The 57671-nt window shown below is 45.4% G+C and carries 47 protein-coding genes, 1 tRNA gene and 1 pseudogene (1 of these 49 running past the window's edge); 35 read left to right on the top strand and 14 right to left on the bottom strand.

Features of this window, described 5'->3' with window-relative positions:
- Window positions 1-1124: the 5' portion of an Asp-tRNA(Asn)/Glu-tRNA(Gln) amidotransferase subunit GatB gene (gatB, locus tag QUA24_RS13285; RefSeq protein ID WP_333212251.1), read on the bottom strand. It extends 379 nt beyond the left edge of the window; the window shows 1124 of its 1503 coding nt (coding positions 1-1124); the start codon lies at window positions 1122-1124; its stop codon lies off the left edge, out of view.
- 542 nt (window positions 1125-1666) lie between these two features.
- Between gatB and QUA24_RS13280 the strand changes: the two genes are divergently transcribed.
- The 4 genes from QUA24_RS13280 to QUA24_RS13265 all read left to right on the top strand — a co-directional run bounded on the left by QUA24_RS13280 (window position 1667) and on the right by QUA24_RS13265 (window position 10836).
- Complete coding sequence (locus tag QUA24_RS13280; RefSeq protein WP_333230256.1) at window positions 1667-4942, top strand: PAS domain S-box protein; 3276 nt, start codon at window positions 1667-1669, stop codon at window positions 4940-4942.
- A gap of 361 nt (window positions 4943-5303) precedes the next feature.
- Window positions 5304-8513 (top strand): EAL domain-containing protein, encoded by a 3210-nt coding sequence (locus QUA24_RS13275; protein ID WP_333230254.1) that lies wholly within the window; start codon window positions 5304-5306, stop codon window positions 8511-8513.
- Window positions 8514-9060: 547 nt separating this feature from the next.
- Window positions 9061-10650 carry a glycoside hydrolase family 57 protein gene (locus QUA24_RS13270; protein ID WP_333230252.1) on the top strand — a complete coding sequence of 530 codons (1590 nt, stop codon included), beginning with the start codon at window positions 9061-9063 and terminating at the stop codon, window positions 10648-10650.
- Between the two features lie 54 nt (window positions 10651-10704).
- Entirely contained in the window at window positions 10705-10836 is a 132-nt protein-coding gene (locus QUA24_RS13265) for a hypothetical protein (RefSeq protein ID WP_333230250.1), read from the top strand.
- Window positions 10837-10908: 72 nt separating this feature from the next.
- Here QUA24_RS13265 and QUA24_RS13260 read toward each other — a convergent pair.
- Both QUA24_RS13260 and QUA24_RS13255 read right to left on the bottom strand, forming a co-directional pair.
- A pseudogene (locus tag QUA24_RS13260) lies at window positions 10909-11169 on the bottom strand (type II toxin-antitoxin system PemK/MazF family toxin); the annotation flags it as partial.
- Between the two features lie 56 nt (window positions 11170-11225).
- Window positions 11226-11420: a hypothetical protein gene (locus QUA24_RS13255; RefSeq protein ID WP_333230248.1), complete on the bottom strand. Its 195-nt coding sequence runs from the start codon at window positions 11418-11420 to the stop codon at window positions 11226-11228.
- Window positions 11421-11788: 368 nt separating this feature from the next.
- Between QUA24_RS13255 and QUA24_RS13250 the strand changes: the two genes are divergently transcribed.
- The 4 genes from QUA24_RS13250 (at window position 11789) to QUA24_RS13235 (ending at window position 15490) form a co-directional block, all read left to right on the top strand.
- The gene (locus QUA24_RS13250; protein WP_333230246.1) at window positions 11789-12103 is read left to right on the top strand and encodes a hypothetical protein; all 315 of its coding nucleotides are present in this window, start codon (window positions 11789-11791) and stop codon (window positions 12101-12103) included.
- A 570-nt stretch (window positions 12104-12673) separates the two neighbouring features.
- Complete coding sequence (locus QUA24_RS13245) at window positions 12674-13468, top strand: ABC transporter permease (protein ID WP_445242612.1); 795 nt, start codon at window positions 12674-12676, stop codon at window positions 13466-13468.
- A gap of 225 nt (window positions 13469-13693) precedes the next feature.
- A complete protein-coding gene (locus QUA24_RS13240) occupies window positions 13694-14557 on the top strand; it encodes an aldo/keto reductase (protein ID WP_333230244.1) in 864 nt (287 codons plus the stop codon).
- Between the two features lie 255 nt (window positions 14558-14812).
- Window positions 14813-15490, top strand: a complete 678-nt coding sequence (locus tag QUA24_RS13235) for a GIY-YIG nuclease family protein (RefSeq protein WP_333230242.1) — start codon at window positions 14813-14815, stop codon at window positions 15488-15490.
- A 145-nt stretch (window positions 15491-15635) separates the two neighbouring features.
- Here QUA24_RS13235 and QUA24_RS13230 read toward each other — a convergent pair whose 3' ends face one another.
- Window positions 15636-16484 carry a DUF3598 family protein gene (locus tag QUA24_RS13230; RefSeq protein WP_333230240.1) on the bottom strand — a complete coding sequence of 283 codons (849 nt, stop codon included), beginning with the start codon at window positions 16482-16484 and terminating at the stop codon, window positions 15636-15638.
- Window positions 16485-16502: 18 nt separating this feature from the next.
- Here QUA24_RS13230 and QUA24_RS13225 point away from each other — a divergent pair, with 18 nt between their 5' ends.
- Window positions 16503-17312, top strand: a complete 810-nt coding sequence (locus QUA24_RS13225; RefSeq protein ID WP_333230239.1) for an SAM-dependent chlorinase/fluorinase — start codon at window positions 16503-16505, stop codon at window positions 17310-17312.
- Window positions 17313-17519: 207 nt separating this feature from the next.
- On the opposite strand, the gene leuS is transcribed toward QUA24_RS13225, so the two are convergent.
- From leuS to aat, 3 genes are all read right to left on the bottom strand, one after another.
- On the bottom strand, window positions 17520-20078 hold the full coding sequence (gene leuS, locus QUA24_RS13220) for a leucine--tRNA ligase (protein WP_333230236.1): 2559 nt from the start codon (window positions 20076-20078) through the stop codon (window positions 17520-17522).
- Window positions 20079-20328: 250 nt separating this feature from the next.
- The gene (locus QUA24_RS13215) at window positions 20329-21030 is read right to left on the bottom strand and encodes a Uma2 family endonuclease (RefSeq protein WP_333161249.1); all 702 of its coding nucleotides are present in this window, start codon (window positions 21028-21030) and stop codon (window positions 20329-20331) included.
- A gap of 99 nt (window positions 21031-21129) precedes the next feature.
- Window positions 21130-21726: a leucyl/phenylalanyl-tRNA--protein transferase gene (gene aat, locus QUA24_RS13210; RefSeq protein ID WP_445242611.1), complete on the bottom strand. Its 597-nt coding sequence runs from the start codon at window positions 21724-21726 to the stop codon at window positions 21130-21132.
- 46 nt (window positions 21727-21772) lie between these two features.
- On the opposite strand from aat, the gene QUA24_RS13205 reads away from it, so the two are divergent.
- Window positions 21773-22102 carry a hypothetical protein gene (locus tag QUA24_RS13205; RefSeq protein WP_333049991.1) on the top strand — a complete coding sequence of 110 codons (330 nt, stop codon included), beginning with the start codon at window positions 21773-21775 and terminating at the stop codon, window positions 22100-22102.
- A gap of 115 nt (window positions 22103-22217) precedes the next feature.
- Here the strand turns inward: QUA24_RS13205 and rpsN are convergent, their stop codons facing one another.
- From rpsN to rseP, 3 genes are all read right to left on the bottom strand, one after another.
- Entirely contained in the window at window positions 22218-22520 is a 303-nt protein-coding gene (rpsN, locus tag QUA24_RS13200) for a 30S ribosomal protein S14 (protein ID WP_006633844.1), read from the bottom strand.
- A gap of 260 nt (window positions 22521-22780) precedes the next feature.
- The gene (gene nth, locus QUA24_RS13195) at window positions 22781-23443 is read right to left on the bottom strand and encodes an endonuclease III (RefSeq protein WP_333230234.1); all 663 of its coding nucleotides are present in this window, start codon (window positions 23441-23443) and stop codon (window positions 22781-22783) included.
- Between the two features lie 199 nt (window positions 23444-23642).
- On the bottom strand, window positions 23643-24737 hold the full coding sequence (gene rseP / locus QUA24_RS13190) for an RIP metalloprotease RseP (RefSeq protein WP_333230232.1): 1095 nt from the start codon (window positions 24735-24737) through the stop codon (window positions 23643-23645).
- Window positions 24738-24797: 60 nt separating this feature from the next.
- Between rseP and QUA24_RS13185 the strand changes: the two genes are divergently transcribed.
- The 6 genes from QUA24_RS13185 to QUA24_RS13160 all read left to right on the top strand — a co-directional run bounded on the left by QUA24_RS13185 (window position 24798) and on the right by QUA24_RS13160 (window position 31979).
- Entirely contained in the window at window positions 24798-24938 is a 141-nt protein-coding gene (locus tag QUA24_RS13185) for a hypothetical protein (RefSeq protein WP_333230230.1), read from the top strand.
- Between the two features lie 40 nt (window positions 24939-24978).
- Window positions 24979-25656, top strand: a complete 678-nt coding sequence (locus QUA24_RS13180) for an ATP-dependent Zn protease (RefSeq protein WP_333230228.1) — start codon at window positions 24979-24981, stop codon at window positions 25654-25656.
- A gap of 108 nt (window positions 25657-25764) precedes the next feature.
- Window positions 25765-26316 carry a hypothetical protein gene (locus QUA24_RS13175; RefSeq protein WP_333230226.1) on the top strand — a complete coding sequence of 184 codons (552 nt, stop codon included), beginning with the start codon at window positions 25765-25767 and terminating at the stop codon, window positions 26314-26316.
- 62 nt (window positions 26317-26378) lie between these two features.
- Window positions 26379-26936, top strand: a complete 558-nt coding sequence (locus QUA24_RS13170) for a Uma2 family endonuclease (protein WP_333230224.1) — start codon at window positions 26379-26381, stop codon at window positions 26934-26936.
- Window positions 26937-27149: 213 nt separating this feature from the next.
- Window positions 27150-28580: an MFS transporter gene (locus tag QUA24_RS13165; protein WP_333230223.1), complete on the top strand. Its 1431-nt coding sequence runs from the start codon at window positions 27150-27152 to the stop codon at window positions 28578-28580.
- Between the two features lie 1041 nt (window positions 28581-29621).
- Entirely contained in the window at window positions 29622-31979 is a 2358-nt protein-coding gene (locus QUA24_RS13160) for a polysaccharide biosynthesis tyrosine autokinase (protein ID WP_333230221.1), read from the top strand.
- 230 nt (window positions 31980-32209) lie between these two features.
- On the opposite strand, the gene QUA24_RS13155 is transcribed toward QUA24_RS13160, so the two are convergent.
- On the bottom strand, window positions 32210-34669 hold the full coding sequence (locus QUA24_RS13155; protein WP_333230219.1) for a CBS domain-containing protein: 2460 nt from the start codon (window positions 34667-34669) through the stop codon (window positions 32210-32212).
- 267 nt (window positions 34670-34936) lie between these two features.
- Between QUA24_RS13155 and QUA24_RS13150 the strand changes: the two genes are divergently transcribed.
- From QUA24_RS13150 to urtE, 19 genes are all read left to right on the top strand, one after another.
- Window positions 34937-35611 (top strand): HEAT repeat domain-containing protein, encoded by a 675-nt coding sequence (locus QUA24_RS13150; protein ID WP_333230217.1) that lies wholly within the window; start codon window positions 34937-34939, stop codon window positions 35609-35611.
- Between the two features lie 177 nt (window positions 35612-35788).
- Entirely contained in the window at window positions 35789-36043 is a 255-nt protein-coding gene (locus tag QUA24_RS13145; protein ID WP_333080186.1) for a hypothetical protein, read from the top strand.
- Between the two features lie 233 nt (window positions 36044-36276).
- On the top strand, window positions 36277-37392 hold the full coding sequence (locus tag QUA24_RS13140) for an inorganic phosphate transporter (protein WP_333230215.1): 1116 nt from the start codon (window positions 36277-36279) through the stop codon (window positions 37390-37392).
- Window positions 37393-37531: 139 nt separating this feature from the next.
- Entirely contained in the window at window positions 37532-37873 is a 342-nt protein-coding gene (locus tag QUA24_RS13135; protein WP_333230213.1) for a metalloregulator ArsR/SmtB family transcription factor, read from the top strand.
- Between the two features lie 104 nt (window positions 37874-37977).
- A complete protein-coding gene (locus QUA24_RS13130) occupies window positions 37978-38682 on the top strand; it encodes an MIP/aquaporin family protein (RefSeq protein WP_333230211.1) in 705 nt (234 codons plus the stop codon).
- Between the two features lie 7 nt (window positions 38683-38689).
- Window positions 38690-39346, top strand: a complete 657-nt coding sequence (gene arsH, locus QUA24_RS13125) for an arsenical resistance protein ArsH (protein WP_333230209.1) — start codon at window positions 38690-38692, stop codon at window positions 39344-39346.
- A 32-nt stretch (window positions 39347-39378) separates the two neighbouring features.
- Window positions 39379-39774, top strand: a complete 396-nt coding sequence (gene arsC, locus QUA24_RS13120; RefSeq protein WP_333230207.1) for an arsenate reductase, glutathione/glutaredoxin type — start codon at window positions 39379-39381, stop codon at window positions 39772-39774.
- 302 nt (window positions 39775-40076) lie between these two features.
- Window positions 40077-41063, top strand: coding sequence for an arsenosugar biosynthesis radical SAM (seleno)protein ArsS (gene arsS / locus QUA24_RS13115; RefSeq protein ID WP_333230205.1), 987 nt, complete (start codon window positions 40077-40079; stop codon window positions 41061-41063).
- Between the two features lie 98 nt (window positions 41064-41161).
- Complete coding sequence (locus tag QUA24_RS13110) at window positions 41162-41887, top strand: TVP38/TMEM64 family protein (RefSeq protein ID WP_333230203.1); 726 nt, start codon at window positions 41162-41164, stop codon at window positions 41885-41887.
- Between the two features lie 302 nt (window positions 41888-42189).
- Window positions 42190-44748: an ATP-binding protein gene (locus QUA24_RS13105; protein WP_333230201.1), complete on the top strand. Its 2559-nt coding sequence runs from the start codon at window positions 42190-42192 to the stop codon at window positions 44746-44748.
- A gap of 255 nt (window positions 44749-45003) precedes the next feature.
- A complete protein-coding gene (locus QUA24_RS13100; RefSeq protein ID WP_333230199.1) occupies window positions 45004-45903 on the top strand; it encodes a class I SAM-dependent methyltransferase in 900 nt (299 codons plus the stop codon).
- 129 nt (window positions 45904-46032) lie between these two features.
- A complete protein-coding gene (locus QUA24_RS13095) occupies window positions 46033-46761 on the top strand; it encodes an HAD family phosphatase (RefSeq protein WP_333230197.1) in 729 nt (242 codons plus the stop codon).
- Window positions 46762-46881: 120 nt separating this feature from the next.
- A tRNA-Ala gene (locus QUA24_RS13090) sits at window positions 46882-46954 on the top strand.
- Between the two features lie 537 nt (window positions 46955-47491).
- Window positions 47492-48811, top strand: a complete 1320-nt coding sequence (gene urtA / locus QUA24_RS13085; protein ID WP_333230195.1) for an urea ABC transporter substrate-binding protein — start codon at window positions 47492-47494, stop codon at window positions 48809-48811.
- A 332-nt stretch (window positions 48812-49143) separates the two neighbouring features.
- On the top strand, window positions 49144-50298 hold the full coding sequence (locus QUA24_RS13080) for an ABC transporter permease subunit (protein WP_333230193.1): 1155 nt from the start codon (window positions 49144-49146) through the stop codon (window positions 50296-50298).
- A gap of 27 nt (window positions 50299-50325) precedes the next feature.
- Window positions 50326-51468 carry an urea ABC transporter permease subunit UrtC gene (gene urtC / locus QUA24_RS13075; RefSeq protein WP_333230191.1) on the top strand — a complete coding sequence of 381 codons (1143 nt, stop codon included), beginning with the start codon at window positions 50326-50328 and terminating at the stop codon, window positions 51466-51468.
- A 188-nt stretch (window positions 51469-51656) separates the two neighbouring features.
- Window positions 51657-52385 carry a TIGR00266 family protein gene (locus QUA24_RS13070; RefSeq protein WP_333230189.1) on the top strand — a complete coding sequence of 243 codons (729 nt, stop codon included), beginning with the start codon at window positions 51657-51659 and terminating at the stop codon, window positions 52383-52385.
- 127 nt (window positions 52386-52512) lie between these two features.
- Window positions 52513-53259 carry an urea ABC transporter ATP-binding protein UrtD gene (gene urtD, locus QUA24_RS13065; protein ID WP_333230187.1) on the top strand — a complete coding sequence of 249 codons (747 nt, stop codon included), beginning with the start codon at window positions 52513-52515 and terminating at the stop codon, window positions 53257-53259.
- 85 nt (window positions 53260-53344) lie between these two features.
- Window positions 53345-54043: an urea ABC transporter ATP-binding subunit UrtE gene (gene urtE / locus QUA24_RS13060; RefSeq protein WP_333230271.1), complete on the top strand. Its 699-nt coding sequence runs from the start codon at window positions 53345-53347 to the stop codon at window positions 54041-54043.
- 185 nt (window positions 54044-54228) lie between these two features.
- On the opposite strand, the gene QUA24_RS13055 is transcribed toward urtE, so the two are convergent.
- The 3 genes from QUA24_RS13055 to QUA24_RS13045 form a co-directional block, all read right to left on the bottom strand.
- Window positions 54229-54969 carry a pentapeptide repeat-containing protein gene (locus tag QUA24_RS13055; RefSeq protein WP_333211301.1) on the bottom strand — a complete coding sequence of 247 codons (741 nt, stop codon included), beginning with the start codon at window positions 54967-54969 and terminating at the stop codon, window positions 54229-54231.
- Between the two features lie 66 nt (window positions 54970-55035).
- Window positions 55036-55512, bottom strand: a complete 477-nt coding sequence (locus tag QUA24_RS13050; protein ID WP_333161208.1) for a chemotaxis protein CheW — start codon at window positions 55510-55512, stop codon at window positions 55036-55038.
- 212 nt (window positions 55513-55724) lie between these two features.
- Window positions 55725-57671: hybrid sensor histidine kinase/response regulator (locus QUA24_RS13045; RefSeq protein WP_333230185.1), on the bottom strand; the 1947-nt coding region annotated here is incomplete at its 5' end.

The raw sequence follows: 57671 nt of genomic DNA, 5'->3' as shown, positions 1-57671 counted from the left end.
TAAGCAGTAATATCGCCCATCACCCAATTGGCAGCTTGTTTAGCCACAGCGCCGGCGGCGATCGATTTTTCAAAATACTCCGCCACCGCTTTGTCGTCAGTCAGCACCCGCGCGTCGTAGGGAGAAAGACCGAGCTCAGTTTCGTAGCGATTGCGCTTTTGGGCCGGCAATTCTGGCAGTTGAGCTTGCCAATCCTGCAATTGCTCGGCCGAAACTTTGATCGGAGGCAAATCCGGTTCCGGGAAATACCGATAATCGCTCGCACCTTCCTTAACCCGCATACTGAAAGTACACTGCTTGTTTTCATCCCAAAGCCGGGTCTCTTGAATGATGGTTTCGCCATTTTCCACAGCTTGAATTTGCCGCTCGATCTCATAATCGATCGCCCGTTCGATCGCATTAAAAGAGTTCATATTTTTAATTTCCACCTTCGTGCCGAACTCTTTTCTGCCCACGGGGCGCACCGAAATATTCACGTCGCACCGGAGCGAACCTTCCTGCATATTCCCGTCGCCAACACCGATGTAGCGCACGATCCGGCGCAATTCTTGACCGTATTCGGCAGCTTCCGCACCCGATCGCAAATCCGGTTCCGAAACAATTTCGATTAGAGGCACACCGGCGCGGTTGTAATCCACCATTGAATAAGTAGAACCGCTGAGCCGATCGCTGCCGCCGTGAACCAATTTTCCGGCATCTTCCTCCATGTGCAAGCGAGTGATCCCGATTTTTTTTCTAGTAGAATTTCCCGTCTCATCCACGAGTTCAATTTCTAGCCAACCGTTAGTAGCGATCGGCAAATCGAACTGAGAAATTTGATAATTTTTCGGTAAATCGGGATAGAAATATTGCTTGCGGTCAAACTTACTGTAAGGTGCGATTTCGCAGTTGAGAGCCAGCCCTGCTTTCACCGCATACTCCAGCACTTTTTGATTTAATACGGGCAAAACTCCCGGCATTCCCATACAAATTGGGTCAATGTTAGTATTTGGGGCATTGCCAAATTCTGTAGAAGAACTGGAGAAAATTTTAGTATTGGTACTTAATTGACAATGAGTTTCGAGGCCGATAATGGCTTCGTACTGAGTTCGGTTTTTTATCGAAGAGGGTGCAGAAGCAGTCATAAGCAATTTAAAAGACTGAATAACTTTAGATTTTATTTTAGCTTTTTATTGACCAAAGTGATTGGAGAGTATTTGGAGGTAGGCGCGGTTTCATTGGTGTCAACAAGCGCGTCAAACCCTGAGTTCGGCAGGTTTAAACCCCTGACGTACTTGGGGAAAGCGTGTTTAGTTGAGACAAATGGATATCTGCATAGGCAACGCCCTGCTACAGATTCGCGATCGACCCACGCCCCCAGCCACGCCGCTCTCCTTTTGATCGCCCCCAAACAACAACTCTGTGCAAAAATATACTTAGCGCCTGCTCCTGCCCGCACCCTTCCCTTATCCAGGAGAGTTTTAGATCCATCCACCACAATTGCTGATCAATCTGCACCCCAAATCCTTTGACTGGCAGTATTTAATAACGCCCGCCGCTTCCAACGATCAGCTCCACGCACAGACTAAAAATTAAAAATGTATAATTTAACAGGAAATTACATATTTTTATTTTTTAAGCTTTAATTTTGAACTCTCAAAGTAACACTTGCCTAAGTGTCAAAACTATGCCTGAAATTCCAGTTGAAAGTGCCAAACTGTTTCAGAACAGCATCACTGAGCTAGAGCAGGCGGAATTAGCCCTCGAACTCGCTTGGAACGAACTCGAAAAACAAACAGCAGAAACCATTGCTCACCTTGCCAACGCCGGCTCAGCAAACACACAGGAAATTAGCGATCGCTTGACCGAGGCTAAGCAACTCCGCCAGCAACTTCAAACTCAAATAAAAAAAGCCAACTCGCGGCGGGAATTTCATCTAGAAAACTTACCAATGGCAGTTGTAGAGTGGGACAAAGAATTTCGGGTAGTGCGGTGGTCGCCAATGGCAGAACAAATATTTGGCTGGAGTGCAGCAGAAGTAATCGGCAAATACTGGCACGAATGGTCAATAGTTTATCAAGAAGACTTCGAGGAAGTGTGCGCCGCTACAAATGAACTGTTACACAGCAGAGAAACCCGCAACGTTTGCCGCAACCGCAACTATACCAAAGATGGCTCGATAATTTACTGCGAATGGTACAATTCTGCACTCATCGATGAATCGGGAACAGTAGTTTCAATTCTCTCATTTGCCAGAGACATAACCGAGTTCCAGCGCGCTCAAGAAGAACTGCATCGGCGCGAACAAGCTTTCAGCGCCATCGCCGAAAATGCGACCGATATTATCGCCCGGTTCGATCGTAAACTACGCCTCCTTTATATCAACCCAGCAGTAGAATCAACTCTTGGAAAAAATGCCGAAAATTTGATTGGCAAAACCAACCAAGAATCAGGAATACCACCGCACTTATGCAGCCGGTGGGATGAGGCTTTTATAAAAGTTTTTAGTAGTGGCAAACAAGAAACTATAGAATTTGAGTTTCCCACTTCCGAGGGCATAAAATATTACCACTGTCGAGTCATTCCCGAGTTTGCTGAAGGCAATTCAGTAGAAACAGTTTTATCCATCTCCCGTGACATTACAGAACTAAAACAAGTCGAAGATCAGTTGCGAAAAAGCGAATCCAAATTTAAAGCCATAGTTGATTCTAATATGATCGGCTTAATTTTTTGGGATCTTAACGGCCACATTATAGATGCCAACGCCGCTTTTTTAAACACGGTAAATTATACGCGGGACGAGCTGCTTGCCGGAAAAATTAACTGGCAAGAAATGACACCGCCAGAATACGTGCGTTTAGATACAGAAAAAGTTGCCGAACTGAAGGCTAGAAATACTGTTGTCCCCTTTGAAAAAGAATTTATACGCTCCGATGGTAGCCGCGTTCCGGTGCTGCTGGGCAGCACATTTTTAGAAGGAACGAAGCAGTTAGGCGTCAGTTTTGTGCTGGACTTAAGCGAGCGGAAGCAGGCAGAATCAGAACTGCAAAAGCATCAACAACTTTTAGAGAGTATCCTGACAACTATCCCTAACTTCCTTTACATTTACGATGCAGTAGAAAACAAAAATATTTATGCAAATGAATCGGTCACAGCGATGCTGGGATACACTCCCGAAGAATTGCAAGATTTGGGTACAGACGCTTTAGCTAGCTTAATTCATCCCGATGATATGTTAAAGCTAATTACAGGTATGGAGCGGCTCAAATACAGCAGCAATCCCTATGAAACGGATGACAGAGACTACAGAATTAAACACAAAAATGGGGAATGGCGCTGGGTGCACGATCGCTCTACAATCTTCAAAAGAACGCCCGACGGACAAATGAGTCAAATTATCGGTTCCGTACTCGACATCAGCGATCGCAAACAAGCCGAAGAATCATTAAAACAGCAAAAAGAACTGCTGCAAACTATCTTCGACAACGTGCCGATCATGCTCGCTTTCTTAGATAAAAATGGTCAAATAAACTGGGTAAACAGCCACTGGGAACAAGTGCTAGGCTGGAGTTTGGCAGAAATCAAAAACCGTGATATCTTGGCAGAATTTTATCCGCAGCCAGAATACCGTCAATATGTTTTGGATGAAATCCAAGCAGCAAATCAGAAGTGGAGCGACTTCAAAACACAAGTTAGAGACGGGCGAATTATCGACACTTCTTGGGCAAATGTTCGTCTCTCAGACGGCAGTTGTATCGGAATTGGTCAAGATATCACCGAACGCAAACGAGTAGAATTTAAACTCAAAGAACTCAACGAAACTTTAGAAGCTCAAGTCGCTCAGCGTACCGCAGAATTAGAGACATTTTTTGATGCTTTGCCCGATCACATTTTTGTGGTAAATCGCGAGAATATGCGACTGTCTTTTGTCAATCAATCGGTTGCCCAAACTGCTGGATTAAATAGCAGGAAAGAGATGCAGGGCAAAACTATTTTTGAATGTTTTTCCCCAGGCAGATCCGCACAATTTTGTAGGGAAAATTCGCAGGTATTTGAAACAGGCGAAACTATGCACTTGCAGGATAAATTTGTGATGGCTGGCGAGACGACTTACTACGATACTTTTAAAATTCCCCTCAGAAATATAGACGGCAAGGTTTATGCTTTAATTGGTACTTCTCGCGATATCACTGAGTTGGTAGAGACAAAACAAGCTTTGTCAGAACGCACAGAGCAATTAGAAGCTGCCAATCAAGAATTAGAATCTTTTTCTTACTCAGTTTCCCACGACTTGCGTGCACCTTTGCGACATATTTCAGGTTTTGTAGAAGCGTTGAAACAGCGGCTAGAGTTAACTGAGGCTTTGAGCGATCGCAAAATAGTTCACTATATGGAAGTAATTGAAGACAGCAGCCAAAAAATGAGCCTGTTGATTGACGGTTTGCTCGCCCTGTCGCGGGTGAGTCGCACCGAGTTGAGGCAAATTCCGATCGATCTGAGCCGTTTGGTACAAAATGCGATTAAATTGACTAAACCCCCAGCCGTCGCCGATCCGGCCCAAACTCCCCACAGCGTTGAATTTGCCGTCGGAGATTTGCCGACAGTAATGGGAGATCCAACCTTGTTGCAACAAGTGTTCAGCAACTTGATTAGCAACGCCGTCAAGTTCAGCCGCGGACGCACTCCGGCTACAATAGTTATTGAGGGTCTACCGGATGGGACGATTTTTGTCAAGGATAACGGGGTGGGTTTTCCGATGGAATACGCCGATCGCCTGTTTGGAGCCTTTCAGAGGCTGCACTCCCAGAGAGAATTTGAAGGTACGGGCATCGGTTTGGCGATCGTCCAGCGGATTATTCACCGCCACGGCGGCACGGTTTGGGCCGAAAGCCTACCTAGTCAAGGAGCCACGTTTTACTTTAAACTAGCGCAAACAATCTCAAACGGTAATATAGATTCATAAGTTAAGTGTATAAGAGTTTTAAATTCAAAATTTAAAACTCTTATACACTTAAATAAGTCACAATCGGTGAGAGCATCCGAATTGTGGTGTGACAGAAGTGTTCACTGTCAGGAATGAAAGCGAAAGAGCTAGGCTTAGCGGTGCAAGATGCTCGTACTCCTAAAAAACGCTCTTTGAAAAATTGGGATGATCCCCAATGGGTTCGGTCAGCCCTCGACTACCGATGCTAAATAAAGGTCTTGCGAGTAGAGTATATAATTGATTTTGCTAAAAATATCGAGATAAAATTAATAACCAAACTCAGTCTAAAAAATTACTAGCAAAAACACGAATAACCAATTGAAAACCTCCCGAATACCTTATGTTAGATATAAATCAGACCAACTATCTACTAAAAATGGTAGCGGAATCAACATTAAAATTGTTGATTATCGAAGACATGGCAGAAGATATGGAATTAATAGTGCTCGCCTTAGAATCGGGGGGGGTAAATTTTAAGTGCGACATGGCAGAAACAGCAACAGAGTGCAGAAAACTGCTGGAGAATTGCAAGTACGATGCTGTACTCTCAGATTACCGCCTCCCAGGCTTCAACGGTTTAGAAGTGTTGAAATTAATGCAGGAATTAGGGCAAGACATACCCTTGATTTTAGTAACGGGAAGTTTGGGAGAAGAAGCGGCAGTTGAGTGCCTCAAAGCCGGAATGACAGATTACGTATTAAAAGGGCGGCTGTTTAGGTTGCCAACAGTCTTAGAACGATCGCTCCAAGAATACAAAATGCGGCGCCAGCAACAAGAAGCGATCGCCCAAATTCAGCGGCAAGCTCAGCGAGAAGCGATCGTCAACCGCATCCTCCAAGCCATGCGCTTCACCCTTGTACTCGACGAAGTGCTGCAAACCACAGCAGATCAACTGCACGAAGCTCTCGAAATCACCGCCTGCGCCATCTTGCAGCCAGATGCTGAAGGCGGAATCAGAGTTCGCTACATCAGCAAAGCATCCAACAGAGAACGGTTCGTCGGGCTAAATTGCAAAGTGGCTGAGCACTACCGATCCGATCTCGCGGCTGGGGAAACCCTGATCATCGACGAGTTATCGACACTGTGCCCGTCGCTGCAAGAATCCGCACAGTTGGTAGGGTTTCGCTCCGTCGCGATCGCCCCACTGCTCTACCAGGAGTCATTTTTGGGAGGAATTAGCCTCTATCAGTGCGATCGGGCGCGCTCTTGGACCGTCGAAGAACTCTCCCTACTCAAAGCCATAGCCGATCAGTGCGCGATCGCGATCCACCAAGCCGAACTCTACCAACAAGCCCAAACCGAACTTGCAGAACGCAAGCGCGCCGAAGCAGCAGTCTGCGGCATCCAGCAGCAGCTAGCCACAATGGCAGCCAACATTCCCGGCTCAGTCTACCGCACCGTGCTGCATTCCGATGGCACAATCTCCATGCCCTACATCAGTCCGGGCGTGCGCGAAGTTACTGGGTTCGGGGCTGAAGAAGTGATTTTGCACCCGGAACTCTTGACCGAAATCATCCATCCAGAGGACAAAAGCTCGTCTGACAGCCTCGTAGCATCATCGAGAGCGAGTCTTTTGCCGTGCGATCGCCAGTACCGCATCGTTCTGAGATCTGGGGAGGTCAAGTGGGTTCAAGACAGCGCTAAATTTTCCAAAAACGAAAACGGCGACGTAATTATAGACGGAGTAGCCCTCGACATCAGCGATCGCAAACAAGCAGAATCAGCACTGCGCCAAAGCGAACAGCGATTTCGCTCGCTGATTGAAAATGCCACAGACATCACGATCATTCTCGACGCCGAAGGAATCTTCCGCTACATCAGCCCTTCCGTCAAGCGAATTTTAGGATACGCACCCCACCAGGCGATCGGCCGCAGCGCCTTAGAAATAGTTCACCCCGACGACAGCGCCACGATCACCGAAACCCTCCACAAAGCCATTGAAAACCCCAAAAGAAGCCAGTGCCCAGTTGAGTACCGAGTCCGCCACCGCAACGGTTCCTGGTGTTATGTAGAAGCTGTAGCCACCAACTTGCTGTACGATCCCGCAGTCAAGGGAATCGTGATTAACTGTCACGACATCACTCAGCGCAAACTCGCCGAAGAACAACTGCTGCACGATGCTTTTCACGACGCCCTCACCGGATTGCCCAACCGATCGCTATTTACCGATCGGCTCGAACACGCTCTGAGGATGGCAAAACGGCGCAAAGACTACTTGTTTGCCGTGCTGTTTCTCGATTTAGATAGATTTAAAGTAGTCAACGATTCCCTCGGCCACGCCATCGGCGATCAACTGCTAGTATCGATCGCGCGGCGTCTGGAAGCTTGTCTGAGGGTCGGAGATACAGTGGCTCGCCTTGGAGGAGACGAGTTTGTGCTGTTGTTAGAAGACATCGAGGGCATCAATGAAGCTACCACCATTGTCAACCGTCTGCAAAAGAAAATCACCTCCCCTATCCTTCTAGACGGACACGAAGTATTTATCACCGCCAGCATCGGCATAGCTTTGAGTTCTGGCGAATACGTGGAACCGACAACCCTGCTGCGCGACGCCGACACAGCAATGTACCGCGCCAAAGAACTCGGCCGATCCCGACACGAAGTTTTCAACAGTTCCATGCACGCCCACGCTTTGCGGCTATTGCAGCTAGAAAACGACCTGCGGCGGGCGATCGAATCAATTAGAGAACCGATCAGAGAAGAAGACTTTCCCTCCTCCCCCGAATCAGCCTTACCTCCCTTATCCCCAGCGCCCCAGTTTATTATTCACTACCAGCCGATCGTGTCGATCGCCAATAACACTATTACCAGTTTTGAGGCTCTAGTGCGCTGGCAGCATCCAGAACGCGGCTTAGTTCCCCCCGGCGAATTCATCACCATCGCCGAAGAAACCGGCTTGATCGTACCCCTCGGCCGCTGGGTACTTCGCACAGCTTGCCACCAAATCCGCCAGTGGCAGCAGCTATTTCCCAGCCACCCCCCGTTGAGCGTTAGCGTCAACATTTCTGTCAAACAGTTTTCTCAGCCAGATTTAATCGAATACATCGATCGAGTTCTCGCAGAAACTCACCTCGACGGCAGCAGTTTAAAACTAGAAATTACCGAAAGCGTACTCATAGAAAATTCCGACTCAGTAACAGCAATGCTGGTGCAGCTCAGAACCCGAAACATAGACTTGTGCATTGACGATTTCGGCACCGGCTATTCCTCGCTCTCCTACCTGCACCGCTTCCCCACCAATACCTTAAAAATAGACCGCTCTTTTGTTAGCAGGATGGGAGGTGAGTTCGATTTCAGTAAAGGAGGCATTGATCCGACAGAAATTGTGCGGTCGATCGTTACTTTATCCCACAATTTAGGCATGGATGTAGTAGCCGAAGGAGTCGAAGAAGCCTCGCAACTATCTATACTAAAAGGGTTAAAATGTGAGTACGCCCAGGGATTCTTTTTCTCAAAGCCAGTAGACTCTCAAACAGCAGCAACCCTAATCCGACAGCAAGCAGAAAATCAGAATTTGCTGACATTTAGTTTGTTAGAGAAAGGCCATTAAAAAAACACGGCATTTTGTGAGTCCCGTTTCAGCATAAAATCTTAAAATATTTTAAAGCTGTGCCTAACTGGCGTCAGTTAATAACTACGGCATCCAAATCAATGTCAATGACCCCGGTCTCTAGATACGCTTCTTGCTTCGGGCCTAAGACTTAAACCATAGTTGACCAGAGGCGTACCTGCGTACTACGTTAACGGTAAGAGTTAAAGGCCTACCAGGGAATGCTCTCGCTAGTTCCTTGCCAAGCGAAATTTAGGATTAAACAGACTTATTGGGTTAAATCAGTTTCCTAGATATAGTATCGGCTCTTAACTCAGGCGCAAGCTAACATTACCCCTCTCATAGAGGCTCATAAAGGAGCGAACATTATGCGATCGCAGGTTGCGAGGTTGGATGTGGTAATTGTCCCACTGAAAGTACATTACAAAAGTACACTCCCATCTAGCAATCCCCGTGTAATGGAAAGATTCACGGCGGTTGAAACCGCCTAGCCGTTTCCCACGAGCGGTCTAAAGACACGCTCGTTTCCCACTTACCAAATTTTTTTATGACTATTGGCTACCTCGCACTCGTTCTCCACGCCCACTTGCCCTTTGTCCGCCACCCCGAAAGCGACTACGTTTTAGAAGAAGAATGGCTGTTTGAGGCGATCGCGGAAACCTACATTCCCCTGCTGCAAGTCTTTGAAGGGCTCAAGCGCGACGGCATCGACTTTAAAATTACCATGAGCATGACGCCGCCCTTGGTTGCCATGCTGCGTGACCCCTTGCTGCAAGACCGCTTCGACGACCACTTAGCTAAACTCGAAGAATTAGCGGATCTCGAAATCGAACACAATAGCAGCAACGGCCACCTCCGCTATTTGGCAGAACATTACGCCGCCCATTTCTCTCAAGTCCGCAACTTTTGGGAAAAGTACGATCGAGATTTAGTCAAAGCCTTCAAAGAACACCAAGATACCAACAACCTCGAAATCATCACCTGCGGCGCCACCCACGGCTACCTACCGCTGATGAAAATGTACCCCGAAGCAGTTTGGGCACAAATTCAAGTAGCTTGCGACAACTACGAAGCAAACTTCGGCCGCCGACCAAAAGGTATTTGGCTGCCCGAATGCGCCTACTATGAAGGCTTAGAACGGATGTTAGCCGACGCCGGCCTCCGCTACTTTCTTACAGACGGTCACGGCATCCTCTACGCCCGCCCGCGTCCCCGCTACGGCAGCTACGCCCCAATTTTCACCGAATGCGGAGTAGCAGCCTTCGGCCGGGATCACGAATCCTCGCAGCAGGTTTGGTCTTCCGAAGTCGGCTATCCAGGGGCCGCCGAATACCGCGAATTTTACAAAGATTTGGGCTGGGAAGCTGACTACGATTACATTAAGCCCTACATCATGCCCAACGGCCAGCGGAAAAATACCGGGATTAAATATCACAAAATCACCGGTCGCGGATTGGGTTTAGGCGATAAACAGTTGTACGATCCTTACTGGGCAAGGGAAAAAGCAGCCGAACACGCCAGCAACTTTGCTTTTAACCGGGAACGCCAAGTCGAGCATCTGAACGGGATTATGCAGCGTCCACCGATTATTGTTTCGCCTTACGACGCCGAACTTTTCGGTCACTGGTGGTACGAAGGGCCTTGGTTCTTAGATTACCTCTTCCGCAAGAGTTGGTACGACCAAAATACCTACGAGATGACGCACTTAGCCGATTATTTGCGGGGAAATCGGACTCAGCAAGTGTGCCGCCCGTCTCAGTCGAGTTGGGGTTTCCGGGGTTTCCACGAGTATTGGTTGAATGAGACGAATGCTTGGATTTACCCGCATTTGCACAAGGCTGCCGAACGGATGATTGAGTTGGGAAGTATGGAACCGGAAGATGAGTTGCAATATCGTGCTTTGAACCAGGCGGCGCGGGAAGTGCTGCTAGCTCAATCTTCTGACTGGGCATTTATCATGCGTACAGGGACGATGGTGCCCTATGCAGTGCGGCGGACTCGATCGCACTTAATGCGCTTTCACAAGCTGTACGATGAAGTGAAAGAAGGCAAAGTTGATTCGGGTTGGTTGGAGAAGGTTGAGGAGATTGATAATATTTTCCCTGAAATTAACTATCGCGTTTATCGATCGCTTTAAATCTCGTTTCCCCTCCCATCCTGTCCCCCCAGCCCTGCTTAAGGGAGGGACAGGATGTTAATTAAAATTATAGGTGATGGGGCGATCGCCAGGAGTGGCATGAGAAGGGCGATCTGTGGTTGGGAGTGTGAGTGCGAGCACATTTTTGGTCTGGAAATGTTGATCGCACTTTATGTCTTTTTCTGAACGCGCAGGCGATCGCACAACACAATCTAGTCAAACAGCATTGTGAGCTGAGGAACGCTTGACAATAGAGAATTACTGGTGAAGAATTTCAACTATCTTGGCGATCGCCTCGTTCAACTTCTCAGGTTTAAGCTTACCAGCTTTATAAAGTATAATTTCTCGATCAGCGGTAAACAAGCGATTAGGTCTAATGTTGCTGGTTTGGTTAAGTCCGCCCTCGCTAAAATCACTACTTTCAAGGGTAATAGCATAGCGATCGGCGAGCGTCTGGCTAGTAATCTGACAAAGAATTAGATCGTCTCCTGCCAAAGTTCCTATGACTAAAGTCGGTCGGCGTTTGGCTTGTGTTCAATCTGAAAATGGGAAATGAATAACTATCACATCACCTTTTACAAATTCTGCCATGCTTCATCCTCCTCTAATCTTAACCAGTTTTTTTGCAAATAAGATTCACTTAGCAGGCTTGCTTCTAACTTATCTTTATCATACTTGACTTTGAGAAATTGCAGAAAATCCCCAACTTCTTTTAATATAAATTCGGGGATATTATCCACTTTTTTAATGAGCAATTCTTTAGCGTTCATGTCATTTACCTATAAAGACATAGTAACTGTTAATCTATGGTAGCATCCTTGAGATTAGCAGCGCTCAGTTGCGATCGCTCCCCATCTTCATGACCGACGGACAACCGCAAGCAGCCCGCAAATTCCGGCTAACGCTCAATCCATCCTCGCTTACCTACCTGATCGCATCCGCATCGCCCTCATTACCCGCGCGGCGGCTATTTAGTATCCCATAGAAGCTTTCGTAGAAATGGATCTCGCCAGTTTTCTTGACTCGCTTAGCGTTGGGGTTCGCAGACTGTAAGCCAGGGCGCGGTAAGTAGTTGTCGATCGAGACAGATTTTAACATTTAGTTGGTAAGGGCATTTTTTTGGCGAAAAGTAGAGCTAGTGCGATCGACTAACCTACGAATTCAACGCCCAGGCGATCGCATTTTGGGATGGAAAGGTCGATCGCACTTAATCTCTTTTTCTCAACGCGCAGGCGATCGTTTTTTGGTATGGAAAGGTCAGCGCGATCACGAACAAATAGAATTATACAAGCAAAAGGAACAAGAGCAGAAAGAGCGCAATCGAGAACAAATCGAAATCGGCAGGAAGAAGGAAGACAAAGAGAAAAAGCGCTCTCGCCAACTGGAGAATATCATCTTTTTGTCGCAACCGCGATCGGCGGCGGACAAATCTTTTCAGCCAGCTATCACCTAATCAAAGCTAAACCCATTAAATGGCAACCCGATTTTTTTTCTTCCGCTTCATCCCTTAACCGCAACGATTATCTGGAGTTTGCTTTTCAGTTTAATGTTTGGCCGATTGATACTGGGTATCCTGCCGCTGGCGAGAAAAATATTCCCCAGAATTCTGTGGCTGGTAAGAAAAATATTACCTAGGTAAAGCGGTGCGTGATAGTCAATAGTAAAGGGCTGCGGTACAATGATTAGTCACCGTCACGCACCCTATGGTTAGATATTTGTCAAATCTTTATAAGATTAAGAATTGTAACATATTAGTCTTTCCAATCAATCAAGGGATTGTTGGTGTAAAAACATCAATTATTCTTAATAATTGCCAAAATATATGGGCTTAGGATTAACTTAAATTAATAATTGTAATTTTTGTTTAAATATTGTTAGATAAGTTAATACTGCGTGTTAGTAAAACAACTTAACTAAGGGGGCTCAATAATTTAAAATTATAGTTAAAAGAGCAGCCTGTACAGCAGTTAACTTAACACAAGCTTTACAATAAGATGCAATCTAAGTATTTACACCGCAAAAAATGGCTATAAACATGGGACGATATTTGCACGTACTGAAATTGTTCTGGGGTGCGGCGATCGCAGCGGAACTAGAATACCGCATCAACTTTGTCCTCGCGACCATCAGCAGTCTCGGAAATCTTGCGGGCAGCTTGTTTGGGCTATTTTTGTTCTATCGTACAGGCTACACTTTTTCGGGATGGAAATGGGAAGAGGCTTTAGTTGTACTCGGCATTTTCACGATTTTGCAGGGGTTTTCGTCAACGTTTCTAGCACCTAATCTCAGCCGTATTGTCGATCGAGTTCAGCAAGGTACTCTCGATTTCGTACTCCTCAAACCCATCAGTTCCCAATTCTGGCTATCTGCAAACACAGTTTCGCCTTGGGGAATCCCAGATTTAATCTTGGGCACAGTATTGCTGCTGTATGCTGCTAACAAATTGGGAGTAGCAATCGGCAACTATTTTTTAACAGCAATACCGCTGTTATTCGGAACTATTACTCTTTACAGTATATGGTTTATGTTAGGGGCAACCAGCATTTGGTTTGTCAAAATTTACAATGTTACCGAAGTTCTCGAAGGATTGTTAGAAGCGGGTAGATTTCCCATGGCCGCTTATCCTGCAGCTTATCGATTTTTCTTCACTTTCGTAGTTCCCGTTGCCTTCTTGACGACTGTGCCTGCAGAAGCCATGCTGGGGAGAGGTGAGATCGTTTGGATCGCAGGGGCGGGAATATTGGCGATCGGGCTGTTATTTTTTTCCCGCTACTTCTGGCAATTTGCACTCCGCTTTTACACCAGCGCTTCCAGCTAGTTAAGCAGGTAGGTAAGCTGCTGCCGATCTAGATTCTCTATTATGTTTGAGAGGGAGAGGATTTGGCACGTGCGGAATAGGGAAGTGAAATATACATTTTCAATACAAAACAGCTTATCTAAAAAATATTTGTTTCTATTTACTTAGATAGTTAAATAAATGTAAGATTTCAACTTATCCTTGAAATGTAAACTGGAAATAAACCACGCAAACGCAGGCAAACCAATGAAAAGAAAAAAACTGGGTAACAGTAATTTTACTATCAGCGCGATCGGTCTTGGAGGTATGCCAATGTCCTTAAGCGGCAGACCGCCAGAATCGCAATCAATTGCAGTCATCCACCGCGCCCTCGATTTGGGTGTCACCCTAATTGACACCGCAGATTCCTACTGCCAAGATCAATCCGACAAACACCACAACGAGCACCTGATTGCCAAAGCTTTGGAACAGTATAGCGGAGATGTTAGGGCCGTTACTGTGGCAACTAAAGGCGGCTTAATGCGGCCTCAAGGTGCTTGGACGCGGAACGGCAACCCCCACCATTTACGCAAGACAATTCGCGAAAGTTTTGAAGCATTAGGCGGCAAGGAACCGATCGACCTTTGGCAATATCACTCGCCCGATCCCGCTTATACCATCGAAGCAGCCCTAGCACCTGCAAAAGAAGCAGTAGAAGCAGGAATGATCCGATTTGTTGGAGTTTCCAACTTTTCTGTAGAGCAGATCAAACGCGCCCGCGATACAGTAGAAATTGTCTCTGTTCAGAATCAATATAATCCGTGGCACAGACAGCCGGAATCAGACGGCGTACTGGAATATTGCGAAACCGAAAAACTGACATTTTTTCCCTGGAGTCCTTTGGGAGGAAGCCGCCGCGCCACAAGCTTGCAAGATATGCCCGCGATCGCCAAATTAGCTGCAGAAAAAAACGTTTCAGTTTATTGTATAGTATTAGCTTGGTTGATGGCTCAATCGCCCTGCGTCGTTCCGATTCCCGGTGCGACCAAAGTATCGAGTATTGAGGACTCTGTGCAGGCGCTCGAAGTTAAATTGACTGACGAGGAATTGCAACAAATTGCCGTAAGTTAAGTATATAGCAATCCTCGCATCATTTGTGTAATTCTTGTAGGGGTAAACCCCCCGTAGTTGTCTCCATAATGCTGGGGCAGGCACGGGCACACTACCCTTACATCTCATTTAGGATTGCTATATAAGGGCAAAAAAAACAATAGAACAGGCATCTTGCCTGTTCTACGAGAACTTTATTGTGGGGTGGGCATCTTGCCCGCCCTTGAAAGTGGGATTTAATGAGTAAAGTTGACATTTTTTGAGGGATTGAATTTAATGGAAGCTAATCAAGTGAATGCCGATCGAGACGTAGCAATTGAACATCAAAACGTACCTGTCGCCCATGAAGGACTGCACAATTTTTTATACAGTTCCGAGTCAGAACACAGCGCAGCAGCGACTATTTCTGAATTAGAAAATGACGGCACGCAAGTAATGTCGATCGATACGTGGCGCGATTTGGCAACTAATGCGAAAGTCGCCGGCGTTTACGCTGTAATGGATATTTCCCGCAACACTCAGTTTATCGGCTATTCGCGAAATATCCTGCTTTCAATCAACGGTCACATCGCCCAAAATGGCGCAGAAAATTGTGCTTTTCTGCGCGTGCAAACTTTCAAATTCCCGAAGCGGGAAGAAATGGAAAGTTTGCGGGATACTTGGATAGCAGAAATTGGCAGCATTCCGCCTGGAAACGGTGCTGAAAGCGAAATGTGGGCGGCTACGGTAGGTCAAGCTGCGCGCGCTGCTATGTCTGCTGAGGAACAAAAAGCTTATGAAGAAAAAAAGCTAAAATTACGCAAAGCAATGGCAGATTCCACTCTTACCAAAGAGTTAGAAACAGCCGCCAAAAGTGATGGCGAACAGGCTAAGGATTTGGAAGCGGCTGTTAACAATGATGACTGGAGTGCGGTGATTCAATCACAAACCCAGGAAACAAAATCCGGTTCCTAAATTGGAAAAATGTTTGTAGTGCTGGTATCTTGTACTATTTTTAGAACGGGCAAGATGCCCGTTCCACAATATATCAATTTTATGGTGGGGCGGGCATCTTGCCTGGGCAAAAGACTCAATCTTAATCCTCAACAAATGCTCGGAATTAATGACTAAGTTTGCGTTCAGTAACTAAAGTCAAACTTACCCATTCACCCCGCTCATTGTAACTGCGAATCATCCGAAACCGCAAGTCAGGTTCTACTAACCAACCAGCCTCGAAAAATATAGGTTTTCTGGATTCAATCTTAACAGGTAAAGTGCAAGAACCGCCGTCAGGAAGGAGCACAACTTGCACGGGCGAAGCACCTTCGTTAAAGTGCAGAACTGAACCGTCAATGCTGGCGCTAGAAGTGATAACAGTAGCATTACTGCCAAAAGTAATTTTCTGCACTAGGCGATCGCTACTTTCCAAATGCAATTGTAAATTGGTAGAATAAAAGTCAGGAGAACGCGAATCTGGATACATTGTCACGGCCTCGCCCTGCCACTCTCCCAGTAAATCTTCAACAGTTAAAGGCGGACGTTCGGGGACATTTTTATCCGGCTGTTTTTCCCGAATTAAGGTAAGTTTGGATAAATTGCCGTCGGTATTGTAGATCATAGGGAAGCGCAACCGGCGATAATTGTAGATAAAACCAAACTCGGCACCGCACTCAGAATAAGGCGCTAGTTGAATAGTTCCCTGACAAAAAGCTCCATTCTCAAAAAACAGGATATCTCGTCCCAAACTTTGAAATTCTCGAACAAGTTCGTTGACTTCCGGTTCGCCGACACCGCTAGGATTTGGGTAAAACCGACGGAGTTTCAATCGCACTGTTTTGTTGTCATTGAAACCTTCGAGAGAAATAATGCTAGGAGTATCTTGAAGTACCTCTCCTCGCGGCGATAACTGGGTAAAGGAACCGTGCCATTCTCCCAAGTTTTGCAGAAAGTTTTCCCATTGTGATACCATATTTTAACCTTTGGATATATGTCTAAAAATAGAATTATAACTCTGCTTACGGATTTTGGATTAACCGATGTTTATGTGGGAGTGATGAAAGGTGCGATCGCCCAAATTAACCCGCAGTTAAAAGTCATTGACATTACGCACAAAATACCATCTCAAAATATTGCGGCGGGGAGGTTTTGTTTGATGACTGCTTTTGCTTATTTTCCGCCGGAAACCGTACACGTTGCTGTCGTCGATCCGGGGGTGGGAAGCAAGAGACGCCCTGTTGCGATTAAATGTGCTAATTGCTTTCTTGTCGGGCCGGATAACGGGTTGTTTAGCGGGGTGTTGAGTCGGGAAAGTGCGATCGCATCTGTCGAACTCACCAACCCTAAATACTGGCGCACACCTCAGCCCAGCAGCACTTTTCACGGTCGCGATATTTTTGCAGCAGCGGGCGCTCACTTGGCGAACGGGGTGGCATTGGAAGAGTTGGGGGAGGATCTCGACCCTGCAAGTTTAGTACAGTTAGAGATACCAAATTGTGCGGTTACAGCCACAGGTTTAGAAGGCAGCATCCAATATGTCGATCGCTTTGGCAATCTAATTACTAATATCCCTAATAATTGCATTATAGGTAATAATTGGTCAGTAACAATTAGCAATAGTTCTGATGCAATTCGCATCCCCAGCGGTAAAACCTACAGCGACAGCGAACAGGGCGATTTGATTGCCATAACTGGTTCTGACGGTTGGGTAGAAATTGCCGTTAATGGCGGCAGCGCTCAATCAGTATTAAAATTGGAATGCGGAGCGATCGTGCAATTGCTTTTTGAAACTAACAATTAAATAGGACTTAGGCATCGGTGCTCAGAAACCGGGTATTTTACGAAAATACTTTGTTAGAATCAGTAGATTCCCTAAAAAACCCGGTTTCTTTGGCGGAGTGCGTAAGTCATAATCGGGAAATTGTTAGATTACTCATTTTTGGACTGGCTACTTCTTAACTGAAAGTATTAAAAACCCGGTTTATTGAAGAAACCGGGTTTCTCAACTTTATCCAGCTACCACGAAATTAACCAACTTTCCAGGCACCACAATTACCTTTTTAATCTCCTTACCTTCCAGATGACGCTTGGCCAATTCCGACTCGCGAGCAAACTTTTCCAAAGCAGCTTTATCAGCACCAGAAGGGACTTGAATTGTGCCGCGAGTTTTGCCCATAACTTGAATTACCAGCGTAATTTCATCGGTAATTAACGCAGATGGATCGACACTCGGCCAAGTTTGCGTATGCACCGATTCACTGTTACCAGTATTGTGCCACAATTCATCAGCAATATGCGGCGCAAAAGGCGCTAACAAGCGAATCAAAGTGTTAATTCCTTCTGCATAAATTGGCGAATCTTTACATTTAGCATCATTCAAAGCATTACTGAGTTTCATCATTTCAGAAACAGCAGTATTGAACTGATAATCACCCTCCAAATCTTCGCTCACTTCCTTAATTGCAGTGTGAATCGCCCGCCGCAAATCCTTCTCAGGTTTACTTAAAACCTCTTTCTCCCCCCCTTCGCAAGGGGCGGCTGGGGGGGGTGAACCAAACTCTGTAACCACGCGCCAAACGCGATTTAAAAAGCGAAATTGCCCTTCCACATCAGCGTCGTCCCACTCCAAATCCTTCTCTGGTGGCGCTTTGAATAAAATAAACATCCGCGCCGTATCTACCCCATATTTGCCCATAACTTCCAAGGGGTCAACGCCATTGTATTTTGATTTGGACATCTTCTCGTAGAAGACTTGCAAAGCTTCGCCAGTTTGAGGATCTTTGGGATTTGCGGGGTCTATATCTGCTGGGGGAACGTATTTGCCAGTAACGGGGTTTTTGTATGCCATTGCTTGTACCATGCCTTGAGTTAACAGGCGTTTAAATGGTTCGTCACAATTGATCAAACCCCGATCGCGCAAAACCTTGGTAAAGAACCGCGAATACAGTAAGTGCAAGATGGCGTGTTCGATGCCGCCCACATATTGATCCACTGGCATCCAATCATTTGTCTTAGCCGTATCGAAGACTTGCTCTTGATTTTGAGCATCGGGATAGCGCAAGAAATACCACGAAGAATCGATAAAAGTATCCATCGTATCTGTTTCCCGCTTCGCCGCAGTGCCGCAACTCGGACAAGGAACGTTTACCCATTCTTCCATCTTTGCCAAGGGCGAACCTTTGCCCGTAAATTGTACATTCTCCGGCAACAATACGGGCAAATCCGATGCGGGGACGGGGACTGTTCCGCAAGTGGGACAGTGAATTACGGGAATCGGAGCGCCCCAATAACGCTGTCTAGAAATTAACCAATCTCTCAAGCGATATTGCACTCGCGCTTTGCCATAACCTTGATTTTCGGCATGGTCAATAATCGCTGCTTTGCCTTTAATTGAATCCATGCCGTTGAAGCTTTCGGAATTAATCATAATTCCTGGTTCTGTGTAAGCTTCGGTCAGCGGAATCTCATCATCATCTACAATTACTACTTTAATTGGCAGTTGATATTGATTGGCAAATTTGAAATCTCGCGTGTCGTGGGCGGGTACTCCCATGACTGCGCCGGTGCCGTATTCGTACAATACATAATCGGCAATCCAAAGGGGAATTTCTTCGCCGTTGAAAGGATTGATTGCTTTGCCACCTGTGGGGATGCCGCGCTTTGGTTTGTCTTCGGCTGTGCGATCGATCTCGCTTTGGGCGGCGACTTCTTTGATGAAGGTTTCTACGGCGGCTTTTCTGTCTGCGGTTGTCACCCGCTGAGTTAGTGGATGTTCCGGCGCTAAAACAAGGTAACTGACGCCGTAAACTGTATCGGGACGTGTGGTGAAAACGGCGATTTTTTCATCCATGCCGACAATCGGAAATTCTAAGTAAGCGCCGACTGATTTGCCGATCCAGTTGGCTTGCATTAATTTGACTCTTTCTGGCCAATCTGGCAATTTGTCTAAGTCGTTTAATAACTGTTCGGCATAATCGGTAATTTTGAGGAACCACTGCCGCAATAATTTGCGCTCGACTTTGGCGCCGGAACGCCAGGAACGACCTTCGTTATCTACTTGTTCGTTTGCTAAGACTGTTTGATCTATGGGGTCCCAATTAACTGCGGCTTCTTTTTGATAAGCTAATCCTGATTCTAAAAATTGCAAGAAAATCCATTGAGTCCACCGATAATAATCGGGAGAACAAGTTGTAACTTCTTTTGTCCAGTCGAAAGAAATACCCAGGCGGCGAAATAAGCCTTTCATTTGGGCAATGTTTTGATAAGTCCATTGTGCAGGGGGAATTCCTCGCTCGATGGCAGCATTTTCTGCGGGCAAACCAAAAGCGTCCCATCCCATCGGATTCAATACCCGATAACCTTGCATTCGCTTGAGTCTGGCAATTACATCAATGATTGTGTAGTTGCGGACGTGGCCCATGTGCAAGTTTCCCGACGGGTAGGGGAACATGGATAAGGCATAAAATTTAGGCTTTTGGGTATCTTCTGGCATCTGGTCTAAGTTTTGCTCAGCCCATGTCTGCTGCCATTTTTCTTCTATGGATTGGGGGTTATATCTGGAATCCACAACAATTGCTCCGTGCATGGTTTAGTAATGTTTGCTTCAGTATTTTTACACATTCAAGGGGCTTCGATTCTGATTTTTCTGAGCTCCAAGGATTTTGGCTCAAATCTCTGTATTATATATTGTAGTATATGTAATTTTAGCTGGGGGGCGATCGACCAAATATCCCCGTTCGCCCTGAAAAAAGTAAATAACTGCAATCCCCAGAAACCCGATTTCTTTGACAAACCGGGTTTATTCTCCTAGTTCGAGCTTAGATGCTATCTGGATCGATGTTCAATTCGCGCAGTTTGGCGGCTAAACGTTCGGCTTTTTGAGCTTCTTGTTCGGCCCGCTGCGAGGCCTCTTCTGCGCGCTGAAATTCTTGTTCTGCGCGCCGTCGCTCTAATAGCCGCTCTGCATTTATTTCGGAATAGGAAAGAAACTTTTCTCCATCAGGGCGATAGATTTCTAACCCTTCTTCTGGTAACTCAAACCGCACTCCCAGTCTGGGACTTATCCATCCCTCCATCGGTTCAATTGGTTCTAAGATTCCTTCAATTCTTTGCCAACCTTCTAACTGATTTCTTTCTGGATCGTAAAGGTAATACTCCTCGACTCCGTAGCGATTGTAAAATGAAAATTTCTTGTTCATTTTTATTTGGCTGTCGCTGAAAGAGCGAATCTCAAACACGACTTTGGGAGGGATATTATATTCACGAAATTGGAGGTAAGAACGCCGATCGCCCTTTGGCCTCCCAAATACCACCATTACATCGGGCGCTTGAGAAATATCTGTTCTACCCTCAACCGGATACCACAGTAAATCGGCGGCTATAAACACGTTTGGGTCATCTTTCAACAGCGACTCGCAACCTTCTTTGATTGTGACAATTAATTTGTATTGAATTGTGCTATCTGCCAGAGGTTGACCGTCGCTGCATGGATAAATAATTTCTTCGGTTGTGACTTGCATTGTGGTTGTCTCCGAGAAGTATCTCAGCTTAATTATAATATTGTTTGAAGCAACTCTCCGCGCGAAAATGGCAGTGCAGTTTCCCTAATTACAGAATATTCAAAATAGCGTGCAGCGGCGCTTCAAAGCTGCTTGCAAAAGAGTGTTGTACAGTTTTTCCTTAACAGTATAAGCTCCGAATCTTTCTAAGTGCGGATTGTTCATTTGAGCGTCGAAAAGTAGATAAGATCGATCGCGCAATCTCTCCACCAACTTCACCATCGCCACCTTAGAACCCTCGGGAATTCGGTAAAACATCGACTCCCCAATAAACGCACCGCCGATCGACAATCCGAGAATACCGCCCGCCAATTCGTCCCCGCACCAAGTCTCGAAGCTGTAAGCCCAACCGGCCTCATACAAACCCCAGTAAATCTTCTTGAGTTCCTTAGAAATCCAAGTCGTTTCGCGATCGGCACAACCCTCAACCACCGCCCCAAAATCGCGGTTCACAGCCACCGAAAATCGATTTTGATTGATTTGGCGACGCAGGGATTTCGGATAGGTAAATCTTTCATCCAGGGGAATCAGCGCCCGCTGCCGGCTCGAATACCACCCCAAACTTTCCTCCCCGTCATTTGCCATCAAGAAGTAGCCTTGGGCATATCCTTGTATAATTGTCGGTATATCATATTGCATATATTTATCAGTTGTCATTTCTCAGTTAACTTTTCAAAGTCAACATTAGCAATTAGGAATAATCATGTCTGAAATCATTGAACCTATTACCTTACCGCCCGCCAAAAACCCCGAACAAGAAGGCCAATGGCTCCAACAAACGCTGCTGGCATGGCTAGACTCCGAGTTTATCCCAGAAGCAGCCAACCAGCAAATAGCTAAAAGGGCTGCCCAAATCTATGTCCGCCAGCGCATGGAAGGGGAAAACGACTTGGGCAGCCTCGTAATTGCGATCGTCACCGAAATGCAGGCTTATGATTTTTCTAAAAGCTTCTACGGCGAATTTGCGATCGCCAATGCCGTCAGCGACTTGTTACTCGAAAGTCTCGGCATCGATAAATGCTGTGGCCAGTGAAGCAAGAAGGAGGAAAATTTAACTCATAAGTCTGAAACAAAAATCAACCCCAAACCTAATCCTGCCGATTAATTGTGAGTTTTTTTTCTTCTTCCTTCTTCCTTCTTCCTTCGTGCTACCAGCTAGACTTCACAACACCGGGCAAAAGACCTTCGTGAGCCATTTCTCGCATCATGTTGCGAGACAGTCCGAAGTCACGATAGTAACCTCTGGGCCGTCCAGTTGCCCAGCAGCGGTTCCGCAAGCGAGTCCGCGAACTGCTGCGGGGTAGCTGTTGTAGTTGGCGGTGAATCGCCATTTTGTCCATCTGATTGTTAGCTTGGTCAAACTGGTCTTTCAGGTCTTCCCGCTTGTCGGCGTACTTGTCTACGAGTCTCTGGCGCTTTTTCTCGCGCTCGACCATGCTCTTCTTAGCCATAATCTGTTGATATCCTTAGATTAATCACAATCTACTATTTTACTATATTTTGGTGATTTTGGATCGCTTTTATTTGAATTATTTCTTTTGTTAACAAGATTTTTAGCAACAGGCAAGATGCCTGTTCCACAATAACTCAACATTTTTGTGGTACAGGCATCTTGCCTGTACTTAACCTTGGTGCAACACCTAACTATTAGCAAAAGGGTATAAATCTGCAATAACTCAAGATTTTTGTGGTACAGGCATCTTGCCTGTACTTAACCTTGGTGCAACACCAAAATATTAGCAGAAGGACACAAATCAGCAAGTTCGCAAATATTGCAAGCCGGATTTCTCGCATTACAAACTGCCCTGCCGTGATAAACCAACCGAATCGACCAATTTTCCCAATCCGGCTGCGGCAACAATATCATCAAATCCCGCTCGATCCTTATAGGATCGGTATGTTCGGTCAATCCCAACCGCTGACTCAAACGTTTGACGTGAGTGTCTACCGTCACGCCCATATTAATACCAAAAGCGTGACCGAGAACGACATTAGCCGTTTTGCGGGCAACTCCGGGCAATTCTAGCAGCAGTTCCATCCGCTGCGGCACTTGATTGTTAAATTTATTGACGATCGCCTGACAAGCACCTTTAATATTTTTAGACTTATTCCGGTAGAAACCAGTCGATCGCACCAGACTTTCCAATTCTTCTATATCAGCATTTGCCAAAGCAACCGCATCGGGAAAACGCTCAAACAAAGCCGGCGTTACCAAATTTACTCGATCGTCCGTACACTGAGCCGAGAGAATCGTCGCCACCAGCAACTGCACGGGAGTTTCGTAGTTGAGAGTGCAAGGAGCTTCTGGATAGAGGCGTTTGAGGCGAATCAGAATTTCGAGCGATCGTTGTTTTAAACTTAACTTTTTAGTCATTAGTCAGTAGTCATTAGTCAGTAGTCATTAGTCATTTGTTATTTGTTTTTAACTGGTTCCCATGCACGACCGGGGAACCCATAACCCGAGGCTCTGCCTCGCGTGCGTAGGAAAAAAAGTAGAGGGAAAAATAGGAAAAGGGAAAAGTAGAGATAATTCTTCCTTCTTCCTTCTTGCTTCTTCCCTCTGCCTTCATTTACTATTGCATGAAATTTCGCAAATCAAACCCAGCTAAATTAGCAGTATCGCGAATAATCAAGAAAACTCCTAAACCCAGCAACAACACCAAACCAGTCTGCATGACATTTTCCTGAATGCGGTTCGGCAGAGGCTTGCCCCGCAGTCCTTCTATTAACAGAAAAGCTAGCTGACCGCCGTCCAAAGCAGGTAAAGGCAAGATATTAATCACAGCCAAATTGACGCTAATTAACACCGCATACTGAAACAAACTCGCAGCATCCGATTTGGCAATCCCTGCACCAATCGCCACAATCGCCACAGGCCCGGACAACTTGTCGGCAGTCTGGCTGAAATTGCTAAGTAACTGCCCGAAACCTTGAACCGTCAGCACCACAACCCGCTCAAATTCTTTGGCGGCCTTGCTAAACGCCTCTACAAATCCGGCCCTCTGCCGCACGACAGTGCCGTTAGAAGTTAGCTGCACGCCAATGCGACCTTTGCCGTCGGGCGACTCTTCAGGAGTTACTGTCACCACAAATTTTTGTTCTTGGCGCTGAATTTCCAACGCTAGGGGTTGGTTGGGATGATCTTGGATTGCTGTGACCAATAATTTGATTGCTTCGCGGGAAGCGCCCAATTCCTTGCCGTCAACAGACAGAACAACGTCGCCCGATCGAATTCCGGCTTGTTTCGCGGCGGAACTGACTTCTGCCGCGACTTCCGGGACTTTAACTCCCGGTAGGTAGTTCATTTCTGCAGCGCCGACAGTGGTCAATTGCAACACCAGCAGGAAATAAGCAAAAATTAAGTTGGCAATTACCCCTGCGCTAATGACGATCGCCCGATCGAGCACGGGGCGATTTTTGAGCAAATTCGGGTCATTTGGGGGAATTGTACTGTCTGGATCGTCGTCCGGGAAACCCACGAAACCTCCCAGGGGAAAGGCGCGGAGGGCGTATTCAGTTTCCGGGCCTTGGTACTTCCAGAGGACGGGTCCGAAACCGATAGAGAAGCGGTTGACGTGGATGTGTTGAAGTCTCGCCGCCAGGAAGTGGCCGAGTTCGTGAACGACAATCAAGATACCTAAAACTGCGATCGCTGCCAAAACTGACATGAAGGATTCCACTAACACTTTTACTGGACTTTGATTTATTTTAATATCTTTTTAATATCGGTGGCTTCGGAAGGACAATTTTCAGTCAAACTGGAAGGTGGTGTTTTTGTCGGAAGTCCCGGTTGCTGCGATCGACCCGACGCTGCCAAACCGATCGCGCGATCGTACCTGAGTTTACCTCTAAAACCAATTCCCCATTAAAAATTATCCATTACCAATTCCCAGTTACCAATTCCCAGTTATGAAAGACACTTCTTTGAATATTATCGCTATTTCTATCTTTGCCATCACCGTTTCAATACTGTTGGGCCCCCTATTCAACTTGCCAGAAGCCGTACCTGCGATCGCCACTTTTTGCCTGTTAGGGCTAGCCACCCTAGACAGTTTCCAGTGGCAAGGTCAAGGCGGTACAATTTTATTAGATTGGCTGGGGGGAACTTCCAAACAAAAGCGCGATCGTATCCTTCACCACGAAGCCGGACACTTCCTAGTCGCGCACCTGTTGGGAATTCCCGTAACCAGCTACGCCCTCAACGCTTGGGAAGCATTTAAACAAGGTCAAACAGCCCAAGGCGGCGTCCGATTTGAAGACGAACAATTAGCATCTCAACTGCAAAACGGCACTCTTTCCTCCCAGCTTTTAGACCAATACTGCACCGTATGGATGGCCGGAATAGTCGCAGAAAAATTTGTTTACGGCAGCGCACAAGGAGGAGCAGAAGACCGCACAAAAATTAGCGCAATTTTAACACAACTGCGCCGTCCCATTTCCGAAATTCAACTCAAACAAAACTGGGGTTTGCTGCGAGCAAAAAACCTGATCGAAAGCCACCAATCAGCTTACGAAGCCCTAGTAGCAGCAATGGAAAAAAGAGCCACTGTTGCCGAATGCTGCGACATAATTCAGCAAAATTTATAGGAAAAAGATTACGGAATCTTGCCTAATAAGCCCGGTTTCTATCTAGATTATAAATATTTTTTTTCGTAAAAACCGAGTTTAACAGCGTATTATAGGGATTAAAAATTCATGTCAGAACCAAAAAAATTCCCAACAACACTGCAAACAGCGAACCCAAATACAGAAAAATTGTTGTGGCTGTTCGGTTTTCGGATCGACCCCGGCACCGAAATACCAAATCTATATACTCTAATTGTCTATGGAGAACAAGAGCCGCCCTTAATAGCCGGCGGTCAACTTGTATTTTTTACCCGTCCAGAACTAGCGATTAACGCTCTCCAATTGTGCAATATCGATGTCACCGAACTGGGAAAGCCACCCACACAAATAGACGCTATTTGCGACATTGCAGAAACGCTATACTTGCTCGATGCCGAAGATTTTGACGAGTCAGCTACTATCCTCAACTGTTTGAACGCGCTTTTCGATTTAGTGAAAGCTACTTTAATACCGATGCCAACGGAATACAAGCGCATACTTTATGATTTTGCCGACCATTTGAATATTGAGGAAGAGTTTGCAGGTTTTTTAGATGCAGAAGATATTCAGCGATCGGAAATTGTCAATGCCATTTTGTGGTGTGTGGGAGCAATTACAGCTAAATCTAGATTGCTGACCTAGCAATTTAAGAAAAACTAGAATGTTAATCGATAATAGATAATATCGCCAAAGGAAATTATGCCATGACTGTAACAGATGTACGCTTGTGGACTGTAGAGGAATACCGCCGCATGACGGAAACTGGCATTCTCAATCCCGATGAACGAGTCGAATTAATTGACGGGCAAATTATTTCAATGAGTGCAAAAAATCCTCCCCACGCAGCAACTAATCTCTGTGCAGCCGACTATCTAAGAAGTCGGCTGGCAGGACTTGCTTTAATTCGCATTCAAGACCCGATCGCTCTAAGTTATAATTCAGAACCAGAACCGGATATTGCTGTAGTGCAAATCGACTCTCGGCTTTACCAAGATTTTCATCCCGCACCCGACAATATTTTCTTATTAGTAGAAATAGCTGACACGACTTTAGAAACAGACCGCAGGCGGAAAGCACCGGCTTATGCTAAGGCGGGAATTACTGATTATTGGATACTGGATGTTAACACGCGGCAAGTTTATGTTTTTCGCGAACCGGGCGAGGCAAACTACGGACAAGAAACAGTATTTAATGAAGATGATGTTTTGTCAATGCTGGCATTTCCCGAAATAGAAGTTCAGATTTCGCAATTTTTTCCTTAAGTAGGGGCAGGTTTTACCAAGCATAATTGCCTAAGACAAATAATCTGGTAAAGCCGCCCCCACTAACCTATCAATTACCAATTAGCCAATTATCAATTACCAAATTTTCAGGCTCGTCCCGATCGCTACAAAAAACTTAGTATTAGGGCGTAGCGCGAGTTATACTCCTACTGGAAAGACTGTGACTGCCACAAAATCCCGAAATCAAAGTTTATGAACAACACTTCCCCTCCTCCCCCAGCCTCCAACAACCCCGAAACAAAAAAACTCAGTTTTTCAACAAAATTAGCTTACGGTGCCGGCGACCTCGGCCCGGCAATTACCGCTAATGTTTTGGCATTTTACCTCCTAGTTTTCTTTACCAATGTCGCTGGTTTACCTGCCGGTTTAGCCAGTAATATTTTGGTAGTTGGCAAGGTTTGGGATGCCATAAATGACCCGATTGTGGGGTTTTTGAGCGATCGCACTTCTCACCCTTGGGGCCGCCGATATCCTTGGATAATATATGGTGGCATTCCCTTCGGCATATTCTTCTTATTGCAGTGGATTGTACCTAGCACGGATCACACAGTGTTATTTTGGTACTATGTTGCAATCAGCATTTTGTTCAACACCGCCTACACGGCTGTCAATCTTCCGTACACTGCCCTAACTCCAGAACTTACTCAAGACTACAACGAACGCACTAGCCTTACTAGTTTTCGATTTGCTTTCTCCATTGGCGGCAGCATCTTTTCATTAATCGTAGCTGGAATTATCATCCTTGTATTTCCAAACAACCCGAATCAAGCATATTTAGTATTAGGTGCAATCTGTGCAGTTATCTCTGTCTTGCCTTTGTACTGGTTCGTTTTGGGAACTCGCAAGCACGTCGCAGCCCAACTATTAGAAAACGCAGAACTAGATAATTCTACATCTTTGCCACTAAAAGAACAGTTGCAGATTGCATTTAGCAATCGCCCTTTTTTGTACGTCATTGGAATTTATCTTTTTTCTTGGCTGGGAGTGCAGTTGACTGCTACTATTATTCCCTACTTTGTTGTTAACTGGATGCAACAGCCACCGTACGTTTTTAGCTTCGTTGCGATCGCAGTTCAAGTCAGTTCATTCATCATGCTATTTGTTTGGACTAAAGTCAGCAAGAGATACGGCAAAAAAGCCGTATATTTTATGGGCATGAGTTTGTGGATTATTGCCCAAGCTGGACTATTTTTCCTCCAACCAGGACAAGTATTGCAGATGTACCTATTAGCAGTCATGGCAGGTGTCGGAGTTTCCACGGCTTATCTAATACCTTGGTCGATGATACCGGATGTGATCGATCTCGACGAACTGCAAACAGGAGAAAAACGCGGAGGCGTTTTCTATTCATTCATGGTACTGCTGCAAAAAATCGGATTGGCAGGGGGTTTGTGGTTGGTAGGCCAAGCATTAGAAAGAGCTGGATTTTTATCTACAGTTCCGGGACAGCCTGCACCCGTACAGCCAGATTCTGCACTGTTTGCGATTCGAGTTGCGATCGGCCCACTGCCCACACTTGCTTTAATTGCTGGCATGATTCTTACCTATTTTTATCCTATAACCCGCGAAGTTCATGCAGAAATATTGTTGAAACTGCGAGAAAGAAAAGCACAAAATCAGTAAGCGCTAATAAGGAGTTGTTGGTAATTAGTCAAATCAAAAAACAACAACTACCGATAGCTAATCTGATCAAGATCAATAGCAATCCTCCCACCCTGTGCGAACTCTTTTTTTTCTTTAACAATGTGTCATCTTCTTATGGCATTGGTTAATTTCCCAAAAAGCCCGTTGCGCGTTTACCGAAAGGATTGCTATAGCTTGCTCGGAGGGCGAATAAAAGCGATAGTTTTAGTAATAGCCCCGGAACCCAGAAACCTAGCTTTTTTAGGAAAATACATAAATCGCGCCGCGCCCTCCGCCCCGGTAGAAAAACGCCGAAGGCTGGAGTTGTTCGAGATGTCGATCGAGCTTGAGAACACAACTTATTAAATTTTATGTCTGTCGCGCACTATAGAGATGAGTTGGTGATATAATGACCACGGTCAACTAAGTATATACACTTAATCAGTCATACAACTCCTCAAAAAGTTTATAATTAAAAGAAGAAACAGATTTTTCTCGGAAATTGATTCGATTAGTTGCCGTTCCAAAAAATCTGCTGACTGTGGCTAATTATATCGACATGGGAAATGCAAAATCTTTTAGCCGGTCAGTTAGCGCATAAGTTAATAAGCGCTTCTGCCGTTGACTCTGAACCGAAAAATGACATAGAGGACAAATCAATACCAGCGCAAGCAGTGGCTGAGGTGTTACGGTCAATTGTAAAAGTTTGGTAAAGTTATGGAACGCCCTGTCGGGAACCTGAGCGACACCTGAAAAAGTTTGCTTCGTCGCCCGGAAACCCGAAATACAAGCACAACGCAGCAGAGCCAAATGCAGTCTGATATAACTCTCCAGCAGTTGTAAAAGAAGTTTTACTGCCTGCCTAGCATAGGGATTTAATTATTTTTGTATACTATGTGAAAGTAGTGAGAACTATTAGAAGGAAGTGGGCTCAACCAACCAATAATTTCGTGTGATATCCTTAAGCCAATGCTCAAAGTATCAACCCGAAGGCTCGCAGAAGAAAGCTGATTTTACCCACAAAATATCCAAGAGGTCAACATGGAAAGAGAACAGGACGCTCATATCGTAACCATTAGCAACCAGAGCCGACAGGTGCAGCAATTTTCCGTTGACGAGGGAGAAGATTTAAGCGCGCAGCCTCAGAAAGGATTGAATGTAAAGCCGTTGTTGAGGACTTTTCAGCGACAAGCCCTAATCATTATTGGGATTATAGGTCTAGTAGGCGCTGGAGCTGTTTATCAGATCAAGGGAGGCAAGAAAACATATCAAGGCGATTTTCGGATGCTAGTGGAACCCGTGACAACGGAGGCCAGAATTGCTGATCCCTCTGCCCTAGCCAATCGCGGCGAAGGGGGGGCGGTGCCTAATCGAGACTTTTTTAGTTTGGACTACGCAACTCAACTTGAAATTCTCAAGAGTCCTCAGATGCTGTCGGCTATTGTTAAACAAGTCCAAAAACGATATCCAAAAGTTACCGAAAAAATTCTTGAAAAAGAATTAATAGTTTTGCGGATAGGAGAAGATGAGAGGACGCTGACTAAAATTTTGGAAGTTCGCTTCATGGCGAATGATACTAATTTAGTTGAGTTCGTTTTACAAGAAACTAAAAAGAAATATTTAAAGTACAGTCTTGATGAACGCAAGACTCGGATTGGTGAAGGTGTTAAATTTATTGAAGACCAGCTTCCGGGACTCAATAAGCGCGTAAACGACCTGAAATCGGAGTTACAGTTGATACAGCAGCAGCAAAAGATTACCAATCCTCAAGAACAAGGCGCGCAATTAATCCAGCAAGTTCGTACCGTAGAAACTTTAGAGTTAGAAACTCAAAGGCTACTGCAAGAACAGAAAACGCTGTACGCTAACTTGCAAAAACAATTAGATTTTACACCAAATGAAGCTATTGCCGCTTCAGCTTTAAGCGAAGAGCCTCAATATAAAGAGTTGCTGACCAAGGTTAAGGAAGTAGAAGGTCAGATTGCTGTAGAAACAGCTCGTTTTAAATCTGCTAACCCTATAGTGGAAGCTTTAGAGCGCAAGCGGGCAAATTTAGTAGCTTTGCTCAACCAGCAAACTGATCGAATTTTGGGGCAAAATTTAGTCGGCACTCAAGCTAATTCTAAAGTTCAAAATTTTCAAAATTCTATTCGCATAGGCTTAATTAAACAATTGGTTGATACTGCTAACCAAGTTGAAGTCTTAGAAGCTCGCCTTCAGGCAATCACTCAAACTAAAAACAATTTAAACAGGCAAGCAACAGAATTCCCCACCATAGCCCGCCGCTACAACGAACTGCAACAGCAATTAGAAGTAGCCGCCCGCACCCGCGATCAACTTTTAAGCCAGCGGGAAACTCTGCGCGTCCAAGCAGCTCAAAGCCAAGTACCTTGGGAAATAATTTCTGAACCACGGATACCGCGAGATGAGAAGGGCAACGTGATGCCAGTTCCATCGAAAGCTAAAAATAAATTAATGATGGCAGTTATTGGAGCGCTAGTTTTGGGTCTGGGATCTGCTATCCTCATTGAAAAGTTCCGCAATATTTTCTACTGTGCTGATGACGTTAAAGATGCGGTTGATGCGCCTTTATTGGGAGCAATTCCTCTGGACAAAAATGCTAGAAAATTGCCGCCTTCTATTGCTAATGCCTATGCTTATATTGAAGGAAAAGAGGGTAATAAGAAAATTGCTGCGGAATTTATAGAAGCTTTTGACTCTCTTTATACTAATATCCGCTTTCTTTCTTCAAATCGAACGATTAGCTCTGTGGCAATTGGTTCGGCTACAGTTGGCGAAGGTAAATCTACCGTTGCTTTAAACTTAGCTCACGTGGCAGCGCTTGCGGGTCAGCGAGTGCTGTTAGTAGACGCTAATTTGCATTCCCCCAGCCTGCACTTGCTGTTGGAACTGCCTAATGTCAAGGGATTGAGCAACTTGCTCGACCATAAAAACGAACCCAATGAAATTATCCAACGATCGCATCTAGCAGATAATCTTTTTGTATTAACTGCAGGTCTCCCGAATCCTGGTACTGCCAGACGGCTGGCATCATCTCAGATGCAGTATTTAATGGAAGAACTTCAGGCAAAATTTGACTTAGTTATCTACGATACGCCGCCGCTCGTTGACAGTAAAGATACGAATTTTTTAGCGGCGCGCACCGATGGCATACTGATGGTTGTAGCAATTCAGCAGGTTCCCTTTTCTGTAGTCAAAAAAGTTTTCAGTCAATTAGAAAATTTTGGCATACCATGCTTGGGCACAGTTGCGAATCATGCCCCTAAACGCAAGAAGTATCCAGCATCGAGATCATCAGTTGTTGAAGATAAAAATGAATATTTGAATTTGACGCCAGCACCGTCTCGTATTCAAAAACTAGCTCCTAAAAAAGAGTGACACCCAACAAAGATGACCCCAAAAAAAAGGATACAAGCCTCCGATAGTAGTCATGGAACTCCCAAAATCTTAGACTCTTGTTCAATCTCCCAGATTTGTCTGTGGAGTAAATCGAAAATCTAAAATCGTTGGACTGAGCGCGACTTGACGCTCGCGCTCGCCGAACCTCTTAGGCCGAAGTCTAAAATCTAAAATCTAAAATCTAAAATCTAAAATTGACTCAGGGCGGACTAATTTCCATCTGGGTTGGTAGGAAATGTGACGATAAAATTAGTCCAGCCATTGCTGCTTTCAACCTCAATTTTTCCCTGCAACTGTTCCACAAGTTTTTGAACCAAAGCTAAACCCAAACCTGTACCTCCTTGTTTCCAAGGATCGGCGTTGGGAACTCGATAAAATTTCTCAAAAATTCGAGGCAATTCCTCTATGGAGATGGACGATTGATTGCGGAGTGTAAATTGGATTTCTGAAGCCATAGCACTTGCTTGTCGCGAATTTTTCCTTTGTCCTCTTTGTTCGCCGTTTCCGTTTTTGCACTCGACTTTCAGAGAAATTTCGCCGTCATTGGCAGTATATTTGCAGGCATTGTTGAGGAGTTCGGCTAAAATTCGTCCCAAACTAGCGCGGTTGGAACTGATCGTGGGGAGGTGACGATCGCACTCTACTCGCAAATCCTGGTGGCGGTCGTGGGCCCGGGTGTAAAACGGGTCGATAATAGTAGGCAGCCAGACTTCTAAGTTTACTGGTTCAAGGTCGATCGGACAAGTTGCGGCTTCGAGCCGCTGCAAATCTAGCAAAGCATTAATCAAATCTGTTTCTCTAGTACATTCTGTTTCTAAAATTTCTAGGTAAATCTGGCGTCGATCGAGTGTGGGAGAAATTCTCAGCATATGAATAGCCATTTTTATATTAGCTAAAGGCGTCCGCAGTTCGTGAGAAACGGTGCTGAGAAATTCATCTTTGAGGACGTTTAAATGCTGGAGTTCGTGAACTTTTAGCTGTAATTCGGCGGTGCGTTCTTGGACTTGGCGTTCGAGGTCGGTGTTGAGATTTTGGACTTGCTGATAGAGTTGGGCTTGCTGAATGGCGATCGCAATTTGAGTTGCCAGTTGCAGCAGCAAATCCACTTCCGAAGGCTGCCACTGACGGGATTGGGAACACTGATGGACACACATCATCCCCCACAAATTGCCGTCTTGCAAAATTGGTACAATCAAATAAGCTTTGATTTGCGCTTGCTGAAACCGCGCATATTTTTCGGCGCTCAAACAGGCTTGGTCGAGGTCTGGAACCGCATAAATTTCCTGTTCTATCACCGAAGCAGATTCTTGCCAAATATTATCCGGCATGATTTCTCCCAAGATTGAAGGCCAATTTTCGGCAACGGATTCTGCCACTACAATGCCGTAATTGCTGGACTCTAAATGCAGGATTGCTACTCGGTCAGCTTGCAAAACTTGGCGGACTTCATCGACGCTGGCGTTGAGAATTTCTTCGAGGTTTAAGGATTGATGAATCCGCAAGGAAATGTGAGTTAACAGCCGATCGCGCTGCAATTGTTCGTGGAGTTTTGCAGTCCGTTCCCGCACCTGCTGTTCCAGTTTGGCGTTGCGGCTTTGCAACAGTTCCACTTTTTCGGCTTGCAATTGATAAACCGACTGCTGCAACTGTTTGACAACTCGGTACATTTCCGTGGGGTCGAGGACTCTGAGCAAGCTGGTCTGAGTAATAATTCCCAACAGTTCTCCGCGCCCCCCGCACACGACCAACCGCTGCACTTGTTGCTGCTCCATTTCTTTGTGCGCCGTCCATAGGGAATCGGAAGGTTGAAGAAATTGCAGGGGAGTTCTCATGACTTTTTGAGCTGGGGTTTGCTCGAAATTTAGTTCGAAAAACTGTGCCTGCACAAGGTCATATTCGGTAATAATTCCCAGGGGTTGGTGAAAGGAATAATGAAAAATGGAGGTATAGTCATCTTTGGGCTTCTCCATTGTTAATTCTTTGTTTTTTGTAATCACTACACAACTGACTTGATGCTCTGACATCAGTTCGGTTATGCTCAGCAGTGAGGCGGTGTGGGGCGCTGTAATTGGCGTAGTCATTAATTCTGCTACCCGCCGCAATTTAAGAATGTTTGAAGGCTGCAATACTTGGCGAATTCTTTCCCGTGTCAGTACTCCTACCAAGTGGCGAAATTGATTGACGATCGGCAAATAGCGAATCTTGTGCTGGCGAAATAAGGATAAAGCGGTAAACACGTCTTGGTCATCGGATTCTGTGAGGGATACCGACACCGGGGACATCACTTCGGAAATTGGTATTTTGTGCAGGGCTACTTTGTGCTGGCTGTCTATTTTGCCAGAAGCTATCAGCCTCACTAGGTCGGCGGGTGTTAATATGCCGATTAACAGCCCGCGGCTGGGGTTTTCGGATAAGTTGCCTGTGGTAATAGTCTGCTGGTTCTGCACGACGAACACGCACCGGGCCCGCATCTTTTCCGGCGTCGATGTTTCGGTTATCGCCCCCCGGTCTGAGGGTACAGGTGTTTTGACTAGGGGACAACTGTTTTGCAACTGACTCATCAGGGCGATCGCCACTGCTAAGGAAGTTTCTGGCCCGGCAGTGAGGGGGTAGCGATCGATCGCTTGTTCTAAGGCTGAGGAGTAAAAGGGCGGGTGGTAGAACGGCATAGTTGATCAGGTTGTCAGAGGGCGGCTAACTATCGGGCAAAGCCTTAGGGAACGGCAGAAACACCTCGCCTGTGCTTGGGATTTAAATAATAAACTTTCTCATTGATTATTTCCACGCAATCTGAGCTTTAGATTAATCGTCTCACTAATCCGCAATCTTACTCATCTCAAATACGCAGGGCGGTTTTTACTGCCTGCTTTTCCCCTGAGACTCCCCTATAATCAAAATAACCCGAATGTAAAGTTTTACTACAAGATTTATCCATAATGACAACTTTAAGCTTAGAGCAAATCGCAGCCAAGTTAGAAAGCGAAAATTCCGCCGATCGAATGGTGGCTTTGGCCAACTTGCGGAATGTGCCTGCTGCAGAGGCGGTGCCTTTGATTAAAAAGGTGTTGAACGACGAAAGTTTGCAGGTGCGATCGATGGCTGTGTTTGCTCTCGGGGTAAAACCGACAGCAGAGTGCTATCCCATTCTAGTCAAATTGCTAGAAACAGACCCGGATTACGGCATTCGTGCTGACGCTGCGGGTGCTTTGGGCTATCTGGAAGATATCAGAGCTTTTGATTCTTTGGTGCGGGCTTTTTACGAAGATACTGAATGGCTGGTGCGCTTCAGTGCTGCTGTTTCTCTGGGAAATCTCAAAGATCCCCGGGCCCGCGATGTGCTGCTAAAAGCTCTCGACAGTGAGCAAGTGGTGATCCAGCAGGCGGCAATTTCGGCTTTGGGGGAAATTAAGGAAATTGGGGCGATCGATCGCATCCTCAATTTTGCTCAGTCGGAAGATTGGCTGATCCGCCAGAGGCTGGCTGAAGCTTTGGGCAATTTGCCGAGTGTTAAGAGCGTTTCGGCTTTGAAATACTTAGAAAAAGATAGGAATTCTCAAGTATCTCAAGCAGCAACAATTTCTCTCGATCGTTTGTCAAAAGCAGAAGCGTGACATAAAACTTTTAGTATGTTGAGAAACCCGGTTTATGGAATAAACCGGGTTAATCCTTATTATAGCAATCTTAATAAAATTTATAGAGTATTCAGTAAAACCAGAATGTATTATCTAAGCTCCGCGGCTAAATCGCAAGTTAAAATAGTTGTTGATCTCGTTTAACCAAAGCCAGCCATGAATCAAGCGCCCAATCCCTTTAACTCAAATCCCTCCAATCCGCTAGACCCCTTGGAACAAGAAGTTGACGATCAAGGTGAAGCATTGCCGAGACAGTACCACCCGGCCACTAAAAAAACTCTGCAAAAAGTCTTTATCATTCTGGTAGTTGTCGGGGCAATTATTGGGGGAATTTTATCGATAGGGGTGATTTCGCTGATGCAAAAAGCCGGACTCACTGATGTGCCGGCACGGGTACAGACTCCGAAGTAAATCGGTTGTTTGAGCGTACCGGAAGCGATCGCCGAGCCTTAATTATAGTATCGTTCAATATCGTGTCCATCTGGCGCGAAATTAAGATGCGATCGCTCGCCTAGTCCCTAAACAAATCTTAATATTTTCATTATTTTATTTGATGCCACTGTGTCTCTACAATCAAATTCGGTGCTGTAGCGGCCCCGGCCAAAAACAGTTTTAAATAAACCACACTTCTTCTGAGGAATAGAATGTTACTTATTGCGCTATTTCTCGCCACGTTTTTTTTAGCATACTGCAATGGTGCTAATGATAATTTTAAAGGCGTGGCGACACTTTTTGGCAGTCAGACGACGAACTATAAAACAGCAATTGGTTGGGCCACGATTACAACTTTTGCAGGTTCAGTATTTTCTATTTTTATAGCAGAAACGCTGGTAAAAAGCTTTTCGGGAAAAGGGCTAGTTCCAGACGATATCGCCAATGGCACAGATTTTCATTTGGCAGTCGCGATCGCTGCGGGTTTAACCGTTATTCTTGCTACCTTAACTGGATTCCCTATTTCCACAACTCACGGTCTTACAGGTGCTCTTGTCGGTGCAGGTCTAGTAGCAATTGGTACTCAAGTTAATTTTACAGCATTGCAGAAAAATTTTCTAATGCCTTTGTTGCTGAGTCCCATGATTGCGATTCTATTAGGAGCTTTAATTTATGCGCTGTCTCGCTACCTGCGAGTTTATTTAGGAATCCAGAAAGAATGGTGTATTTGCGCTGGTCAAATTCAACAGATTATTCCCATCCCCCAGCCCGATGCAACTAACATACTTAAGTGCATCACAACCGCTGATGTCGCGGTCGATTCTTTAGATAAATGCACGCAAAGGTACGTAGGAAATTTCTTACAAATCCCCAGCCAAAAGTTAGTGGATATTTGCCATTTTATGAGTGCGGGAATCGTCAGTTTTGCCAGAGGATTGAACGATACGCCGAAAATTGTTTCGCTCATGTTAGTCGGTCAATCAATATCAGTTCAGTGGGGAAGTTTTACAGTAGCTTTGGGAATGGCTATCGGCGGTTTATTGAATGCCAAAAAAGTTGCCGAAACCATGAGCAAAAAGCTAACAGCAATGAATACCGGTCAAGGGCTGGTGGCAAACTTAGTGACGGGATTTTTAGTTATTGTTGCCAGTCGTTATGGGCTTCCAGTTTCTACTACCCATGTTTCGGTAGGTTCAATTTTTGGTGTTGGATTGATTTCAAAAAAAGCTAATGTGCGTGTTTTCTATCAGATTCTACTATCATGGATTTTGACCTTGCCAATTGCTGCGGCAATCAGTGGCTGCGCTTACTGGGTGTTGCATCGCTAAGAGAATTAATCGTTAGTCCTAGAATAGAAAGAGTTCGCAGTTGATTTGGGATTGCCATCAAAGGATAACCTTACCAAATCTAACGGTAAAAACAAGAAATCGCGCCGGGAGCGGTTGAATTAAAAATTAAGGGTAATTTATGGTTAAAAATTTTCCGATCGCGCCGCCTGTTGCAGATAAATCGATTGCTGCTGGCTTTCACGCTCTTTCTGACCCCCTGCGGCTTCAGATTTTGGAGTTGCTGCGGGAACAGGAGTTATGCGTGTGCGATTTGTGCGATCGGCTTTCTGTCCCTCAGCCTAAACTCTCTTTCCACCTCAAAACCCTAAAAGAAGCCGGTTTAGTTCGCAGCCGCCAAGAAGGGCGCTGGATTTACTACAGCCTCAATTTAGGCCAGTTTGTCGCCCTCGAACAGTACCTCGCCGAATACCGCCGCTTCAGCCATATCCTGCCGGCGCGCCCTTGTTCCGACGCGGGTTAACCCATCAACATTTCTTAATCACTCAAATACTGATATGGCTGTTTAGATAATTGACATATCAAATTTTATTGATATGATGGGATGGAACAAATTAGTTGAGAGCGATGGATGCAACAGGTCATAGGTTAGCTTGTGCTCCGCCCGATTGCAGGCGAGAGGCGATCGCCGAATTTCTAGGTACATTTATTTTGGTTTTTGCAGGCACCGGCGCGGTGATGGTTAACAAAACTAGCACTGGTTCCGTAACTCATTTAGGCATCAGCTTTGTATTTGGTGCAGTAGTAACTGCGATGATTTACGCCCTAGGACACATCAGCGGCGCACACTTTAATCCAGCCGTAACTTTAGGGTTTTGGGCGAGCGGTTTTTTCCCAAAATACAAAGTTTTGCCTTACGTTTTAGCGCAGTGTGCGGGTGCGATTGCAGCTTCTCAATTGCTGCTAATTACCCTAGGAAAAGTAGCAAATCTAGGTGCAACTCTCCCTCTCAAGGGTAACTGGTTGCAGTCTCTAATTTTAGAAACTGTTTTGACCTTTATCTTAATGTTTGTTATCCTCGGTTCTGGATTAGATAGACGCGCTCACATCGGGTTTGCCGGGATAGCAATTGGGTTAACTGTAGGGTTAGAAGCTGCATTTATGGGGCCGATTACCGGAGCGAGCATGAATCCGGCACGCTCTCTCGGCCCGGCTTTAATTGGCGGCATTTGGGAACACCACTGGGTTTACTGGGTTGCTCCTATTTGGGGATCACAAATAGCTGTCGCAGTTTATCGGGAAATATCTAACGGATTTCGGGATTTTAAGTGAAAGCATTATGGCAAATTTTACGCACAAACCGAGAATTTTGTTTTTATACGGCTCTTTAAGAGAGCGTTCCTACAGCCGCTTGTTGGCGGAAGAATCTGCTAGAGTTATCGAGGATTTCGGTGCAGAAGTGCGATTTTTTAATCCTCTTGAATTGCCGATTTACGGCAGCGTTCCCGATACGCATCCGAAGGTTCAGGAATTACGGGAATTGAGCCTGTGGTCGGAGGGTCAAGTGTGGTCTAGTCCAGAAATGCACGGCAATATTACCGGCATTATGAAAAACCAAATTGACTGGATTCCTTTAAGTATTGGGGCTGTCAGACCGACTCAAGGCCGAACTTTGGCGGTAATGCAAGTCAGCGGCGGTTCGCAGTCTTTTAATGCTGTCAATACTTTGAGAATTTTGGGTCGGTGGATGCGGATGTTTACGATTCCGAACCAGTCTTCGGTTGCGAAAGCTTATCAAGAATTTAATGAAGATGGGACGATGAAGGATTCGCCTTATCGCGATCGCGTGATCGACGTAATGGAGGAACTGTACAAGTTTACCTTGCTGTTGCGGGAGCAAACGGACTATTTGACCGATCGCTACAGCGAACGCAAAGAACAAGCCGCTAAACAGGCGATCGCACTAGCAAATCGCGCCCTTGAAACATCTAACTAACAACTAACAACTAACAACTAACAACAAAAACCATGAAAAAAGTAATGTTTGTTTGCAAAAGAAACTCCTGCAGATCGCAAATGGCAGAAGGATTTGCTAAAACCATCGGAGTCGGCAAGATTGGAGTCACCAGTTCCGGGTTAGAATCAAGCAGAGTTCATCCGAGAGCAATTCAAGTCATGTCAGAAATCGGCATTGATATCACCGATCAAACATCAAACCCATTAAGCGAATTCAATGCAGAAGACTACGATGCAGTAATTTCTCTCTGTGGCTGCGGTGTGAATTTACCCGAAGCGTGGGTATTGCGACAAGTGTTTGAAGATTGGCAACTCGACGATCCCGACGGACAACCCATCGAAACTTTTCACCGCGTTCGAGATGAAATTAAAGCACGAGTTGAAACATTAGTTGACTCTCTAAAGTAAGATTAATATAGCAATCCTAAATCATTTGTGAATTTCTTACTCCCTCCCCGCAGGTTCGGGGAGGGTTGGGGTGGGGTAAAAAATTTACGACTCATTTAAAATTGCTATAGTCCTACAGGCACGGGTGCCCAGAAACCGGGTTTTTTGCCCAGAAGACGCCATGCAACCCGCAAAAAAACCAAAAAACCCGGTTTATTTGGTTTTGATGCGTCCAGAACTATTAGAATTAGTGCTAAATTATCAAAGGCGTTCCGTCAGAACGCCTCTACATTCGTTGCGAGCACAGACGAAAAGGTTAGCACATGATTCAGACAGCAGTCACCCCTTTCAAAAACAAAATTAACTCAGCTTTAACTAAAAAGCAGATTACAGTTTTACAAATAAATCTCGGCAAACGCTGCAACCTCGCTTGCACTCACTGCCACGTAGAAGCTAGCCCGAAACGAACAGAAGAACTTTCCCCAGAAATTTGCGACCAATTAATTGAGATCATTCGCCGCTTTCCTCAAATTCAAACTGTTGACCTCACCGGCGGTGCTCCCGAAATGCTTTACGGTTTTAAACCGCTGGCGGAAGCTGCCAGGGCGGCAGGTAAAGAGGTAATTGTTCGTTCTAATTTGACGATTTACTTTGAAAAAGGTTTTGAAGATATTCCCCAATATTGCGCGCAGCATCAACTCAGAATTGTGGCGTCGCTTCCCTGCTATCAAGCTGACAATGTGGACAAAATGCGCGGTAACGGTGTTTTTGACAGTTCGATTCGGGCGCTGCAAAAGCTAAATGAGTTGGGATACGGGAAAAACCAAAGTTTAACTCTGGATTTGGTGTACAATCCACAAGTGCCCGCAACAGAAAAATTTTCGCTAACACCGGAACAAGGTCAGTTAGAGGAAGATTACAAGGTTTATTTAGCCGAACATTTTGGGATTTGTTTTAATCAATTGTTCGCGATTACTAATTTGCCGGTGGGACGGACTAAGTTTCATTTGGAACATAAGAAACTTCACAAGCCTTATCTGGGGTTTTTGGAGGATAATTTTAATCCCGGTACTCTGGAACATTTAATGTGCCGCAACGAATTGTCGATCGACTATTTGGGCAATGTCTACGACTGCGATTTTAACCAAATGGAAAATCTGCCGGCGAAAACTGGCAGCGGGGAAAAGATAACTGTTGCTAAATTGCTCGCATCTGGCAGTTTAGATGTGATTCAAGAGGTGCAAACTGCTGCTTATTGTTACGGCTGTACGGCAGGTTGCGGTTCTAGCTGCGGCGGTACTTTGATTTAATTTAAGGGAAAAGTTGCGCTTTATTACAGAGTATTGCAGGGCTAAAGCGCAACTGCCAAGCTTAGGGTGTATGCAATGTAGACAGGGGAGTTTAAGCAATGAATGATTCGCGATCGCCCGATGAAAATCCGCCGCCATCAAATAGGTGGAAGCTTATTTTAGGGATTGGTCTAGCTGTGGCTTTGATTGCAGCGACCCAGTTTTTCAACTTTCAAGGAATTCTGAAAAATGCGCTGGAGTCGATCGCGAGTCTCGGCCCGTGGGGTCCGGCAGCTTTTATTTTAATTTACATTGTCGCAACGGTTCTATTTATCCCCGGTTCTTTGCTGACTCTCGGTTCTGGCGTTTTGTTCGGAGTCGTTGGCGGTTCGGTTTGTGTTTCCATCGGCTCAGTTTTAGGCGCAACTTGCGCTTTTTTAACAGGAAGGTATTTAACTCGCGACTGGGTTTCCAAACAGATAGAGGGCAATCAAAAATTTAAGGCGATCGACTCCGCAGTTGCTTCTGAAGGATGGAAAATTGTGCTGCTGACGCGACTTTCTCCCATTTTTCCGTTTAATTTGCTGAACTATGCTTTTGGAGTCACGCAGGTATCTCTAAAAGACTATTTTTTGGCATCTTGGATCGGCATGATTCCCGGAACAGTCATGTATGTTTATATCGGTTCCCTGGCCGGGAGTTTGGCTGCACTCGGATCTAGCGGGCGATCGCGCACTGCTGCTGAGTGGACTCTTTATGGCATTGGTTTGCTAGCAACGATCGCCCTCACCGTTTATACAACCCGCTTGGCCAAAAAAGCTTTAGACGAAAAAATTTCCCCTTGAAACCCCAGCACAAATTAGTAAAATTGTCAAGAGAGTTTTGCTCATACATTATAATACATTGGTAATCTAAAAAACTCCGTATTTTCTCTGTGTTATTTACAATTATTTTGTTATACAAACGAGATAGATATTAAAGATATCGTAAAGCACAAACCTCAAATAGGTAAATCGAAGGTCGAAATATAAAATTGATGCCAAAATAGAAGGCGAGTGCCCAACCATAAGAAAAATTGTTTGCAATCCGGAATGTAAGTCATATTATTTTAAATTTTAGATTTTAGATTTTAGATTTTAGATTGCGAATGACTGATGACTACGAGGGTTTGAATCTTGGCTACAGTTGCATTCTTTTCTTAAATTGTCTCACTACTTGCCTGATATTAAATCTGCCGAATGACGAAGACCGTTTGATGAAGTTGACTCTGAGGGAACATTTGATGATGCAAAACCCAGCAAATCAAGCCGGATCTGTGTCTGCGCCGCCGCCACAAACAAAAAAGCTGCGCCGTTTTTGGCAAAACATCAGCAATTCGACTCAATCGCGGTGGCAGCAAGCGCACAGTCTTTGGCAACACAGACGGCAGCGCCGCCATTTGCTGACCCTGCTAATTTTGGCCACCACCGCTTTAACCATTAGCACAACTGCTTGCATCAGCTATTTTTTTGTACGCGGACTAATCCTTGATAATTTAAAGCAAATAGCACTATTAAAACTAGAAAAAGGCACCGATGAAATCGACCGCTGGCTAAGCAGCCGCAAAGCAGAAATAGAAACCATTGCTTACGATCCTACGGTTGGCACTCTCAATTGGCAATTAGTCGAACCCCGGTTGCAAGGAGAAATATACAGATTAAAAGAGTATTTCATCCTGTCATTAACTCAATCGGACGGCTCATTTATCAACACTTTAGGCAACCGCGCGAACAGTAAAGACCGCCAACACTTTCAAAAAGCAATGGCCGGACAGCTCAACGTTTCCGACCCGCTGATAGGCCGCAGTACAAAAGTTTCTACGATTATTATTTCAGCTCCTATTTGGGCCTTTCCTCCCGCTCCCAATAAAGTAATTGGAGTCCTCTCAGGCAGCATTAAATTAGACCGAGTAACATCTGTCGCTAACAGCTTGCTGTACGGTTCCGATAGTTATGCTTTTGCCCTCAATTCACAAGGAGTGCCAATTGTTCATCCCAACAATAACTTAATCGGAAATATCGACCGGGAGGCCCCAAGCTTTTTACAGTCACAAGACCCCGCACTCTCCACAATTGCGCGGCAAATGATCAACCGCCAGACGAACATCGAACTGGTAAAAATAGATAACAAATGGGTGTATGTGGCCTATGCTCCACTCAAGGAAGTTAACTGGTCGATGGCTTTAGTAATTCCCCGCGAAAATATTGAATCCCAACTGCAAGCATTAAATTTGCTGACATCCGTAGTCGCCGGACTGCTCATCCCGGCAATGCTAGCAGCAATTTGGCTAATTTACTCCTCCGAAAATAATCGCGCTCAAGCGGAGCGAGAAGCCATGCTCAACCGGATTGCCGGACGCATTCGCGCTTCCCTGGAACTAGACAAAATTGTGCAAAGTACAGTCGAAGAAATAGTAAGTTTGCTGTACCTAGAACGGGCGGCTTTTGGATGGTACAAACCGCAAGAAAAAACGTTACAAGTTCTGTGGGAATGTTGTCCATCTGATTCTCCGATACAAGCCATAAAGTTTGAGTCTTACTTTCTCGAAAATGTGTTAGTACGGAGTGGTCAAGGCGAACCAATTATTCTTTCGAGCGACACTTGGGCGAAGGGTGTAACTCAACCGCCGGAACTTAAAGCTAATAGCTATTTAGCTGTACCTGTTCAGACTCAGAACCAGCCGCAGGGTTATTTAATTTGTAGCCACGCTACTCATTGGCTTTGGAGCGGGGAGGAAATCCAACTATTAAAAGCTGTGGCAGACCAATTGGCGATCGCAATTACTCAAGCTCACCTTTACAGTCAAACCCAAGACCAAGTAAAACTGCTTAATAGTGCCTTAAATGAACTGAAAAAAACTCAAACTCATTTAGTGCAGAACGAAAAAATGTCATCCCTAGGTCAAATGGTGGCTGGAATAGCACACGAAATCAATAACCCCGTTAACTTCATTTCGGCTAATTTGCCTCACACTAGCAAATATACTAAAGATTTATTAGAATTGGTGAGTTTATACAAAGAAGCATTCCCAGATGTGCCACAGGAAATCGCAGATTTTAGCGAAGAAATCGAGTTAGAATTTATCGAGGAAGATTTGCCGCATATATTGAATTCTATGAAAATAGGAACCGAACGCATTCGTACCATAGTTCTTTCTTTACGAAACTTTTCTCGCCTTGATGAATCTGACAAAAAGCTAGCGGACATTCACGAAGGTATAGAAAATACCTTGCTGCTGCTCTCTAACCGCATTAAAAATAGAATTTATATAGTCAAGAAATACGGGAAAGTGCCTTCAGTCGAGTGCTATCCCTCTCAGCTCAATCAGGTGTTTATGAACTTGCTGAGTAATGCAATCGATGCCTTGAACGAGCTCGATCGCCTGGATAAAATTATTACTATTTCCACGGGGGTAGTTCGCGAACATGGGGCTAAATTTCTGAAAGTGGCGATCGTCGACAACGGCCCCGGCATTCCAGACAGCGTTAAAGATCAAATTTTTAACCCATTTTTTACGACTAAAGAGGTGGGCAAAGGCACTGGTTTGGGATTAGCAATTAGCTACAAAATTGTAGTGGATGGACACGGCGGCAGCATCACAATTTCTCAACCTCCGGGCGGTGGCACGGAATTTTTGGTCAAAATTCCTATTAGTAACGGGAAGTAAGACGATTTAAGATTTAAGATTTAAGATTTGAGATTTGAGATTGGGAAAGGACTGATGAAATAAGAGTTTAGAGCTTGTCTATAGTTGCATTGATTTGGGAAACTTCTCTAAGAAAAAAGTGGGAAAGGAAGCCCAGGGATTTTGTAACGGAGGTAACGGATACAGGGAAAAGAGAAGAGAGGCTCAACAATTTTAATTAATGCTAAATTTACGGCCTTTGGCTAAAATTAGAAGAGTTTTTGTTAAAGGTGTTTTATGGCTGTTGGCAAGGATACAATTTTCGAGCGCTTTTTGTCGCCCCTGATTCGACTGGCGATCGACGAAGAAGCACTGAAACGACTCTACAAAGGTATCGACTGGGAAACAGCGGGCGATCGCTACCGACAACCAAACCTAGTTTATCCCGAATATTACAGCAGCCAAAACTTTCACGGCATTAAACGCGGCTACCTCAACCCCAGTGCCGCCGTTTCCTACGATCCAATCACGCAATATGTTTTGCCTCCCCACGAAACAGTCGTCAGACAAGGCTTAATTGACGCTGTGCGGGTGAAACCGCGCCGAATTATCGATTTGGGATGTGGCACGGGTTCGACAACGCTCATGCTCAAGCAAGCCTTTCCCGAAGCGGAAGTTGTCGGGCTGGACTTGTCGCCTTATATGCTGGTAGTTGCCGACATGAAAGCGCAAAAAGCCGGCTTAAATATCCAGTGGTTGCACGGAAATGCCGAAAGCGTGGCTTTTGGCGATGCCAGCTTCGATTTAGTCGCAGCTTCCTTGCTGTTTCACGAGACGCCACCTGCTGTATCGCGGGCAATTTTGCGAGAAAGCTTCCGACTGCTGAAGGTTGGGGGACAAGTGGCAATTTTGGACGGAAATCAAAAAACTTTGCAGCATACAGAGTGGCTGACTGATATCTTTGAGGAGCCTTATATTAAGTCTTACGCGGCTGGCAGCCTCGATGCTTGGGTGGGGGCGGCAGGATTCGCGGCGGTGCAAACGCACGAACACTGGTGGACTAATCAGGTGACGCAGGGCGTGAAACCTTTGCCGGGGGAAGATTTGGAGCAGGTGGGGGTGGCGAGGGGGTGGAATTGGGGCGATCGAACTCCTGATTTTGATGGCGATTTACCGGGCATTCCAGCTCCTGCTTGATGTATTGTTGAGGTGTATTTTTCGCCCTTTGGGGGTGGGTTTCATAGATGGTTAGTTTTAGGTTGAGATGGTTGGTAAAACCCGCCCCTACTAACTTGCTAATGACTGATGATTAATGACTAATGACTAATGACTCTAAAAGCTGTTTTATTTGATTTTAATGGCGTGATTGTTAATGACGAGCCAATTCACGAGAAAATCATCGATAAATTGATGCTCGATGAAAATCTCCAGCTCAAACGTGGGGAGTTTCGAGAAATTTGTTTGGGAAGGAGCGATCGCGCTTGCATTACCGAACTACTCAAGCGCCGGGGACGATATCTAACAGAAACATATCTCGATCGACTGCTGCAGCGCAAGGCAGAAGCTTACAAAGCTCAAATAGATACTTTGGAGAAATTGCCGATTTATCCCGGTTTGGCAGAATTTATTGATAAAATTCGGGTTGCCGGACTGAAAATGGCCGTTGTTAGCGGGGCAATGCGATCGGATATAGAATTGGTGTTAGATCGGGCCGGTTTGGCGGCAAACTTTGAGTTGATTGTCGCAGGGGATGACTTGACGGCGAGCAAACCAGCACCGGATTGCTATTTATTGGCTGTGGAACTTCTCAACCAGAAATATTCCGACTTTAACCTGCAACCGATCGAGTGTTTGGCGATAGAAGATACTTTTGCGGGGATTGAAGCGGCGAAAAAAGCGGGGATTCAGGTTGCGGGTGTGACTCACACTTACCCGTTTCACATGATCCAGCGCCAAGCTAATTGGACGGTGGACTATTTTGCTGATTTAGAGTTGGATAGAGTGGCGACACTTTGCTCGATCGCCCCCAATGAGCCGGCAGCAGAAAACACTTGACCTTTTTAGCAGTTACGTGCTAGTGTAAGTGACGGTCTGCGAACGTGAGAGCCAGCAAGACCTGTAAGCCTTTTAGATTCGGCAATCCGGCATCTAAAATGCTAAATTAAAACTCAATCAGGGGAATTAGCTCAGTTGGTAGAGCGCTGCGATCGCACCGCAGAGGCCAGCGGTTCGAGTCCGCTATTCTCCATAAATCAGGGGCATTTCTACAGGTGACGATCTCACTTCGCTTTGAGTTCAAAGCGAAGTGCGATCGTCACCTGCTTTGACACTTGCCTATTTTATGCGATCGACCCGGTTGCTGCCTAAGTTTTAGCATCAATAACCTGTGGAGAGCGAGAAACCCGCTTTCTATTTGGTGAAATGACCCCGTTGCTGCCTAACTCCTACCATCAATAAGATAATTTCTGTAAAGAAACCCGGTTTCTAATTTCACACTGATTGCTGAAAAGACGTATTTTGGTGTCTAAACGCGGTTTCAGAAAAGAATGCAACGGTAGGTAAACTCCAAAGGCTTATGTCATTAGTCAATCTTAAATCTAAAATGGTATCAGCCCAGTTTTTGCAGCAGTAGCCATCAATCCCCAGAAAAGTTTCTCTTTGTCAACAAATAATAACTTTTGTATCTAAAAATACAACAGTCTTCAGCAGCCAGTCTTAATATCAAGTCGCTATGTGTTATTATTCTCAATCATCTGACTCATCTATTCAAGAGTAACCAGAAAAAATGACAAAGCGATTCGATCGACGGAAATTTCTTTTATACGGTTCTGCTACCCTCACATCAAGTTTATTTCTAAAAGCTTGTAGAACTCCCACTCCAACAGGAACTCCCGCCGCTTCTCCCACATCAACAGGAACTACACCAGCCGCAGCCGGGGGCGGAAACACAATCAAAGTAGGAATTTTGCATTCCTTGAGCGGCACGATGTCAATCAGCGAAAAAAGCGTTGTTGATGCCGAACAATTAGCGATCGAAGAAATTAATAAAGCTGGTGGTGTCCTCGGAAAACAAATCGAAGCAGTCATAGAAGATGGCAACTCAGACTGGCCGACTTTTGCCGAAAAAGCCAAAAAATTGATCGACCAAGATAGAGTTGTCACCGTCTTCGGGTGCTGGACTTCTGCTAGTCGTAAAGCAGTATTACCAGTATTTGAAGAAAAAAATCATATGCTTTGGTATCCCGTACAATACGAGGGTCAAGAGTGTTCCAAGAACATCTTTTATACTGGGGCGGCGCCGAACCAGCAAATCGAACCAGCAGTTGACTGGCTGCTAGAAAATAAAGGCAAAAAATTCTTCTTAGTCGGGTCGGACTACGTTTTCCCCCGCACGGCAAATACCATTATCAAGGCACAGCTAGCAGCCAAAGGGGGCGAATTAGTTGGGGAAGATTACATTCCTTTGGGCGGGACAGAAGTCACGCCAATTATTAGTAAAATTAAGGCTGCTTTACCAGACGGCGGCGTCATTTTCAATTCCCTCAACGGCGACAGCAACGTAGCATTTTTCAAACAGTTGCAGGGTGCAGGTTTGGGGCCAGACAAATATCCGTCAATGTCGGTCAGTATTGCGGAAGAAGAAGTAAAGGCGATCGGCGTAGAATATCTTAAAGGCCATTACGCCGCCTGGAATTACTTCATGACTGTAGAATCTCCGGCCAATACAAAATTTGTGGAAGCTTTCAAGGCAAAATACGGCAAAGATAGAGTGACCAATGACCCGATGGAAGCAGCTTATATCATGGTTTACCTGTGGAAGCAAGCTGTCGAAAAAGCAGGGACAGCCGACGATTTAGAAAAAGTGCGGGCAGCAGCTTTGGGTCAAACCTTTGACGCGCCGGGGGGCACAGTAACGATGGATGTTAACCATCACCTTTCTAAATTTGTGCGGTTGGGCGAAGTTAGAGATGACGGTTTATTTAATATCGCTTATGCTACACCCGAAGCAGTCAAGCCGGTGCCTTGGAATCAATTTGTTGCTGAAACACAAGGCTTTGCTTGCGATTGGTCAGACCCCGCAAAAGGTGGCAAATTCAAAGCTTGATAAGTAGGTAATGCCAATTTTGTTCAGGTTGGCAACGTATCTTTTATCCCCCCCAATGGCGTGTTTTTAAACCCGGAGATCCCCCCCAGCCCCCCTTAATAAGGGGGGAGTAAGAGCATTCTTTCGTCAATCCCTACTCCCTTAATCAGGGGGAACTGGACTCTTCAAAGTCAACCCCTACTCCCCTTATTAAGGGGAATTTAGGGGGATCGAGACTCGGCTACAAGCGAGATATACAGAGAGTTTTAGTTCTAAGTTGGCACTAATGGGGTAAAACCAGCCCCTAATTATCCGCGAACAAACTTAACCGACTTGATGCAGGAGGAACAAAATTGGCGATATTAGATGGTTTATTTAACGGCATTAGCATCGGCGCTGTTTTACTAATTGCAGCCTTAGGATTAGCGATTATTTTCGGGCTGATGGGCGTGATTAATATGGCTCATGGCGAGTTGATGATGCTGGGGGCTTATACGACTTTCGTAGTGCAAAATGTCTTCAAAGGAATCGGAGGATTTGCTTTTGAAACCTATATTTTATTTGCAATTCCCCTAGCTTTTTTAGTAGCTGCATTAGTAGGATTAATTCTCGAACGCGGAGTGATTCGCTATCTTTACGGGCGACCGCTAGAAACTCTGCTGGCAACTTGGGGCGTAAGTTTAATTTTGCAGCAGTTTGTCCGCAGCGTTAGTTGGGTGATGGTAATAGGGATTTCGGTGTTTTGTTTGCTGTTTTTTGGCGGTTTGCGGGTGCTGAAATCTCGCCTAGATTTCGATCGCATTCGCAGCCAAATTATTGCCCTAATTTTGCCTTTATCTTTGGGTATTTCCTGGGCGGTGAGCGCTTTTTTAGGGCAAACTTACAAACTGGCAGTAACTCAACCTTGGTTTGGCGCTCAAAATGTGGACGTAACTGCACCGCAATGGTTGCGGGGTGGCATACCGCTGGGCAATTTTCAGTTGCCCTACGCCAGAATTTTTATTATTGTGCTGACAGGAATTTGTTTGGCGGGAATTTACCTATTTTTGCAAAAGTCTGTGTGGGGATTGCGGATTAGATCCGTGACACAAAATCGCAGCATGAGTGCGTGTTTGGGAATTCCTACCGAACAAGTAGACGCGCTGACTTTTGCTTTGGGTTCGGGGTTGGCTGGTGTCGCTGGGTGTGCGATTAGTTTGATTGGTTCGGTAGGGTCAAATACCGGACAAAATTATATAGTCGATACCTTTATGGTGGTTGTTGTGGGCGGTGTAGGCAAGATTGTGGGGAGTGTCGTTGCTGCGATGGCGATCGGCACTGCCAATTACCTGATCGGTTCGGGAACCTTAGCATTAATGTTCGCTCCTATCAAGCCTTTAGCCGACTTCTTCACATTTTTCGCCACAACCAGCATGGCAAAAGTAATGGTATTCGCCTTAATTATGGCTTTTCTGCAAGTGAAGCCGGGAGGGATTTTCCCGCAAAAAGGGCGGACGGTAGAAAATTAAAAATTACAACTGCGAGTGTAGCGAAAAATGCAGAAAAAACATCAAAAAGCCTGGCTAAAAGAAGCGGCAATTGTCAGCGCGATCGCTCTCACATTCATCTTACTCCTCCCAGGAATACTCCCAGACGTTCGGCTCAATCAATTAGGGCGATTTTTAGCACTAGCAATTGCCGCCCTCGGCATAGACTTAATTTGGGGATACACGGGTTTACTTAGTCTAGGGCATGGGGTGTTTTTTGCGATCGGCGGTTACGCTTTCGCCATGCACCTAAAACTGCAAATTCCCTCAACCGCCAGCAGTCAATTGCCAGAATTTATGAACCTCTACGGCGTTACCGAACTCCCCTGGTTTTGGCAACCATTTTATTCATTTCCTTTTTCAGCATTAGCAGTAGTTCTCATCCCCGCTATCTTGGGCGCACTTTTAGGTTATTTAGTATTCCGCAATCGAATTCGAGGCGTTTACTTTTCAATTCTTACCCAAGCAGCAACCATTGTATTTTTCAACTTCTTTAACGGTCAGCAAAAACTGATTAACGGCACCAACGGACTCACCGACTTTAAAACCTTGTTCGGAGCCACAGTTAATGACCGAGATACTCAATATATTTTCTATATTCTCACCATACTATTTCTAGCAGCAACTTACGCCCTGTGTCGATGGCTAACCAGCGGGCGTTTCGGCCGCTTGCTAGTAGCAATTCGCGACGACGAAGTGCGGCTGCGTTTCTCAGGTTACAATCCCACAGGCTACAAAGTTTTAGTCTTTGCCATTTCCGCCGGTTTAGCCGGGATTGCAGGCGCATTATTTACCGTACAAACCGGAATTATTTCGCCAAAAGCAATGGATATTGCCTTTTCAATTGAAATAGTAATCTGGGTCGCAGTCGGAGGTCGCGCCACATTATCGGGAGCAATATTGGGAACACTGCTAGTCAACTTTGGCAAAAGTTTCTTAAGCGAACAATTCCCCGAAGTGTGGCTATTTTTCCAAGGCGCACTATTTTTAATAGTAGTAACAGTCCTGCCCGATGGCATAGTCGGATGGCTGCAAGATCAAAATTTCGGCCAAATCCGCAGCTTGTTCAGAAAACCGAAGTACGTATCTACTTACCCCAGCCTGGAACAAGACCCGCAAGTGCAGCTCGAAAAAGAAGAACTTGAACATTGAGTGCCAAAATATCGTGTAATTTATAAGTAGGCTGACATAAATACATTTCACCTACAACAGACAAACAAAGCAATCGCAATAGACTTGACAAACGCTGCGTTTATCTCTGTCTGAGGAAACGTAATATATATGTACCTACTTAGATATTCGTAGCAAGTAGCTTCGTTCTTTAACTTGAGGGGCAACATATGGCAGATATTATTGACTACAAAATCTACGGCGACGATTTGCAACTCATCGAGATTGAACTTGACCCCAAAGAAGGCGTCAGGGCTGAAGCTGGAACCATGACATACATGGAAGGCGACATCCAAATGCAAACATCCACAGGGGGCGGCTTATTTCAAGGTTTCAAACGAATGCTCACAGGAGCGGGTTTTTTCATTACCACCTTTGTCAACGCCGGAAATCGTAAGGCCCGCGTCGCTTTTGCCGCGCCCTATCCGGGTAAAGTAATTCCCCTAGATTTAGGCAAACTTGGCGGTAAATTTTTGTGTCAAAAAGACTCATTTCTCTGTGCGGCCAATGGCATTGAAATTGAGGTAGCATTCACCAAGCGGCTCGGTGCCGGTTTCTTTGGCGGAGAAGGTTTTATTCTGCAAAAATTGCAGGGTGACGGGCTAGCTTTTGTTCATGCAGGAGGAACAATAGTTGAGAAGAATTTGGGCGTTGGCGAAGTGTTACGAGTAGACACCGGCTGTTTAGTAGCTTTTGCCTCCACAGTAGACTACGATATTCAATTTGTTGGCGGGTTTAAAAATGCTTTATTTGGAGGTGAAGGCTTGTTTTTGGCAAAGATGACTGGGCCTGGTAAAGTATATGTGCAAAGTTTGCCACTCTCGAAGTTAGCTGAACGCATTTTAGCAGCCGCTCCACCTCCAATGTCGAGCAGTTCTAGCAGTTTTAGTTTAGAGTAAACTGCCAGAAAAAGTAGTAAGTATGGTGTCAGCAAAGGAAAAAAAATTCCTTAATAAGGGAGGATATTTGCCTTCGTAACCTACAAGAGGTATGGGTTGTTGTTTATTAGTGAGTGAATTGTTAATTATGAATGGAAAAGTATTAGAAATAGAAAACTTGACTGTGAGTTTTGATGGTTTTAAAGCTATCAACGGTTTAAATTTCAGCATGGATGCGGGCGAACTGCGAGTGATTATTGGGCCCAATGGTGCGGGGAAAACGACTTTTCTCGATTCAATTACCGGGAAGGTGCAGCCGACAGAGGGCAGGGTGTTATTTAAGGGACAAAATTTACGTAAGTTGTCGGAAGATAGGATTTCGCGCTTGGGAATTGGTCGCAAGTTTCAGACGCCGCGAGTTTACTTGAATTTAACGCCACGCGAAAATTTGGAATTGTCTTGCAGCCGCCATAAAAATGTTTTTTCGACTTTGTTCAAGCCTGCTTCGGCTGCTGAAAAACGCACGGTTGCGGGTTTGTTAGAAACAATTGGTTTAGTTGCTAAAGCTGATATTTCGGCGGGTTTGCTTTCTCACGGGGAAAAGCAATGGTTGGAAATTGGAATGTTGGTGGCTCAATCTCCTGATTTGTTGTTGGTAGATGAACCTGTGGCCGGTTTGACGGATGAGGAAACGATGTTAACTGCAGAGTTGCTAATTTCGCTCGCCGAAAGTCATTCGGTGTTGGTAATTGAACACGATATGGAGTTTGTGCGGCAAATTGCGCGGCAGGTGACGGTGTTGCATCAGGGTGCGGTTTTGTGTGAGGGGACTATGGATGAGGTGCAAAATGACGATCGGGTAATTGAGGTATATTTGGGCAAACCGGAAGAGTAAGAAGAAGGAAGAAGGAAGAAGGAAGAAGGAAGAAGTTATTTGGTAGTTGCTACCAATTCTCATGCCCCATCACCAATTAAACACTATGCTGCAAGTCTCTAATTTGAATGTTTATTACGGCGAAAGTCACATTTTGCGCGATGTCGATTTAAGCGTCATGGCGGGCCAAATGGTTTGCTTAATCGGCCGCAATGGTGTGGGCAAAACTACTATGCTAAAAACAATTATGGGCTTGCTGCAACCCCGCAGTGGCACTATTGCTTTTGGCGGAGAATCTATTGTTTCTAAGTTGACTCACCAGCGGGCTAGATTAGGCATTGGTTATGTGCCTCAAGGGCGTGAAATTATTCCCCGTTTGACGGTGAAAGAAAATTTATTGTTAGGTTTGGAAGCGAAACCAACCAAAATCAAAAATCCTGAAGTTCCTGATGAAATTTTTGATTTATTTCCGGTTTTAAAAACTATGCTCGATCGCCTGGGAGGTGATTTGAGCGGGGGACAGCAGCAGCAGTTAGCTATTGCTAGGGCTTTGATGGGTGAGCCACAGTTGCTGGTTTTGGATGAACCTACCGAAGGGATTCAACCATCCATTATTTTAGATATTGAAGCCGCGGTGCGCCGTGTGGTTGCGACTAGGGGAATTTCTGTTTTGTTGGTGGAGCAACATTTGCATTTTGTGCGACAAGCTGACTGGTATTATGCTATGCAAAAAGGCGGAATTGTGGCTTCTGGAAGCACTAGCGAGTTAAGTGATGAGGTGATTCAGAGGTTTTTGGCTGTTTGATTCAGGAGGAAGAGGGAAGAAGGAAGAGGGAAGAGGGAAGCTGGAAACGAGGAAACCAGGAAACGAGGCAGAGCCTCTAGATATTGATTCCCAGGCAGAGCCTGGGAAAAAGGCATTCCGTTCGGGCACCATCCCCACTTTGTTTGACAAGAAGCGATTTCAATCGCCCAGGAAACGAGACTATATTATTGATTTTTCCTGCCGTCTGGCATTGTGGTGCCGGCCATACTTGCTCGATCGATACTAGCGCCATCTATATTAGCATTGCGGAGGTTGGCATCGGAAAGATTCGCATCTCTCAAGTCGGAAAATCGCAGGTCTGCACCGTCTAAATTTGTCTTTGTCAAGTTAGCTTTTCTGAGGTTAGCGTTGCTGATTCTCGCTCCTACTAATTCGGCTCCGCTTAAGTTTGTGCGAGCTAAATTGGTGTTGACAAAATCTGATATCTCGAAGCGACTACCGCTGAGGTTGGCATCTGATAAATCTGCTCCTGTAAGGATGGGATTTTTTAAGTTAATGTTAACTAATTTTACGGCTCGGAGGTCGCAGCGCGAGCAGCTTTGGGTTAGCAGCAGCATTTCGACGTTGGCGTTGATTTGGTCGATTTGTTGCTGGGAGAAATTTTCGGCAAATTCTGGGGAGACATAGCCGAGGTTTTTGGGGTCGGCTGGTTTTTGTTGGGGTGTTTGTATTGGGGGTGTTTGGATTTGTTGGGGTGTTTGGATTTGTTGGGGTGTTTGTGGTTGGGGTGTTGGGATTGGTTGGGGTGTTGGGATTGATTGGGGTGTTGGGATTGGTTGGGGTGTTGAGATTGGTTGGGGTGTTTCTATTTGCCCGATCGCACTTAGTTGCAGCCCCACCTTCGGCAGTTCGAGAGTTGCTGCAAAAATTACTAGGGCGATCGATATGATTGTGAGTTTTTTCATAAATCTATAACTTTTTGTTTGCAAAAATACCATTTATATGGTATGATACCTCGAAAAGTGAACCCCCTACATTTCGCTAAACAGATCAAAATTCAGATAAAAAACTTCGGAACCATCAGGTGCGCGAATTAACTTTTCTATTACCGGAGGCAGTTGCTGTTGACGGTACAATTCGGGAATTTCGCAGAAGCTTTCTTCGGTAATTTCCAAAATTTTTGGCATATCAGGAAGGGGAATCCCCAACCGATCGCTTTTATTTAAGGTACAAATAATCAGGTATTTGCAGTCAGCCATGCTCGGACTGCTGGGAAATATTTTGGATAAATTAATTATGGTGATCAGTTCTTCTTGATGCCGCAGTAAACTATTACCGTTAGGTAAAGTGCCGTAGGCATTAAAGTTTTTAACAATGCGCTCCACTCGTTCAATAGGAACAGCATAGTAAATATTTCCAAGTTCAAAGGAAACAAATTTTTTAGGGGCAATTCTAACAGTGGCTTGTTTCTTGCTCCGAAAGCGGCGATTGTAATTGGCGTGAGTCATTCGATTTTAGATTTTAGATTTTAGATTTTAGATTGAAGATTATAAAATTTTAGATTTTAGATTGAAGATTATTGGATTTCAGATTTAATATTTTTGGATTTTAGTAGTGATTCGGCTGCGTAGCTTCGCACTATAATTCGCGGGTGGAATTATTTTTTGCCTAAGTTTTGTTTGAGATTAGGGATTATTTGATGGGAATTCGAGATTGTGGATTAAATTATTGATTGGTGGATTAATTTGGGGATAGCTTGTAAAAGTTGGGCTTCGCTGTAAGGTTTCGTGAAATATTGATTTGCGCCTAATTCCATTGCCATTTGCCGATGTTTTGCCCCGCTACGGGATGTCAGCATGGCTACAGGAATCTTAGCAAACCGCTCAGTCGATCTGATCGATCGCAACAATTCAAATCCATCCATCCGGGGCATTTCAATATCCACGATCGCCAAACTGCAATCAAGACCATTTTGCAACTTTTCCAGGGCATCCACACCGTCTTTAGCCTGTACCACCCGGTAGCGAGCACGAGTCAGCGTCATAGACAGCAACTGGCGAATTGTATAGGAATCATCCACTACCAAAATCTGTGGTGACTGACTCGAACTCGCCGGCATCTCCTTCACTTTACCTGACACAGCGGCGATCGAACTATTTACCACAGGTTGACCCACCAAATCATCCACATCCAGAATGTTCACCACGCGCCCGTCCCCCAAAATCGTAGTCCCCAAAACGCCGCGAGGCTTGGATAGAGGCGGTGGCAAAGGTTTAACCACAATTTCCTGCTGACCGATCAGCCGTTCCACGGCCACCGCCAGCATTCCTTCGGTAGAAGCCAAAACCAAGACGGGAATTTCGTCTAGGCTTAAAGGGTCAGGAGAGGGGGCATCCGGCGCGACGACGCTGTATTCGAGCAAATCTTGCATCCTCACCAAACGAATAAATTCCTCCCGCCACCACAGCATCGGCTGATTGCCGGCAATGTGAACTTCCGAGGCTTTAATGTGCAGAATTTCTTCGACTGCATCCAGTGGCACTGCTATTTTATTGTGATCGGTCTTGACCATCAAAGCATCAGTAATCGACAGCAGCAGTGGCAGTTTGATAATAAAACTCGTACCTTTTCCCAGGCGAGAGTCTACCTTCACAGTCCCCCGCACAGTCCGCAAATTTGTTCGCACCACGTCGAGCCCGACTCCCCGCCCCGAAAGGTCGCTGACCCCTTCCGTAGTGCTGAAACCCGGCCAAAACAGAAAATCGTAGAGTTCGGCAATGGAAAATTCTTGAGCTTGTTCCTCCGTAGCCAAACCCTTTGTTACAACGTTACGGCGAATCATTTCCGGGTCAATGCCTTTGCCGTCATCGGCGACAGTAATAATAGTTTGGCCGCCTTGGTGGCGGGCTTCTATTTCAATTTGACCGCTGGCCGGCTTGCCGCTTGCTTTCCGAACTTCGGGCATTTCGATGCCGTGGTCGAAAGCGTTCCTCACTAAGTGTATTAAGGGGTCGCGCAAAGCGTCGAGCAAACTTTCGTCAATTTTGGTATCTCTTCCCACTAGCAGCAGGTTGACATCTTTATCGTATGTGAGGCACATCTCCCGCAGAGCTCTGGGCAAGTGATCGACGGCGCGACTGAAACTCACGACTCGCAACTGCATGACGCGACTGCGTAGTTGTTCGGTAATGCGGCGCAGTTGGTCGGTACTGCGCTCGAATTTCATGGCTAAGGTGTCTAATTTGGTGGCGGAGTGAGAAATTGCTTGGGCAGTTTCGATGACTTCGGCGGCTGTCGAGTGGAACTCTGTATAACGATCCATCTCTAAGATATCGAAGTGAGCATGAACCGGAGAGGATTTGCCGTTAGCAATCATGGGCAATTCTGGTTCTGCTGCTGCAAGTTTTACCAATCCAGAGCTCCCGTTTCCCCCTCTCCACTCTGCAAAGCTCAGTCTGTCGTATTCTTCTCGCAACTGACCGCCGAATTGGTTTAAATCTACGATATTGCGGCGGATGCGCTTGACTTCGCCGCGCAGTTCGGATTCTTGAAGTTCTAAATTTGTACGGTTGATGACTAATTCCCCGACTAGATTCACCAATTCAGTTAAGCGTTCTAAGTCTACCCGGATTGTCGGCCTTTGCGGGTTGGCGACTGGGAGAGTCGA

The organism is Microcoleus sp. Pol12B5 (assembly GCF_036701335.1).
GTDB lineage: Bacteria > Cyanobacteriota > Cyanobacteriia > Cyanobacteriales > Microcoleaceae > Microcoleus.
This window is presented reverse-complemented; position numbering and strand designations above follow the sequence as displayed.

Coding starts and splice junctions, on each gene's coding strand:
- QUA24_RS13280 (WP_333230256.1), top strand. CDS start 1,667: ATGCCTGAAATTCCAGTTGAAAGTGCCAAACTGTTTCAGAACAGCATC.
- QUA24_RS13275 (WP_333230254.1), top strand. CDS start 5,304: ATGTTAGATATAAATCAGACCAACTATCTACTAAAAATGGTAGCGGAA.
- QUA24_RS13270 (WP_333230252.1), top strand. CDS start 9,061: ATGACTATTGGCTACCTCGCACTCGTTCTCCACGCCCACTTGCCCTTT.
- QUA24_RS13265 (WP_333230250.1), top strand. CDS start 10,705: ATGTTAATTAAAATTATAGGTGATGGGGCGATCGCCAGGAGTGGCATG.
- QUA24_RS13255 (WP_333230248.1), bottom strand. CDS start 11,420: ATGAACGCTAAAGAATTGCTCATTAAAAAAGTGGATAATATCCCCGAA.
- QUA24_RS13245 (WP_445242612.1), top strand. CDS start 12,674: ATGGCTATAAACATGGGACGATATTTGCACGTACTGAAATTGTTCTGG.
- QUA24_RS13240 (WP_333230244.1), top strand. CDS start 13,694: ATGAAAAGAAAAAAACTGGGTAACAGTAATTTTACTATCAGCGCGATC.
- QUA24_RS13235 (WP_333230242.1), top strand. CDS start 14,813: ATGGAAGCTAATCAAGTGAATGCCGATCGAGACGTAGCAATTGAACAT.
- QUA24_RS13230 (WP_333230240.1), bottom strand. CDS start 16,484: ATGGTATCACAATGGGAAAACTTTCTGCAAAACTTGGGAGAATGGCAC.
- QUA24_RS13225 (WP_333230239.1), top strand. CDS start 16,503: ATGTCTAAAAATAGAATTATAACTCTGCTTACGGATTTTGGATTAACC.
- QUA24_RS13215 (WP_333161249.1), bottom strand. CDS start 21,030: ATGCAAGTCACAACCGAAGAAATTATTTATCCATGCAGCGACGGTCAA.
- aat (WP_445242611.1), bottom strand. CDS start 21,726: ATGACAACTGATAAATATATGCAATATGATATACCGACAATTATACAA.
- QUA24_RS13205 (WP_333049991.1), top strand. CDS start 21,773: ATGTCTGAAATCATTGAACCTATTACCTTACCGCCCGCCAAAAACCCC.
- rpsN (WP_006633844.1), bottom strand. CDS start 22,520: ATGGCTAAGAAGAGCATGGTCGAGCGCGAGAAAAAGCGCCAGAGACTC.
- nth (WP_333230234.1), bottom strand. CDS start 23,443: ATGACTAAAAAGTTAAGTTTAAAACAACGATCGCTCGAAATTCTGATT.
- rseP (WP_333230232.1), bottom strand. CDS start 24,737: ATGTCAGTTTTGGCAGCGATCGCAGTTTTAGGTATCTTGATTGTCGTT.
- QUA24_RS13180 (WP_333230228.1), top strand. CDS start 24,979: ATGAAAGACACTTCTTTGAATATTATCGCTATTTCTATCTTTGCCATC.
- QUA24_RS13175 (WP_333230226.1), top strand. CDS start 25,765: ATGTCAGAACCAAAAAAATTCCCAACAACACTGCAAACAGCGAACCCA.
- QUA24_RS13170 (WP_333230224.1), top strand. CDS start 26,379: ATGACTGTAACAGATGTACGCTTGTGGACTGTAGAGGAATACCGCCGC.
- QUA24_RS13165 (WP_333230223.1), top strand. CDS start 27,150: ATGAACAACACTTCCCCTCCTCCCCCAGCCTCCAACAACCCCGAAACA.
- QUA24_RS13160 (WP_333230221.1), top strand. CDS start 29,622: ATGGAAAGAGAACAGGACGCTCATATCGTAACCATTAGCAACCAGAGC.
- QUA24_RS13155 (WP_333230219.1), bottom strand. CDS start 34,669: ATGCCGTTCTACCACCCGCCCTTTTACTCCTCAGCCTTAGAACAAGCG.
- QUA24_RS13150 (WP_333230217.1), top strand. CDS start 34,937: ATGACAACTTTAAGCTTAGAGCAAATCGCAGCCAAGTTAGAAAGCGAA.
- QUA24_RS13145 (WP_333080186.1), top strand. CDS start 35,789: ATGAATCAAGCGCCCAATCCCTTTAACTCAAATCCCTCCAATCCGCTA.
- QUA24_RS13140 (WP_333230215.1), top strand. CDS start 36,277: ATGTTACTTATTGCGCTATTTCTCGCCACGTTTTTTTTAGCATACTGC.
- QUA24_RS13135 (WP_333230213.1), top strand. CDS start 37,532: ATGGTTAAAAATTTTCCGATCGCGCCGCCTGTTGCAGATAAATCGATT.
- QUA24_RS13130 (WP_333230211.1), top strand. CDS start 37,978: ATGGATGCAACAGGTCATAGGTTAGCTTGTGCTCCGCCCGATTGCAGG.
- arsH (WP_333230209.1), top strand. CDS start 38,690: ATGGCAAATTTTACGCACAAACCGAGAATTTTGTTTTTATACGGCTCT.
- arsC (WP_333230207.1), top strand. CDS start 39,379: ATGAAAAAAGTAATGTTTGTTTGCAAAAGAAACTCCTGCAGATCGCAA.
- arsS (WP_333230205.1), top strand. CDS start 40,077: ATGATTCAGACAGCAGTCACCCCTTTCAAAAACAAAATTAACTCAGCT.
- QUA24_RS13110 (WP_333230203.1), top strand. CDS start 41,162: ATGAATGATTCGCGATCGCCCGATGAAAATCCGCCGCCATCAAATAGG.
- QUA24_RS13105 (WP_333230201.1), top strand. CDS start 42,190: ATGACTGATGACTACGAGGGTTTGAATCTTGGCTACAGTTGCATTCTT.
- QUA24_RS13100 (WP_333230199.1), top strand. CDS start 45,004: ATGGCTGTTGGCAAGGATACAATTTTCGAGCGCTTTTTGTCGCCCCTG.
- QUA24_RS13095 (WP_333230197.1), top strand. CDS start 46,033: ATGACTCTAAAAGCTGTTTTATTTGATTTTAATGGCGTGATTGTTAAT.
- urtA (WP_333230195.1), top strand. CDS start 47,492: ATGACAAAGCGATTCGATCGACGGAAATTTCTTTTATACGGTTCTGCT.
- urtC (WP_333230191.1), top strand. CDS start 50,326: ATGCAGAAAAAACATCAAAAAGCCTGGCTAAAAGAAGCGGCAATTGTC.
- QUA24_RS13070 (WP_333230189.1), top strand. CDS start 51,657: ATGGCAGATATTATTGACTACAAAATCTACGGCGACGATTTGCAACTC.
- urtD (WP_333230187.1), top strand. CDS start 52,513: ATGAATGGAAAAGTATTAGAAATAGAAAACTTGACTGTGAGTTTTGAT.
- urtE (WP_333230271.1), top strand. CDS start 53,345: ATGCTGCAAGTCTCTAATTTGAATGTTTATTACGGCGAAAGTCACATT.
- QUA24_RS13055 (WP_333211301.1), bottom strand. CDS start 54,969: ATGAAAAAACTCACAATCATATCGATCGCCCTAGTAATTTTTGCAGCA.
- QUA24_RS13050 (WP_333161208.1), bottom strand. CDS start 55,512: ATGACTCACGCCAATTACAATCGCCGCTTTCGGAGCAAGAAACAAGCC.